General features: G+C 71.8%; 47 protein-coding genes and 1 tRNA gene (2 of these 48 cut by a window edge). 33 read left to right on the top strand and 15 right to left on the bottom strand.

The features are described from left to right. The 3 genes from ATL40_RS06840 to ATL40_RS06830 all read left to right on the top strand — a co-directional run. On the top strand, positions 1-301 hold the end of the coding sequence (locus ATL40_RS06840; RefSeq protein WP_098468886.1) for a glycosyltransferase. It extends 1,019 nt beyond the left edge of the window; the window shows 301 of its 1,320 coding nt (coding positions 1,020-1,320); the start codon falls outside the window, past its left edge; its stop codon occupies positions 299-301. Positions 302-489: 188 nt separating this feature from the next. Further along, complete coding sequence (locus ATL40_RS06835; RefSeq protein WP_098468885.1) at positions 490-1,128, top strand: biotin transporter BioY; 639 nt, start codon at positions 490-492, stop codon at positions 1,126-1,128. 77 nt (positions 1,129-1,205) lie between these two features. Further along, entirely contained in the window at positions 1,206-2,804 is a 1,599-nt protein-coding gene (locus ATL40_RS06830; protein WP_098468884.1) for an ABC-F family ATP-binding cassette domain-containing protein, read from the top strand. On the opposite strand, the gene ATL40_RS06825 is transcribed toward ATL40_RS06830, so the two are convergent. The 3 genes from ATL40_RS06825 to ATL40_RS06815 are packed head-to-tail and all read right to left on the bottom strand — an operon-like array spanning position 2,777 to position 4,174. Beyond that, a complete protein-coding gene (locus tag ATL40_RS06825; RefSeq protein ID WP_098468883.1) occupies positions 2,777-3,682 on the bottom strand; it encodes an SURF1 family protein in 906 nt (301 codons plus the stop codon). The genes ATL40_RS06830 and ATL40_RS06825 overlap by 28 nt on opposite strands. Beyond that, positions 3,675-3,896, bottom strand: a complete 222-nt coding sequence (locus tag ATL40_RS06820; RefSeq protein WP_098468882.1) for a hypothetical protein — start codon at positions 3,894-3,896, stop codon at positions 3,675-3,677. The genes ATL40_RS06825 and ATL40_RS06820 overlap by 8 nt, the downstream gene beginning before the upstream one ends. Further along, entirely contained in the window at positions 3,893-4,174 is a 282-nt protein-coding gene (locus tag ATL40_RS06815; RefSeq protein WP_098468881.1) for a DUF3099 domain-containing protein, read from the bottom strand. Before ATL40_RS06815 ends, ATL40_RS06820 begins: the two co-directional genes overlap by 4 nt. Positions 4,175-4,239: 65 nt before the next feature. On the opposite strand from ATL40_RS06815, the gene fabG reads away from it, so the two are divergent. Genes fabG through ATL40_RS06800 form a run of 3 tightly spaced genes read left to right on the top strand, consistent with a single transcriptional unit; the run spans position 4,240 to position 6,287 of the window. Next, on the top strand, positions 4,240-4,953 hold the full coding sequence (gene fabG, locus ATL40_RS06810; RefSeq protein ID WP_098468880.1) for a 3-oxoacyl-ACP reductase FabG: 714 nt from the start codon (positions 4,240-4,242) through the stop codon (positions 4,951-4,953). A gap of 52 nt (positions 4,954-5,005) precedes the next feature. Beyond that, positions 5,006-5,773 (top strand): enoyl-ACP reductase FabI, encoded by a 768-nt coding sequence (gene fabI, locus ATL40_RS06805; RefSeq protein WP_098468879.1) that lies wholly within the window; start codon positions 5,006-5,008, stop codon positions 5,771-5,773. Between the two features lie 7 nt (positions 5,774-5,780). Continuing rightward, positions 5,781-6,287 carry a SixA phosphatase family protein gene (locus ATL40_RS06800; RefSeq protein ID WP_098468878.1) on the top strand — a complete coding sequence of 169 codons (507 nt, stop codon included), beginning with the start codon at positions 5,781-5,783 and terminating at the stop codon, positions 6,285-6,287. Positions 6,288-6,313: 26 nt separating this feature from the next. Here ATL40_RS06800 and serB read toward each other — a convergent pair whose 3' ends face one another. Together serB and glgC are read right to left on the bottom strand one after the other, a co-directional pair. Further along, on the bottom strand, positions 6,314-6,952 hold the full coding sequence (gene serB / locus ATL40_RS06795) for a phosphoserine phosphatase SerB (protein WP_098468877.1): 639 nt from the start codon (positions 6,950-6,952) through the stop codon (positions 6,314-6,316). Between the two features lie 90 nt (positions 6,953-7,042). Next, positions 7,043-8,305, bottom strand: a complete 1,263-nt coding sequence (glgC, locus tag ATL40_RS06790; protein WP_098468876.1) for a glucose-1-phosphate adenylyltransferase — start codon at positions 8,303-8,305, stop codon at positions 7,043-7,045. 147 nt (positions 8,306-8,452) lie between these two features. Here glgC and glgA point away from each other — a divergent pair, with 147 nt between their 5' ends. Both glgA and ATL40_RS06780 read left to right on the top strand, forming a co-directional pair. Further along, a complete protein-coding gene (gene glgA / locus ATL40_RS06785) occupies positions 8,453-9,685 on the top strand; it encodes a glycogen synthase (protein WP_098468875.1) in 1,233 nt (410 codons plus the stop codon). A gap of 65 nt (positions 9,686-9,750) precedes the next feature. After that, positions 9,751-9,951 (top strand): hypothetical protein, encoded by a 201-nt coding sequence (locus tag ATL40_RS06780; protein WP_098468874.1) that lies wholly within the window; start codon positions 9,751-9,753, stop codon positions 9,949-9,951. Here ATL40_RS06780 and ATL40_RS06775 read toward each other — a convergent pair. Next, a complete protein-coding gene (locus ATL40_RS06775; RefSeq protein ID WP_098468873.1) occupies positions 9,940-10,674 on the bottom strand; it encodes a hypothetical protein in 735 nt (244 codons plus the stop codon). The genes ATL40_RS06780 and ATL40_RS06775 overlap by 12 nt on opposite strands. Before the next feature lie 82 nt (positions 10,675-10,756). Between ATL40_RS06775 and ATL40_RS06770 the strand changes: the two genes are divergently transcribed. From ATL40_RS06770 to ATL40_RS06735, 8 genes are all read left to right on the top strand, one after another. Continuing rightward, positions 10,757-11,569, top strand: a complete 813-nt coding sequence (locus ATL40_RS06770) for an ABC transporter ATP-binding protein (RefSeq protein WP_098468872.1) — start codon at positions 10,757-10,759, stop codon at positions 11,567-11,569. Between the two features lie 95 nt (positions 11,570-11,664). Then, positions 11,665-12,156, top strand: coding sequence for an NfeD family protein (locus ATL40_RS06765; RefSeq protein WP_098468871.1), 492 nt, complete (start codon positions 11,665-11,667; stop codon positions 12,154-12,156). A gap of 100 nt (positions 12,157-12,256) precedes the next feature. Continuing rightward, positions 12,257-13,432, top strand: coding sequence for an SPFH domain-containing protein (locus ATL40_RS06760; RefSeq protein ID WP_098468870.1), 1,176 nt, complete (start codon positions 12,257-12,259; stop codon positions 13,430-13,432). A 116-nt stretch (positions 13,433-13,548) separates the two neighbouring features. Beyond that, the gene (locus ATL40_RS06755) at positions 13,549-15,282 is read left to right on the top strand and encodes an ABC transporter ATP-binding protein (protein WP_098468869.1); all 1,734 of its coding nucleotides are present in this window, start codon (positions 13,549-13,551) and stop codon (positions 15,280-15,282) included. Beyond that, positions 15,279-17,228 (top strand): ABC transporter ATP-binding protein, encoded by a 1,950-nt coding sequence (locus ATL40_RS06750; protein ID WP_098468868.1) that lies wholly within the window; start codon positions 15,279-15,281, stop codon positions 17,226-17,228. Before ATL40_RS06755 ends, ATL40_RS06750 begins: the two co-directional genes overlap by 4 nt. Before the next feature lie 282 nt (positions 17,229-17,510). Continuing rightward, complete coding sequence (locus tag ATL40_RS06745) at positions 17,511-24,179, top strand: DUF6603 domain-containing protein (protein ID WP_098468867.1); 6,669 nt, start codon at positions 17,511-17,513, stop codon at positions 24,177-24,179. Beyond that, positions 24,179-27,802 (top strand): hypothetical protein, encoded by a 3,624-nt coding sequence (locus ATL40_RS06740; protein WP_098468866.1) that lies wholly within the window; start codon positions 24,179-24,181, stop codon positions 27,800-27,802. The genes ATL40_RS06745 and ATL40_RS06740 overlap by 1 nt, the downstream gene beginning before the upstream one ends. Positions 27,803-27,920: 118 nt before the next feature. Continuing rightward, complete coding sequence (locus ATL40_RS06735) at positions 27,921-28,664, top strand: TrmH family RNA methyltransferase (protein WP_098470344.1); 744 nt, start codon at positions 27,921-27,923, stop codon at positions 28,662-28,664. A gap of 95 nt (positions 28,665-28,759) precedes the next feature. Here ATL40_RS06735 and ATL40_RS06730 read toward each other — a convergent pair whose 3' ends face one another. The 3 genes from ATL40_RS06730 to ATL40_RS06720 form a co-directional block, all read right to left on the bottom strand. After that, a complete protein-coding gene (locus tag ATL40_RS06730) occupies positions 28,760-31,234 on the bottom strand; it encodes an FAD-dependent oxidoreductase (protein ID WP_098468865.1) in 2,475 nt (824 codons plus the stop codon). Between the two features lie 148 nt (positions 31,235-31,382). After that, positions 31,383-31,949, bottom strand: coding sequence for a CDP-alcohol phosphatidyltransferase family protein (locus ATL40_RS06725; protein ID WP_098468864.1), 567 nt, complete (start codon positions 31,947-31,949; stop codon positions 31,383-31,385). Between the two features lie 40 nt (positions 31,950-31,989). Next, positions 31,990-32,517, bottom strand: coding sequence for a YbhB/YbcL family Raf kinase inhibitor-like protein (locus tag ATL40_RS06720; RefSeq protein ID WP_098468863.1), 528 nt, complete (start codon positions 32,515-32,517; stop codon positions 31,990-31,992). Positions 32,518-32,577: 60 nt separating this feature from the next. Between ATL40_RS06720 and ATL40_RS06715 the strand changes: the two genes are divergently transcribed. From ATL40_RS06715 to ATL40_RS06700, 4 genes are all read left to right on the top strand, one after another. Then, complete coding sequence (locus ATL40_RS06715; protein ID WP_098468862.1) at positions 32,578-33,264, top strand: zinc ribbon domain-containing protein; 687 nt, start codon at positions 32,578-32,580, stop codon at positions 33,262-33,264. Positions 33,265-33,525: 261 nt separating this feature from the next. Further along, positions 33,526-34,353: a hypothetical protein gene (locus tag ATL40_RS06710; protein ID WP_098468861.1), complete on the top strand. Its 828-nt coding sequence runs from the start codon at positions 33,526-33,528 to the stop codon at positions 34,351-34,353. Then, the gene (locus ATL40_RS06705; protein WP_098468860.1) at positions 34,353-36,038 is read left to right on the top strand and encodes a DNA polymerase Y family protein; all 1,686 of its coding nucleotides are present in this window, start codon (positions 34,353-34,355) and stop codon (positions 36,036-36,038) included. The genes ATL40_RS06710 and ATL40_RS06705 overlap by 1 nt, the downstream gene beginning before the upstream one ends. Continuing rightward, entirely contained in the window at positions 36,031-39,558 is a 3,528-nt protein-coding gene (locus tag ATL40_RS06700) for an error-prone DNA polymerase (protein WP_098468859.1), read from the top strand. The genes ATL40_RS06705 and ATL40_RS06700 overlap by 8 nt, the downstream gene beginning before the upstream one ends. Positions 39,559-39,769: 211 nt before the next feature. Here the strand turns inward: ATL40_RS06700 and ATL40_RS06695 are convergent, their stop codons facing one another. From ATL40_RS06695 to ATL40_RS06680, 4 genes are read right to left on the bottom strand one after another with little or no spacing between them, the layout of a single operon-like run. Beyond that, positions 39,770-41,050 carry an AI-2E family transporter gene (locus tag ATL40_RS06695; RefSeq protein ID WP_245866855.1) on the bottom strand — a complete coding sequence of 427 codons (1,281 nt, stop codon included), beginning with the start codon at positions 41,048-41,050 and terminating at the stop codon, positions 39,770-39,772. A gap of 43 nt (positions 41,051-41,093) precedes the next feature. Next, positions 41,094-42,074 carry an aminoglycoside phosphotransferase family protein gene (locus ATL40_RS15385; RefSeq protein ID WP_245866853.1) on the bottom strand — a complete coding sequence of 327 codons (981 nt, stop codon included), beginning with the start codon at positions 42,072-42,074 and terminating at the stop codon, positions 41,094-41,096. A gap of 18 nt (positions 42,075-42,092) precedes the next feature. Beyond that, positions 42,093-42,596 carry a tRNA (cytidine(34)-2'-O)-methyltransferase gene (locus ATL40_RS06685; protein WP_098468856.1) on the bottom strand — a complete coding sequence of 168 codons (504 nt, stop codon included), beginning with the start codon at positions 42,594-42,596 and terminating at the stop codon, positions 42,093-42,095. Positions 42,597-42,615: 19 nt separating this feature from the next. Beyond that, positions 42,616-43,275 carry a vitamin K epoxide reductase family protein gene (locus ATL40_RS06680; RefSeq protein WP_245866851.1) on the bottom strand — a complete coding sequence of 220 codons (660 nt, stop codon included), beginning with the start codon at positions 43,273-43,275 and terminating at the stop codon, positions 42,616-42,618. Between the two features lie 80 nt (positions 43,276-43,355). Here ATL40_RS06680 and ATL40_RS06675 point away from each other — a divergent pair, with 80 nt between their 5' ends. The 5 genes from ATL40_RS06675 to ATL40_RS06655 all read left to right on the top strand — a co-directional run bounded on the left by ATL40_RS06675 (position 43,356) and on the right by ATL40_RS06655 (position 48,871). Continuing rightward, complete coding sequence (locus ATL40_RS06675; protein WP_098468855.1) at positions 43,356-44,105, top strand: dienelactone hydrolase family protein; 750 nt, start codon at positions 43,356-43,358, stop codon at positions 44,103-44,105. Next, positions 44,105-45,127: a hypothetical protein gene (locus tag ATL40_RS06670; RefSeq protein ID WP_143556881.1), complete on the top strand. Its 1,023-nt coding sequence runs from the start codon at positions 44,105-44,107 to the stop codon at positions 45,125-45,127. Before ATL40_RS06675 ends, ATL40_RS06670 begins: the two co-directional genes overlap by 1 nt. 78 nt (positions 45,128-45,205) lie before the next feature. Further along, positions 45,206-45,294 (top strand) — tRNA-Leu (locus tag ATL40_RS06665). Positions 45,295-45,443: 149 nt separating this feature from the next. Then, positions 45,444-47,534 (top strand): M3 family metallopeptidase, encoded by a 2,091-nt coding sequence (locus ATL40_RS06660; RefSeq protein ID WP_098468853.1) that lies wholly within the window; start codon positions 45,444-45,446, stop codon positions 47,532-47,534. Then, positions 47,531-48,871 carry a M20/M25/M40 family metallo-hydrolase gene (locus ATL40_RS06655; RefSeq protein ID WP_098468852.1) on the top strand — a complete coding sequence of 447 codons (1,341 nt, stop codon included), beginning with the start codon at positions 47,531-47,533 and terminating at the stop codon, positions 48,869-48,871. Before ATL40_RS06660 ends, ATL40_RS06655 begins: the two co-directional genes overlap by 4 nt. 27 nt (positions 48,872-48,898) lie before the next feature. On the opposite strand, the gene ATL40_RS06650 is transcribed toward ATL40_RS06655, so the two are convergent. Beyond that, positions 48,899-49,153 carry a DUF5703 family protein gene (locus ATL40_RS06650; protein WP_245866849.1) on the bottom strand — a complete coding sequence of 85 codons (255 nt, stop codon included), beginning with the start codon at positions 49,151-49,153 and terminating at the stop codon, positions 48,899-48,901. Positions 49,154-49,224: 71 nt separating this feature from the next. On the opposite strand from ATL40_RS06650, the gene ATL40_RS06645 reads away from it, so the two are divergent. Then, on the top strand, positions 49,225-49,521 hold the full coding sequence (locus ATL40_RS06645) for a DNA primase (RefSeq protein WP_098468851.1): 297 nt from the start codon (positions 49,225-49,227) through the stop codon (positions 49,519-49,521). 38 nt (positions 49,522-49,559) lie between these two features. Here ATL40_RS06645 and ATL40_RS06640 read toward each other — a convergent pair whose 3' ends face one another. After that, a complete protein-coding gene (locus ATL40_RS06640) occupies positions 49,560-50,525 on the bottom strand; it encodes an aldo/keto reductase (protein WP_098470341.1) in 966 nt (321 codons plus the stop codon). A gap of 40 nt (positions 50,526-50,565) precedes the next feature. Here ATL40_RS06640 and ATL40_RS06635 point away from each other — a divergent pair, with 40 nt between their 5' ends. From ATL40_RS06635 to arc, 7 genes are all read left to right on the top strand, one after another. Next, positions 50,566-51,435 (top strand): undecaprenyl-diphosphate phosphatase, encoded by an 870-nt coding sequence (locus ATL40_RS06635; RefSeq protein WP_098468850.1) that lies wholly within the window; start codon positions 50,566-50,568, stop codon positions 51,433-51,435. A gap of 47 nt (positions 51,436-51,482) precedes the next feature. Continuing rightward, positions 51,483-52,793, top strand: a complete 1,311-nt coding sequence (gene mshC, locus ATL40_RS06630; protein ID WP_098468849.1) for a cysteine--1-D-myo-inosityl 2-amino-2-deoxy-alpha-D-glucopyranoside ligase — start codon at positions 51,483-51,485, stop codon at positions 52,791-52,793. 9 nt (positions 52,794-52,802) lie between these two features. Then, positions 52,803-53,687: a PAC2 family protein gene (locus tag ATL40_RS06625; RefSeq protein ID WP_098468848.1), complete on the top strand. Its 885-nt coding sequence runs from the start codon at positions 52,803-52,805 to the stop codon at positions 53,685-53,687. Then, complete coding sequence (locus ATL40_RS06620) at positions 53,684-54,349, top strand: HAD family hydrolase (protein ID WP_098468847.1); 666 nt, start codon at positions 53,684-53,686, stop codon at positions 54,347-54,349. Before ATL40_RS06625 ends, ATL40_RS06620 begins: the two co-directional genes overlap by 4 nt. Beyond that, positions 54,346-55,515: a site-2 protease family protein gene (locus ATL40_RS06615; protein ID WP_098468846.1), complete on the top strand. Its 1,170-nt coding sequence runs from the start codon at positions 54,346-54,348 to the stop codon at positions 55,513-55,515. Before ATL40_RS06620 ends, ATL40_RS06615 begins: the two co-directional genes overlap by 4 nt. A 74-nt stretch (positions 55,516-55,589) precedes the next feature. Beyond that, a complete protein-coding gene (locus tag ATL40_RS06610) occupies positions 55,590-56,663 on the top strand; it encodes a tRNA (adenine-N1)-methyltransferase (protein WP_245867212.1) in 1,074 nt (357 codons plus the stop codon). Continuing rightward, positions 56,650-57,671: the 5' portion of a proteasome ATPase gene (gene arc / locus ATL40_RS06605; protein ID WP_098468844.1), read on the top strand. Its footprint extends 601 nt past the window's final position; only the first 1,022 of its 1,623 coding nucleotides appear in the window; it begins with the start codon at positions 56,650-56,652; the stop codon falls past the right edge of the window. The genes ATL40_RS06610 and arc overlap by 14 nt, the downstream gene beginning before the upstream one ends.

Genomic DNA, 57,671 nt, shown 5'->3' with positions numbered 1-57,671 from the left:
CATCGCGGTGGTGGAGAAGATGCTCGCCGGCGGGGGTGTGGTGGCGACCACGACCACCGGCGGCGTACCCGAGGCCGTGGGTCCCACGGCGCGCACCATCGAGATCAACGACCCCGACTCCATCTCCGAGGCCCTGCAGGAGATCCTCACGATGTCCCCGGAGGACCTGCTCGTCTGGGAGGAGCGGGCACGGACCTACGCGATGCAGTTCGACCGCGCCGAGGTGCTGCGCAAGATCCTCGGTCACGTCGCCGCCGAGGTGGGGGCGCCGTCCCCGATCCGGGAGGCCATCGGCGCCTGAGCCGTGGCTCGCCGAGACCGTGGGGTCGTCGGCGAGGCCGTGGCCCGGCGCCACGGGTCGGGCGCCGATGCCACGGATTCGCGGGGGTGGACGGAGGAGGGGATTGGTGGATACCTCCAACTCCCCATGGCGGCGTTCGTGCGTGGCGTCGCCTTCCGGTGCCGGGTGGCATCACCTACGGTTGTGGCGTGACGACAATCGGCGCTCCCCTTCCCGCCCGCGGCCCCGTGCTGGCCGACCTCCTCCCGGCCGCTGCCCGGCCGGGATCGCCCCGCACCCGGGCGCGGTCCGCCGTGGCGCGTGCCGCTGCGGTGAACGCCGCCCTGGTGCTGACCGGCACCCTGCTCGTGGCCGGCCTCTCCCAGGTGCTGGTTCCGCTGCCGTTCACGCCGGTGCCGCTCTCGCTGGGCACCCTCGGCGCGCTCCTGGTGGGGGCCGCCCTCGGCCCGGCCCGCGCCGCCGCCTCGCTGGGGATCTACCTCGCGGCCGGCATCCTCGGCGTCGGGTGGTTCGCCGGTGGCGCGAGCGGCTGGGCGTTCGCCAGCTTCGGCTACCTCCTGGGGTTCCTCGCCGCCTCGGTCGTGGTGGGGGCCATGGCCCGCCGCGGCGCCGACCGCTCGGTGTGGCGCAGCATCGGGATCGGCCTCATCGGCGGGGCGATCGTCTACGCCTTCGGCGTCCCGTGGCTCATGGTCTTCACCGGCTCCAGCCTCGGTGAGGCCCTGGTGATGGGGGTGGCGCCGTTCGTCCTGGGCGACGCGATCAAGGCGGCGATCGTCGCGATCGTCCTCCCCAGCGCCTGGGCGCTTCTCGCGCGAACGCGCTGAGACAGTGCGCTGACTCACTCCTCCTCGGGCGTGCGCTGGGCCAATCCGGTTGCGGCGTCCGCCTACACTCGATCCACGTGATCACCACCCAGGGCCTAGAGATCCGCATCGGCGCCCGCACGCTGCTGTCCGGAGCCACACTGCGCATCGACAATGGCGACCGTGTGGGGCTGGTGGGGCGCAACGGGGCCGGGAAGACCACCCTGACCAAGATCCTCGCCGGTGAGGGCCAGGCCACCGACGGGATGGTCTCGCGTAGCGACGACGTCGGCTACCTCCCGCAGGACCCGCGCACCGGTGACCTCGAGGTGCTCGCGCGCGACCGGGTGCTCTCCGCCCGCGGCCTGGACGCCACCATGCGCAACATGCGCAAGGCCGAGGAGGCCATCGCCACCGAGACCGGCGCGGCGCGGGAGCGCGCCATGGACCGCTACAGCCGGTTGGAGTCGCAGTTCCTCGCCAAGGGGGGCTGGGCGGCGGAGGCGGAGGCCGCCCGCATCACCAGCAACCTGGGCCTGCCCACGCGCGTGCTCGAGCAGGAGTTGCGCACCCTCTCCGGTGGGCAGCGCCGTCGCGTGGAGCTGGCCCGCATCCTGTTCTCCGGGGCCAGCACGCTGCTGCTGGACGAGCCCACCAACCACCTGGATGCCGACTCCATCGTCTGGCTGCGTGACTACCTGCTGGCCTATCCCGGCGGGTTCGTGGTCATCAGCCACGACGTCGAGTTGCTGCGCGCCACCGTGAACACGGTCTTCCACCTCGATGCGAACCGCGCCCAGATCGACGTCTACAACATGGGCTGGGACCGCTACCTGCAGCAGCGCGAGACCGACGAGAAGCGGCGACGCCGGGAGCGGGCCAACGCGGAGAAGAAGGCCGCCACCCTCATGGCGCAGGCCGACAAGATGCGCGCCAAGGCCACCAAGGCTGTGGCCGCGCAGAACATGGCCCGCCGTGCCGAGCGGCTGCTGGCGGACCTGGAGGACGTGCGCGCCGTGGACAAGGTCGCGCACCTGCGCTTCCCCGACCCCGCGCCGTGCGGCCGCACCCCGCTGCGGGCCTCCGATCTCAGCAAGACCTACGGTTCCCAGGAGGTCTTCACCGGCGTGGACCTGGCGATCGACCGCGGGTCCCGCGTGGTGGTGCTGGGGCTCAACGGTGCCGGCAAGACCACCCTGCTGCGGATCCTCGGCGGTGTGGAGGAGCCGGATACCGGCCAGGTGGAACCCGGGCACGGCCTCAAGATCGGCTACTACGCCCAGGAGCACGAGACCCTGGACACCTCAGCCACCGTGGTGGAGAACCTGCGCCGCAACGCCCCGGACCTCACCGACACCCAGGTGCGCAGCGTGCTCGGCTCCTTCCTGTTCTCCGGGGAGGACGCCGACAAGCCCGCCGGCGTGCTCTCCGGCGGTGAGAAGACCCGGTTGGCTCTCGCGGTCCTCGTGGTCTCCAGCGCCAACGTGCTGCTGCTGGACGAGCCCACCAACAACCTCGACCCCGCCTCCCGGGCGGAGATCCTCGGGGCGCTGCGCACCTTCACCGGTGCCGTGGTGCTCGTGACGCACGACGAGGGCGCCGTGCAGGCGCTGGAGCCCGAGCGGGTGCTGCTGCTGCCCGACGGCGACGAGGACATGTGGAACGCGGACTACGCCGAACTGGTGTCGCTGGCCTGACGCCGCGCGGGCTCCCTCAGGCCGGCAGCGTGCTCCCGGGCGTCCAGGAGCGCGTCCTCTTCCTCCTCGAGCGAGGAGGCTCGGCGCCGTCGTGGGGTCGGGGTGCTCTCCTGCGCTCGGGACGGTCCTTCTTGTTCCGCGGCGTGCTCCGCGGCCTCCTCACGGCCCCGGCGCACGATGATGACCGCTGCCACCGGGATCGCGGCGGCGAAGAACCACCACTGGAACGCGTAGGACAGGTGCGAGCGCAGGCTCGTGCCCGGGTCGGGCAGGGTGCCCAGGGGAGCGGAGGCGGGCACGTCCTCGGCCATGCCGTAGGCGCTGGTGATCAGCGCGTCGGGGTCGACGGCGCCGCCGCCCGTGGACTGCGCCGCCGCGGCCTCGGGGGTCACCCGGAATACCTCACCAGCGGGGTTGGTGCGCTCGTCCTGCTCCTCCCGGGCGCGCAGCCGCACCACGATGCTCTGCTCGCCGTCCGGCACCGCGAGCGCACCCTCGGGCACGCTGCCGTCCTGCCGCCACCACCCGCGATCGACCAGCAGCACCCGGCCGTCCTGCGTCTCGAACAGCGCGAGCGCGTGGGAGGCGTTGGCCCCCTCCACGGGACGGTTGCGCAGTTGGACGCCGGAGTCCGGCACCCAGGAGCCGGTCAGGGTGACCGGGCGCCAGACGTCGTCGGGGTCGAGGTCGTCACCGGGCAGGAGGTCGGCCAGGGGCACCGGGTCCTGCTCGAGGTTGCTCACGATGAGGTTCACCTGCTCGGCGCGGGTGTGGTGTCGGTCCAGTTGCCACAGCCCCAGGCCCACGCAGACGGCGGAGGCGAGCAGCACCAGCAGCGCGCCCCCCAGCACGCGCCATACCCGGCGCCCGTCAGTCATCGCCGACCCGGCCCTCGCCGCGCATCTCGCTCAGCGGTACCACGGTCAGCGGGAAGTCCCGGGCGGCCAGGAAGTCGCGCAGGTGCTCCCGATGCCCCTCGCACGCCACCCAGGTCTTCACCCGGGCGGCATCATGGATGCGCGGGTTGCGCCAGTTCAGGGCCCAGATCGCGGGCTCCGTGCAGCGCTTGGCGCTGCAGATCACCTCGGTCATGCCCGTGGTTCCTCCTCCGGGCCGGGCAGCGCCGGCGGATCCATCAGTTCGGCCTGCTGCGCCGTGCTGGCACCCGGGATGTTGGCCATCAGCACGGCGAAGTAGGGCAGGAGCACCGCTCCCGCGAGACAGACCCAACGCAACCAGTTGTCCACGAGGAAGAGCCCGAGGATGCAGACCATCCGGATGCCCATCGACACCAGGTAGCGGGTCTCGCGCGCGCGGCGGTCCGCCGCGGGGGAGACCCGGGCGGTGGTGATCGAGTGCGCGCGCGCCATGCCTACGAGACTACGCGCGCCACGGCGCCGCGCCGATCCGCTAGATTCGTCGGGTGCCCGAGACGATGACTCCTGAAGGCCGCACCGTCCTGGTGACCGGCGCCACCCGCGGCATCGGCCGTGCGATCGCCGAACGATTCGTGGCCGCCGGCCACCGGGTCGCGACCATCTCCCGCAGTACCCAGGTGCCCGACGGCGTCCTTGCCGTGACCGGCGACGTCACCGACTCCGCGGCGGTGGATGCCGCATTCACGCAGATCGAGCAGGAACTCGGCCCGGTGGAGGTGCTGGTCGCCAACGCGGGCATCACCCGCGACGGTCTCATGATGCGGATGAGCGATGAGGACTTCGAGCAGGTGCTCGACGTCAACCTCACCGGTGCCTTCCGTGTGGCGCGGCGGGCCAGTAAGGGCATGATCCGTGCCCGATTCGGTCGCATCGTGTTCATCTCCTCGGTGATCGGGCTGTACGGAGGCGCCGGCCAGGTGAATTACGGGGCCTCCAAGGCGGGACTCGTGGGCGTGGCCCGGGCCATCACACGGGAACTGGGCGGTCGGGGGATCACGGCCAACGTCGTCGCCCCCGGGTTCATCCAGACGGCCATGACGGATGCTCTGCCGCCCGAGCAGCAGAAGACCTACCTCGCCGCGATCCCCGCCGCGCGATTCGCCTCCGCAGACGAGGTCGCCGGCGTGGTGCAGTTCCTCGCGGGCCCGGACGCCGGGTACATCAGCGGAGCGGTGATCCCTGTCGACGGCGGCCTCGGTATGGGCCACTAGCAGGACACCGGCGCACGACCACCACACCAGACGCAGTCTCGCAAGGAGAACCATGGGCATGCTCGAGGGAAAGACCCTGCTGATCACCGGCGTCCTCACCGACGCCTCCATCGCCTTCCACACCGCGAAGTTCGCGCAGCAGGAGGGCGCGACGGTCATCCTGTCCTCCTTCGGACGTCAGGCCAAGCTGACTCAGCTCGCTTCCAAGCGCCTGCCGCAGCTCGCCCCCGTGGTGGAGCTCGATGTCACGAACCCCGAACACCTGGCCGGCCTCGAGGCCGCGGTGCGCGAGCACGCCGATCACCTCGATGCCGTGGTCCACTCCATCGGTTTCGCTCCGCAGTCGGTGATGGGTGGCACGTTCCTCCAGGGGGAGTGGGCCGACGTGGCGACGGCACTGGAGATCTCCGCCTACTCCCTGAAGTCCCTCGCGGTGGCGGCCCGACCGCTCCTGGCCCCCGGAAGCAGCGTGGTGGGTCTCACGTTCGACGGCCGCTACGCCTGGCCGGTCTACGACTGGATGGGCGTGGCGAAGGCCGCCTTCGAGGCCACCTCGCGCTACCTGGCACGTGACCTGGGTGCGGACGGGATCCGCGTGAACCTGGTGTCCGCGGGACCGATCAAGACGACGGCGGCGCGCAGCATCCCCGGATTCGAGCAGATGGAGAGCAACTGGGCCGATCGCGCCCCCCTCGGGTGGGACTCCCAGGACGCGGAGCCGGCGGCTCGCGCCGTGGTGGCGCTGTGCTCGGACTGGTTCCCGGCGACCACCGGCGAGATGGTGCACGTGGACGGCGGATTCCACGCGATGGGTCAGTGATACCGGCGTGAGTCCGCACCGATTGCACCTGCTGCGCCACGCCAAGGCGGAACCGTTCTCCGACACCGACGCAGGCCGGCCCCTCGCGTTGCGGGGGCGGGAGCAGGCTACCCAGGTGGGTGAGCTGCTCGCACAGTCGGGCACGCCTCTCGACCTCGTGCTCGTCTCATCCGCCGTCCGGACCCGGCAGACCTGGCAGCGGGTGGCTTCCCGACTCGACCACGAGCCGCAGGTGCGGTACCTGGAGGAGATCTACGACGCGACGCCGCGGGAGGTACTGGCCCTGCTGCGCGGCCTCAGCGAGTCGGTCGGATCGGTCCTCGTGGTCGGGCACGAACCCACGATGAGCGCCCTGGCCACCACCGTGGCGGCCGAGGGCGGCGAGAGCGGCGTGCTGCGCGAGGAGATCCGGCTCGGGATGCCGACCGCGACGCGTGCAGAACTGACCCTCGAGGGCGCCTGGTCCGATCTGGGCCGCGGCGGTGGCCGGCTCGTGGCCATTCACCGCGTCTGAGCACACGCGTGGGCAGTCGGCCCGTCTCAACGGAGGATGTCGATGACCTCGTGCATAGTGCCCACCGCGTGGTCTGCGGCCACCGCCACCACCGGCTTGGCGCAGTAGGCGATCGAGAGGCCCGCCGCGGCCATCATCTCCAGGTCGTTGGCGCCGTCACCGATCGCGATGGCGGCGTCCGGTGACAGACCCACCTCGGCGGCGAACTGCGTCAGTGCTGCGGCCTTGGCGGACCGGTCGATCACCGGTCCCGCCACGCGGCCAGTGAGCACGCCGTCGTGCACCTCGAGCGCGTTGGCACGCGCGCGGGTGATCCCGAAGGAGGCGGCGAGCGGGGCCACGATCTCGATGAACCCGCCGGAGACGAGCGCGAGGGGCCAGCCGCGCTCGCCTGCGAAGGCCACGAGCTCGGCGATGCCGTCCGAGGGCGTGACCTCGGCGAGCACGTCCTCGAGAACGGTCGCGGGGAGGCCGGCCAGCGTCGCAACCCGGGCTCGCAGGGAGTCGGCGAAGTCGATCTCCCCGCGCATCGCCGCCTCTGTCACGCGGGCGACTTCCTCCTGCGCGCCGGCCCGCGCCGCCAGGAGCTCGATGACCTCCTGGGTGATGAACGTGGAGTCCACGTCCATCACGATGAGCCGTCGGGTGTCGGGAACGGGGGTCATGCGATCGGCACCTGTCACGCGTTCAAGCCTAGTCTCCCGGAGATCGCGGGATCTCCGGGAGACCAGGACGTGGTGCGTGACGGGCGTGCGTCAGGACTTCAGGGTGGCGCCGTCCTTGGTCACGAGCGTGCCCTTGGGCACCACGGTGATCCCGGCGGGCGTGACCGTGAATCCGCGCGCCACGTCCAGCTCGCGGTTCATCCCCACGCTGGCGCCCTCCTCCACCACGACGTTCTTGTCCAGGATGGCGCGGTTGATCTGCGCGCGGCGCCGGATCACGACGTTGTCCAGCAGCACCGACTCGTTCACCCGCGACCAGGAGTTGATCCGGCAACCCGGGGCGATGATGGACCCGTGCACCTCACCACCGGAGACCACCACTCCGGGCGAGATCACCGAATCGGTCGCCAGACCGATGCGCTCGGGGGAGGCGTGCACGAACTTCGCGGGCGGCAGCCCCACGTAGCCCGTGTAGACCGGCCACTCGTCGTTGTAGAGGTTGAACACCGGAGTGATGGAGATGAGGTCGCGGTTGGCGTCGTAGTAGGCGTCGAGCGTGCCGACGTCCCGCCAGTAGTCGCGGTCGCGGTCACTGGAACCGGGCACGTCGTTCTCGATGAAGTCGTAGAGAGCGGCCTCGCCCCGGGCCACGAACGCGGGCACGATGTCGCCGCCCATGTCGTGGCGTGAGGACTCGTTCTCCGCATCCGCCTTCACCGCCGCGATCAGGGCATCGGTGTTGAAGACGTAGTTGCCCATCGAGGCGAGCACCTCATCGGGGGCGTCCTCCAATCCGACGGCGTCGGTCGGCTTCTCGAGGAACTCCTTGATGAGGCGGGGGTTGTCCGGGTCGGCCTGGATGACGCCGAACTGATCCGCCAGCGACAGCGGCTGGCGGATTCCCGCCACGGTCAGCGGGGCGCCGGAGGCAATGTGCGCGTCCACCATCTGGGAGAAGTCCATCCGGTACACGTGGTCGGCCCCGACCACGACGACGATGTCGGGCTTCTCGTCGTCCAGCAGATTCAGGCTCTGGTAGATCGCGTCGGCGCTGCCGAGGTACCAGTTCTTCCCCATCCGCTGCTGAGCGGGGACCGGGACCACGTAGTTGCCGAGCAGGGTGGACATCCGCCAGGTCTTGGTGACGTGACGGTCGAGGCTGTGGGACTTGTACTGCGTGAGGACCACTGAGCGCAGATATCCCGAGTTCACGATGTTGGACAACGCGAAGTCGATGAGGCGATAGGTGCCACCGAAGGGCACGGCCGGCTTGGCTCGCTCAGCAGTGAGCGGCATGAGGCGCTTGCCCTCTCCGCCGGCGAGGACGATTGCGAGGACGCGAGGTGCTGCCATGACACGACCCTAGGGGGTCGCGGGGGTGCGGTGCTACAAAATCTCACCCAGCGTTCCGCATGGTGGATGGTGTCCGAGTCGGCTCTGACCTGGCAGGATCGTGGGTGGGTTCCACACGGGGACCATGACCCGAGGAGGCGTCGCCGCATGCGTGTTGACCTGCTGACCCGCGAGTACCCGCCGCACATCTATGGAGGGGCGGGTGTGCACGTGGCCGAGCTCTCCGCGGTGCTCGCCCGGCACCTCGATGTGCACGTGCGGGCATTCGACGGTCCGCGTGCGGCGGGCGTGGCGCCGCAGGGCGTGACCCTGACAGGCTACGACGCGCTGCCGGAACTCGCGGAGGCCAACCCGGCCCTGCGCACCCTCGGCGTCGACCTCGCGATCGCCAACGACGTCGCGGGGGCCGACCTGGTGCACAGCCACACCTGGTACGCGAACATGGCCGGCCACCTCGCCGGGCTGCTCCACGACATCCCCCACGTGCTCTCGGCGCACTCCCTCGAACCCCTGCGGCCGTGGAAGGCCGAGCAGCTCGGTGGCGGGTACGCGCTGTCCAGCTGGGCGGAGTCCACCGCCTACCACGGTGCCGCGGGCATCATCGCCGTCAGCGCGGGCATGCGCGAGGACATCCTGCGCTCCTACCCCGGTGTCGACCCGGCACGCGTGCACGTGGTGCACAACGGTATCGACCTGGACCGTTGGGTCCGACCGATCGGCCCGGACGGCCGCCTCACCGAGCGGGCGCGAGAGCTCGCCCGGGCGCGCGGTGTGGACCCGGACCGTCCCGCCGTGGTGTTCGTGGGCCGGATCACCCGGCAGAAGGGGCTGCCGTACTTCCTGCGCGCCGTGCGCCGGCTGCCCAAGGACGTGCAGGTGGTGCTGTGCGCCGGTGCGCCGGACACGCCGGAGATCATGGCCGAGGTCACGGGGCTGGTGGAGGAGCTCTCCACCGAGCGGGACGGCGTGGTCTGGATCCCGGACATGCTGCCGCGGGAGGAACTCATCGCGGTGCTGGCCGCGAGCACGGTGTTCGTGTGCCCCTCGATCTACGAGCCGCTGGGCATCGTGAACCTGGAGGCGATGGCGGTCGGGCTACCGGTGGTGGCCTCCGCGACGGGCGGGATCCCGGAGGTCGTCGCCGACGGCGAGACCGGGCTGCTCGTGCCGCTGGACCAGGCGAGCGATGGGACCGGCACACCGACCGATCCCGACACCTTCCAGCGGGATCTCGCCGAGGCGCTCGCCTCGGTGGTGAGCGACCCGCAGCGAGCCACCGCGATGGGGGAGGCCTCCCGGCGCCGGGTCGAGGACCACTTCTCCTGGGACGCGATCGGGGAGCGAACGATCGAGGTATACCGCACGGTGCTCGGCCGCTAGCGCTGCCGGCCTCGGTGGAGCCGGCGCCCTGCGGCGCCGAAGACCAGGGGAGCAGCCCGTGCCCGATGTCCACGGTGGCTCGTAGCACCTCCCAGGTGCGCGAGGTGGACGGCGCCGCCGGTGCTGGTGAACAGTGCGTGACGGCGTTCGCCTTCACCGTCGAGGGCATCTCCTACGGCGGGACCACACCCTGGATGATCGTGCTGACCACGTGCGTCAGTGCCTTGGTCGCCTCCACCAGTGACGGCAGCTGCTCATCGGCGTGAACTACACGTGCCGTGCCGGCTGGCCACGGCCACGGCCGCCCGCGCGGCACCGCGCAGCCGGACCAGGGCGCCAGACCTGGCCGCCGCCTCGCTCGCCGAGAGGGCGGCGCCCTCGCCCGCCAGGGCGAGGGCCACGACGGTCTCCAGTCGCAGCGCCTGCAGGAGCACCTCGGCGGCCGGCGCCTCGAGGGACTGCAGGACCTGCGTGGTCGCGCGGTCCGGTTCGGCGCGTAGGTCCAGGAGCGCCTCGCGGACCTCGGGGTCCTCACTGGCCACGTCCAGGCGGGTGAGTTCCTCGATGACGTCGTGCATCGCCTCCAGCAACTCGCGGCGCACCTCGGAGAGGGCGACCCCGGCGGGAGGGGCGGGCGGGCCCTGGAACGCCTGCCACGTCACAATCCAGCCGGGCTCCAGGGCAGAGCCGAACGGGGTGACCTCGGGGACCAGCACGCAGGTGCCCGACGCGGTGCGTGCCACGACCGCCTCACCTGCCTCGATCCCGGCGGCCGAGGCCGCGGGGGGAAGTCCCTGGGGGTCCCCGGCGCTGGGCAGGACCGCCCACACCTCGTGCACGCCGAGGTCGGCGAGCGCCACGGGGAGGGGAGCGTCCTGCAGGCGGTGCGGTTCGTCGTCGCCCGTCAACAGGCTCAGGGCCGGACGTGAACCCGCCACGAGCCGGGGCCAGAGCAGGGCAAGGGCGACGGAACGAGGGAGATCGGTCACCGCTCCAACTTACGACCACGCGGCGGCGGGTGCGGGCGCGCGCCTCACCGAATCGACGTGCCCGTCTGGGTAGGGTCGAGACATGACGCAGGTGCTCGCGCTCGATGACGCAACCGTCCGCCGTTCCGGGAACGACATCCTCAACCATGTCACCTGGCAGGTGCAGGAGGGGGAGCGCTGGGTGATCCTCGGCCGCAACGGCGCGGGGAAGACCACGCTGCTGCAACTCGCCTCGGCGAGGATGCACCCCACCTCCGGGCGGGTGGAGGTACTCGAGGAGACGCTGGGCGCCGTGGACATCGCCGAGTTGCGGCCCCGCATCGGGTTGGCCAGCGCCGCACTCGCCGAGCGCATCCCGCGCACCGAGATCGTGTTGGACGTGGTGCGCACCGCGAGCTGGGGCGTGACGGGCCGCTGGCGTGACACCTACGAGTCGGTCGACGACGAACGGGCGCTTGCGTTGCTGGCCGCGTTCGGCATGGCTCACCTCGCCGATCGCACCTTCGGGACTCTCTCGGAGGGCGAACGCAAGCGCGCGCAGATCGCGCGCGCCCTGATGGCGGATCCGGAACTACTCCTGCTGGATGAGCCCGCCGCCGGTCTGGACCTGGGTGGCCGCGAGGAACTCGTGGCGGCGCTGGCCGAACTCGCCGCGGATCCGAACTCACCTGTGACCGTGTTGGTGACGCACCACGTGGAGGAGATTCCCCCGCACTACACCCACGCGTTGATGCTGCGGGACGGCGCGGTGCAGGCGGCTGGCCCGATCGAGTCGGTGCTGACCGCGCAGAACCTCACCGCCACGTTCGGGGTGCCGATCACGCTCACACGGGCCGGTGACCGGTGGGCGGCGCGGGCCAGCGGGGAGTCCCGAGAGGCACGGCACGGCGGCTGATCGGTCGCGCGGACCGTCGGTGTGCACACAGCGCCGGCCGGCGCTCCCGATCCTGAGCGGGGACGCGTACGCTGGGGGGAAGGGAGGTGGTCACGATGATGTGGATTCTGTGGCTGTGCGCAGCGCTCATTCTGGCCCTGGTGGAAGTACTCGTCGTGGACTTGGTGTTCCTCATGCTCGCCGGGGGTGCGCTCGCTGCGACCGTGGCGGCGGCTGCCGGTGCGCCGTTGCCGGTGCAGGTAATCGTGTTCGCCGTCGTCGCTGCACTGTTGTTGGTCGCGATCCGGCCCTGGGCACTGCGTCGATTCCGCACCCAGACCCCGGAGGTCGCCACGAACACCGCCGCGCTGGTGGGCCAGGCGGCCATCGTCACCGAGGCCGTCAGTGAACGCGACGGCCGCGTGAAGCTCGACGGTGAGGTGTGGAGTGCCCGGCTCTCCGGCCCCGGGGTGCTCGAGGCCGGCACCGAGGTGCGGGTGCTGCGGATCGACGGCGCGACGGCGATCGTCGCCCCCGCCTCGGAGATCCAGGACGAACTGCTCTCCGACGCGCCACCTGCCTACCCCACGCCGGATGGTGATCGCTAGGCGCGCACCGGTGGCCGGGGCGCGCGCGAGTGCGCCGTCCGCCGGCTGAATTCATCTCTCCACCGCGCGGGGGGCGTGGTGGTCGTCGAAAGGACCTGGTATGGACAACCCCGGATCAGTCGTCGGGCTCGTGGTGCTCGGCCTCCTGGCCCTCTTCATCATCGTCGCGATCATTCGCGCGGTGCAGATCGTGCCGCAGGCCACGGCGCTGATCGTCGAGCGTCTCGGCCGCTACAGCTCCACGATGAACGCCGGACTGCACTTCCTGATCCCCTTCGTGGACCGGGTGCGCGCAGGAGTGGACCTGCGTGAGCAGGTGGTCTCCTTCCCACCGCAGCCCGTGATCACCTCGGACAACCTCGTGGTGAGCATCGACACCGTCATCTACTTCCAGGTGACGGACCCGAAGGCCGCGACGTATGAGATCGAGAACTACATCACCGGTATCGAGCAGTTGACGGTGACCACCCTGCGTAACGTCATCGGTTCGATGGACCTGGAGCAGACGCTCACCAGCCGCGACCAGATCAACGGGCAACTGCGCGGTGTGCTGGACGATGCGACCGGGCGGTGGGGGATCCGCGTGAATCGCGTGGAGCTCAAGGCGATCGACCCGCCCGCCAGTGTGCAGGGTTCCATGGAGCAGCAGATGCGGGCTGAACGTGACCGCCGCGCCGCGATCCTCACCGCCGAGGGCGTGAAGCAGTCCGCGATCCTGACGGCCGAGGGTGAGAAGCAGTCCTCGATCCTGAGGGCTGAGGGCGAGGCGCAGTCGGCGATCCTCAAGGCGCAGGGTGAGTCCCGCGCGATCCTGCAGGTGTTCGAGGCCATCCACCGCGGCGATGCCGACCCGAAGTTGCTGGCCTACCAGTACCTGCAGAAGCTCCCGGAGATCGCCAACGGCTCCTCCTCCAAGATGTGGATCGTCCCCACCGAGTTCACCGCGGCGCTCAACGGCATCGCGGGCGCATTCGGCGGCGGTGCGGTCGCCCCGCCCAGCACGGACGGCTCGGGGGAGGCCGGGGAGTCGGCCACGGAACGGGCGCGACGCAACCCGACGTTCGGTGACGACGACGCGTTTGCCGAGACCGCGCTGCAGGACCCGAGCGAGGCGCTCCGTCAGGCCCGTAGCGAGGCGTCCGAGGCGACGCACCAGGCCCAGGACGCCACCGTGCACAGTCGGCGACGTGCGACGCCGCCCAGCGACCCCGCCGCCACGGTCGATCTCGGTACCGGGGAGCAGCCCGGTCCACAGGGCGGCATGCGGCCGGAGTGAGCCGATGTGTGCTCCCGCGTGCGGGAGCCTGAGAGGTGAGAGAAGCCTCCGGGGCGGCGCGCCGCCCCGGAGGCTTTTCCGTACCCGATGTCAGCAGGCGGGCGTACGGTGTGCGGGTGCTCCTTCGTCTCCTGAAGAACTCCCTGGCGCCCTACTGGGGGCTGGTGGCCGTGGTGCTGGTGCTCCAGCTCGTGCAGACCGTCGCCTCGCTGTACCTGCCCACACTGAACGCCGAGATCATCGACGGCGGCGTGATCGCCGGTGACATCGAGGAGATCTGGCGTCTGGGCGGCATCATGCTCGCGATCTCCGCGGTGCAGGCGGTGACCGCCGTCGTGGCCGTGTACTACGGCAGCAAGGTCGCGATGCGGGTCGGGCGCGATCTCCGGGAGGCGTTGTTCACCCGGGTGATGCGCTTCTCCCGGCAGGAGATGGGCTCCTTCGGCGCGCCGTCGCTGATCACGCGCAACACCAACGACGTCCAGCAGGTGCAGATGCTGGTGTTCTTCACGATGACGATCATCGTGATGGCACCGATCATGCTGGTGGGTGGCATCGCGATGGCGATCGCACAGGACGGCGTGCTCGCCTGGCTGCTGGTGATCGTGATCCCCGTGCTCGTGGTCGTCGTGCTCCTGATCGTGCGACCCATGGTCGGGGGCTTCCGCACCATGCAGAAACGGATCGACGACGTCAACGGCGTGATGCGCGAACAGATCCACGGCATCCGGGTGATTCGAGCGTTCGTGCGCGAGCCCTTCGAGCGGATGCGGTACGCCGTCGCGAACGGGAACCTGCGGGACGTCTCGCTCCTGGTCGGCAAACTCATGGCGTTGATGTTCCCCAGCGTGATGCTGGTGATGAACGCCTCGATGGTGGCGATCACCTGGTTCGGCGGTCTACGGGTAGACGCCGGCGAGATGCAGATCGGCTCACTCACCGCCTATCTGCAGTACGTGATGTTCATCCTCATGGCCGTGATGATGTCCACGATGATGCTGATGTTCGGTCCACGCGCGGCCGTCTCCGCCGGTCGCATCCAGGAGGTGCTGGACTCCGAGCCCACTGTGGTGGAGCCCACGCAACCCCGCCGGATCGCCGAGCCGACCGGGACGGTGGTCCTCGAGGGGGTCTCGTTCGGCTACCCGGGAGCGCAGGAGCCGGTGCTGCGTGACGTCTCGCTCGTCGCGGCCCCGGGGCGGACCACCGCCATCATCGGATCGACCGGCTCGGGCAAGTCCACCCTGCTCAACCTCATCCCGCGGCTGTTCGACGCCACCGGCGGCGCCGTGCGGATCGACGGCGTGGACGTGCGGGACCTCGCGCGGCCGGACCTGACCGCAGCGATCGGGTTGGTGCCGCAGCGCGCCTTCCTGTTCTCCGGGACCATCGCGAGCAATCTGCGGTTCGGGAAGCCGCACGCCACGGACGACGAACTCTGGGACGCCCTCGAGGTCGCCCAGGCCGCGGACTTCGTGCGTGAGATGGACGGGGGCCTGGAGGCCACCATCGCCCAGGGCGGCACCAACGTCTCCGGGGGCCAGCGCCAGCGACTCGCGATCGCCCGGGCACTGGTCCACCAACCCCGCATCTACCTGTTCGACGACTCCTTCTCCGCGCTGGACTACGCCACGGACGCCGCCCTTCGGGCCGCGCTGCGGCCCCGCACCCGCGAGGCAGCCGTGGTGGTGGTGGCGCAACGGGTGGCGAGCATCCGCTCCGCGGAGACGATCCACGTGATGGACGCCGGGCGGATCGTGGCGAGCGGCACCCACGAGGACCTGCTGGAGAGTTCGCCGACCTACGCGCAGATCGTCGCCTCCCAGCTCAGCCTGGAGGAGGCACGATGAGCGGGCGTGGACCGGGACCGGGCGCCGGGGGTGTGGCCCCCGGCCAGAAGGCCATGGACTTCACCGGCACCATCAAGCGACTCCTCGGTGAGTTGCGCGGACACGGCCTGCTGGTGGCGAGCGTGTTGGTGTTCGGCGCGGTCTCGGTGGTGCTCACCGTGCTGGGCCCCAAGCTGCTCGGGAACGCCACGAACATCGTGGTTGCCGGGCTGCTCTCGCGGAACCTGCCGGAAGGCTTGAACGAGGAGCAAGCACTTGCGCTGTTGCGCGATCAGGGCCAGGACTCCTACGCCGACATCCTCTCCACGGTGGACTTCACGCCCGGCGCGGGCCTCGACACCGCGGCGCTGGCCACCACCCTGGGCACCGCGCTCGCCGTATACGTCGGCGCGTGGCTGCTGGGGTGGCAGCAGGCCCGCCTGACCGCGATCGTGGTGCAACGCACCATGTACAACCTGCGTGGCCGCGTGGAGGACAAGCTGCACCGGGTGCCGCTGTCCTTCTACGACCGCTCCAGCCGCGGTGACGTGCTCTCCCGGGTGACGAACGACATCGACAACGTCTCCCAGGTGCTGAACATGACCCTGTCGCAACTCGTGGTCTCGGTGTTCACCGTGGTCGGCGTGCTGGGGATGATGTTCGCGATCTCGCCGGTGCTGGCCACCATCGCGGTGGTCACCGTGCCGCTCTCCGGCGTGGTCACCGTGCTGATCGCCAAGCGCGCACAGCCACAGTTCATCGCCCAGTGGCGCACCACGGGTGAGCTGAACGGGCACGTCGAGGAGTCCTACACCGGCCACGACCTGGTCCGGGTCTTCGGCCAGGAGGAGGAGATGCGCCAGACCTTCCGCGTCCGCAACGAGGAGATGTACGAGGCGACCTTCCGGGCCAACTACATCTCCGGCACCATCCAGCCGGTGATGGGTCTCATCTCCAACCTCAGTTACGTGGCCGTCGCGGTGGTCGGTGGCCTGCGCGTGCTGGCCGGTCAGCTCAGCATCGGTGACGTGCAGGCCGTCATCCAGTACTCCCGCCAGTTCACCCAGCCCATCAGCCAGATCGCCTCGATGATGACGCAGTTGCAGTCCGGGGCCGCCTCGGCCGAGCGGATCTACGGGATCCTGGACGCACATGAGGAGGAGGCCGAGCGTGGCACTGCCCCCAGCCAGGTGCGCGGCGAGGTCGCCTTCGAGGGCGTCTCCTTCAGTTACGACCCGAGCGTCGACCTCATCCGGCACCTCGACCTGCGTGCCACGCCGGGGGAGACGGTCGCCATCGTGGGCCCGACCGGGGCCGGTAAGACCACGCTGGTGAATCTCCTCATGCGGTTCTACGACGTGGACGCCGGCCGCATCACCCTGGACGGCGTGGACATCCGTGAGATGCCACGGGACGCCCTGCGCTCCCAGATCGGCATGGTGCTGCAGGACACGTGGCTGTTCGAGGGCACGATCGCGCAGAACATCCTGTACCCGATCCTCCCCGAACCCGGCGCCGAGCCCACCGCGCAGCAGACCGAGCTGATGAAGCGCGCCGCGCGGGCGACCCGCGTGGAGGAGTTCGTGCGGTCCCTCCCGGAGGGCTTCGACACGGTGGTCAGCGGCGAGAGCGGTGCCCTCTCCCAGGGTGAGCGGCAGTTGTTGACGATCGCCCGGGCGTTCGTGGCCGACCCCTCGATCCTCATCCTGGACGAGGCCACCAGTTCGGTGGATACCCGCACAGAGGTGCTCGTCCAGGAGGCGATGAACGCCCTACGGGTGGGCCGCACCTCGTTCGTGATCGCGCACCGGCTCTCCACGATCACGGGGGCCGACACCATCGTGGTGATGGAGCACGGGCAGATCGTGGAGCAGGGCAGCCACCGCGCGCTGCTCGAGGCGGACGGTGCCTACGCGCGGCTCTACGCCAGTCAGTTCGCGGCGGCCGCGACCGAGGACGAGGTCTGAGGCCCCGGACCCGGTAGGTCTTGTGCTCGGTGTGACGCGGGTCATACTCTGACGGGGTGCGCCGTCCCATCGTGACGCGGTGCACGCGAGGCGGTCGGGGCGCGGTGGGGCGCCCCGGCGAGCGACGACGACCGGTGGCCGCTGATGTCTGCTGATGGCAACAGATGGCAGCAGATGGCACGGTGACCTCGGACGCCGCCACCCCACGGATTGCCGGCGCGATCCGCGAGGAAGGACGAGAGCCAGGGCCGCCGCCCGCGGTCCACGGCACCGGGAGTCATCGTGCCGAGCCTCTGGGACGACCTGCCTGCCTCGCTGCGCGACGGGGACCTGCTCGAGGGCCTGCGCGGCCCGCTGGAAGCCGTGGACACCACCGGGCTGACGCCCCGGGAGGTGACCGAGGACGGCGCAACCTGGCGGGTGCGGGAGGTCGTCCTCGACCTCGCCGGCGCGAGCGGCGGCCTCATCGACGCCGCGACCGGCCGCATCGGGGGTGACGGCGGCGCCACGCCCGTGGAACTGCTCGGCACCGACGTCACGCTCAGTCTCGCCGAGCGCCTGACCGGCCCTGGTGGCAGCGCCGACGGAGCCTGGCGTCTCGACCTCGACGTGCCCGGCGTGTCCATCCACCTGCCCTTCCTCACCGGCGCGCGGCTGGGCACCCAGGGGGTGCTGGAGCCGGACCCGGCGCGGGAGCAGGTCCGCCTGCTCCTGCCCCGCCTGGTCACCCGATTGCACCAGGAGCCCGGTGCGGGGGTCGGGTTCTCGTTCGTCTCGGCCACCACCGGCGGGGACCCGGTGGACGACGTCTATGAGTTGCTGGAGATGAGCCCGCCGCACGCCCTCATCGGCCCGGGCTCCGGGGTCGGGTTCGCCTTCCGCACCGCCGTGCTGGACCTCTCGGGGGACTCCGGACCCGAGGGTGTGCCCGCCGGCGCCCGCGCCATGCCGGCGGCGTGGCAGGGCGTCTACCTTCCCGAGGTCCGCCTCTACGTGGCCACGCCGGGCATGGACGACCTCGCCGTCTCGGCGGGGGTCCGCAACCTCTGGATCGGCCTGGGTGCCCATGCCGGTGTCACCGGCACGTTCGGCGCCGAGGTGATCAACACCGGCGGTGACCCCGAGATCCTCGGTCGCTACGTCACCCCGTCGGGCGCTCACATCTCAGCGACCCCGGGCGGTGAGGACCTGGTCCCGGACGGCAGCCTCTTCGTCGCCGACTCCAACGGCGGGCTCGCGCCGATCGCCCTCACGCTGCGGGTCGACGGCGCCCCCGTGGCGGGCGATCGCACCACCCTGGCCGTTCCCGCGAGCGGGACCGTGAGCATCGAGGTCACCGCCGCCTCTCCCGGCGGCACGACCGCCGCCACCTTCACCGCCCGGCGTGCCCCGGCCGCGCCGGGGTCGGCGCCGGGAGGTGCCCCCGCCGCCAGGGTCACCACCCTCACCCCGGAGGGCGGCCGCATCATGCTGGTCCGCCAGAGCGCCGCCACGGCGACGCTCGCCCTGGCCTCGGGTGCCTCCGCCACCTGGACGTGGCCGGGCGGGGGAACGGGCGCGCCGGCGGCCACGGCCGAGGTGCCGCTCGCCGTCGGCGAGGAGGTCGAGGTGACCGCTACGCTCACCGCCGCGGCGCCCCCCGCACTGGACGCCTACCTGCGCTATGACACCCCCGAGCCGCACGAGAACACCGCCGCGTGGTCCTCCGTGGCTACCCACATCCGCACGATCCCCGCGACCTCGCGCCGAGCCGCGCCCACCGGTGAGACGTTCGCCGCCCTCGCCGGGCGAAGCCTCGCCGCCTTCCCCGGCGCCGTCAGAGTGGACGGCTACGCCTCCTACGAGGGAGACGACGCCCAGGCCACGTACAACCTCGAGCTCTCCCGTCGCCGTGCCGAGTCCGTCGCCCGGGTCCTGGAGGCCGCGGGGTACACCGTCACCCACCCGGTCCTCGCCCATGGGCACACCCACGCCCGCGACGGCATCCCGGTGGTCCCCGGGGAGAGCGCAGCACCGCCCGGGAGCGGGCACTGGTGGCGGGTCCGGGTCTCCGCGACCGCCGGATCCGCCCCACCGCTGCGGGCCCGGCTGCAGCGGCCGGCGCCCGCCCCGGTCATCGACCGCGACCCCGCCCCCGCACGCAGCGGGAAGCCGGACTGCTTCCGCCGGCTCGGCCTGGAGGTGGAACTGCTGCGCGGGGAGTTCATCCGGTGCGAGCTCTGGGGCGAGTTCGACATCCAGACCGCCGCCGAGGCCGCCCTGGACGCCGGCGGTCAGCCTCCCCTCGGCGGTCGTGGACCCAACCCCCTGGACGGTGTCTGCGCCTTCCGGGTCCGGCTGCGGGTGGCCGGCGACGGCGGCGCCTGGGAGGTGACGGCCCAGTTCCGCGCCCTGGAGGGCGATATCGACGGACTGCTGGAACGCAGCCGCGGTGGCTCGGTGAACGCCACGGCCCTGGATGCCGCCGGCGGCTTCTTCGTGATCGGGCCGCTGGCCGCCGCCGTGGCCGAGCTCTCCCCGGCGGCCGGTGCCCTCGTCCAGCTCGGCGGCATCGCGCTGGGGATCTCCGACGTCTTCCAGACCCAACGAATCACCCTGCACGGGGCGGAGCTGCAGATCAGCGACGGGATCATCGCGCCGGACGGCTCCCGCGCCGACAGCGACGCCGGCGCCGTGGCCCTGCTCCTGGACGTCGAGGTCGCCTTCTCCTTCGACTTCGAGATCGTCTCGGTGCCGCCGGACAAGCCGGTCCGGGTGCGCTACCAGGCCCTCGGGGTCAAGGTCGGCTGGGAGGACGGCGAGGTCGCCGTCCCCGTGCCCGTGTTCGACCCCGACCGTGGCTACGAGCTGGAGATCCAACCCGACTCGGTGCGCGCCGTCGAGCCCCTGGATGAGATCCTGCGGATCTTCGGCGTCCGGGTCTCGCGGGACAACCCCACCATGCTGGAGGTGGAGGCCGGCATCGGGGTGGAACTCGGCCCCCTGACGGTGGACACCCTGCGGGTGCGCGCGAACCTGGGCACCGGCGAATTCGAACTGACCAAGCTCGGCGTCTCCCTGGACATCCCCGGGGCCGTGCGCGGCAGCGGGTCCTTCTCCTTCACCGAGGCCGGATTCCGCGCCACCATCGACGTGACGATCGTGCCGATCGAGATCCGCGCGGCCGCCACGCTGGTGATCGAGACGGTGGACGGTGTCACCGGCGTGCTGGTCGGGATCGAGGTCGAGTTCCCCGTGCCCATCCTGCTGGGCGGATCCGGCCTGGGGATCTTCGGTCTCATGGCCGGAGTCGGGATCAACATGGGCCGGGTGGAGAACCCCCACGCCGACCTGCCGGCCCTGGACTGGGTGATGAAACAGCTCGGGACACCCCGCGGGAGCGTGATGCACCCCGACGGCTGGGCGCACGAACCCGGCGCCTACGCCCTGGCCGCCGGGATCCTGCTCGGCACCCTCGAGGGCGGCTACGTCGTCCACCTCAAGGGCATCCTCATGATCGAGTTGCCCGGACCCCGGCTGCTGCTCATCCTCAAGGCCGATGTGCTCTCCGCGCCGCCCGCGCTCGGCAGCGAGCAGAGCGCCACGTTCCTGGCGGTCCTGGATGTGGACTTCGGCGCCGGCACGATCACCCTGGGGGTGGTCGCGGACTACAGCATCGACCGCATCCTCGCGATCCACGTGCCCGTCACCGCGTTCTTCTCCCGCTCCCAGCCCGACGCGTGGCGGGTGGACCTCGGCAGCTACCACGACAGGATCCGCGTGGAGGTGCTCGACACCATCACCGCCTCGGGGTACCTGATGGTGCACGGCGACGGCATCGGGGCCGATGACGTCCCCGCGGACGTCCTTCCCGGCACCACGGGCCTCGCGATCGCGACCGGCTTCCATTTCTCGGCCGTCCTCATGGGCTCCAAGCCCGCCCGGCTGTACGTCGAGGTCGCCGCGGGGTTCGACGCCATCCTCGGGTTCGACCCGTTCTACCTCGCGGGGAAGATCTACATCCGCGGCGAACTCATGCTCTTCATCGCCTCCCTCGGGGTCTCGGCGACGCTGACGATCGTGGTCGGCAAGCGCATCGAGACCGATCCCGGCGGCACCCCCCGCGAGGTGGACCACCCCTACATCCACGGGGAGGTCTGCGGGAAGATCAGCTTCTTCTTCTTCTCCGTGCAGGCGTGCGTATCCCTCACGATCGGCTCCGAGCCGGAGCCCGATCTGGTGCCGCCGGACCTGGTCGCGGACGTGGCGCTCATGGGGCGCGGCGATGTGCTCCTGGAGGGCGCGGGCGCCGGGCGCAGCATCGAGGGCATCCTCGGGCGGGCCGCCACGGACGGCTCCGCTGGTCCTAGCGTGCCCCTGGACGCCGTGGTCGTCATCTCCTTCACCAGCGCTCCCGAGGCATCGGGGGCTGCGGTGTTGGGTGGGGGCGCCGAGGGGACCACGGGCGTGGCCGGCACCTCCGCCTGGCACCGGATCGGCGAGCGGTGGTGGGCCTACCTGCTGAAGAGCGTGGAACTGATCGGGGACCTCGGCGACGGCGAGACGCCGTGCGTCTGGTGGAACGACGCCGTGCCCACCCAGACGAAGGCCCCGCCCACCCTCGGGCTGCTGACGTGGCGGCCGGAGCCCTACAGCTCGGCGATCACCTACGGGGAGACGCTCTCGGGCAGCGTCCGCCGCCGCTGGGGCCACCTGTGCAGCCCCGCGGCGCCCGCAGCCCCCCAGCTGTGGACCTTCGACGCCCAGGCTCTCGGCCCGAGCCTGTCGGGCTGGCGGCTGCGCGGCATCGTCTGGCCCGACGAGCCGGGCACCGTGCCCCGCTCGGCGCCCGCGGGCCGTGACCTGCGGGTGCTGGAACCCTGGCGCACCGGCCGTGAGGAACTGGATGCGCCGTGGGACGTGCAGCCCGGCCGGGTGATCGGTGACCTCGTCCCGTGCGAGGTCACGGCGCGGGAGTGGCAGGGGCCTCCCGCCGGCACCGTGCAGGGGTCGACGACGTTCACCACCGCCCAGGCGAGCGCGCACCTCGCCGCTGGCGGCCGGTTGCACGACCTCGCGGCGCTGCACCAGGAGTCGCAGGTCGACCCCCGCGCCCTCGGCGCGTCGGTGTGCCCCGGGCGGATCCTGCAGGCGCCGCGGCACGAGGGCACCGACGCCTCCCCGGCGGCCACCCCGGCGCAGGCGGAGATCGCCCGCAAGGGTCGCGGGGAACTCGGCTGGCGTCCCGACCCGCTCGTGGACGCGGTGGAACTGCTCGCGGAGGAGGAACTGATCAGCGCGCGGATCCTGCTGCTCCTGCCGATGGAGCGAGCGCCCTACGTGCTGCAGTGGCGCGATGAGGCCGGCGGTGTGCTCGAGGAGCACCTGGTGAGCGATGCCGACCGCGTCAGCGCCGCGCGGCCCATCCCGGACACCTGGACCGATCCCGGCGGCCCGTGGCGCGCGCCGGTGGGGCGCAGCCTGCGGGTCGCCTCCGGTCTGCGCAGCGGCAACAAGCTGCTCGCCGCCTACCTGGTGGAGCTCGAGGCCCACGGCGCGATGCGCGTGGTCATGGGATGGGCCGAGAGGCACGACCAGGTGCCCCGCGAGGCCTACCTCGTAGCGGTGGAGGCCACCACGATGGCCGAGGCGCGCCGTGCCGCCTGGGACACCGAGGTGATTACCCGGGACCGTGAGGCCTTCATCACCGGGGTGGAGCGGGACCCGTCCGGCCATGCGCTCCTGGTCCCGGGCGAGGCCTACACCGTCCGCGTGACGTGGTGGCACGATCAGGCGGAGGGCGCCGAGCGGCCCACCAGCCCCCCGGAGTTCACCGCGGACACCGAACGCACCCAGGAGTTCCGCTTCACCGCGGACCCGAGCGACCCGGTGGACCCCACCGACCCCGAGCAGCTGGAACACTCCTGCCCCCGCGACCTCACGCCCTGGCTCCTGGACGCCGAACCCGGGATGGGCGAGAGCGGACGGTTCACGCACGAGAGCGTGCAGATCGCGCTGTCCCACACGGCCGTTCCGGAGCTCTTCGCGGCCTACGGCCGCCGACTGCGGGTGCGGGTGCGCTCGGCCTCCGGCGCACATCCCCTCCCGCCCGGGGGGAGCGCCCCCGGCGAGGCCCTGCCGATCCCCCTGCACGGCGAGGACGACCCGCAGTCCGTGCGGACCGTCACGGTCTCGAGCCTGCACCTGGGCGCCTGGGAGCGGGCAGCGCGCGATGCGGCCTCCGACCTGCCGTGCGTGCCCGCCGACGTCACACGCGACCTGGAGACCCTCACCATCGGGTACGTCCTGGAACCCCTCACCGACTACCTGCTCGACATCGAGACCGTGCCCGAGGGTGGGGGCGGCGACGTCCACCGGGTCTTCCGCGCCAACTTCACCACCTCCCGTTTCACCGGACCCGACCACCTCGCGCAGTGGGTGACGGGTGCAAGCCGCGAGCATCGACTGGTGCGCGTCCCCGCGGCCGTGCAGGCGTTGCCCACCCGGCCGGCGGGCGGCGCATGGGATGCGGCGGTACAGGCCGCGGGGCTCCCCGTCCCGCAGATCCCGGCCGCACCGCGGCTGCAGGTGTGGTGGAGCGCGGACGCCGTGCCACAGCCGCTGGCGGTGGTGCTGGACTCCTCGGAATCCCTGCACCGCGAGCGACTCACCCCCACGCTCATGCAGCCGCCCGTGGACGCCGCGGATCTCAGCGCCACCTGGTGGGGCACGCAGCTGCGCCCCTGGCTGCACGTCGAGCCGGGCGCCGAGACGTCCGCCGCGCTCGTCCAGGACATCGTGGTGGCGCCGGGCGGCAACCGCATCATGGTGCGGCTGCTGCCCGGCGGCCGCGGGAAGCGGCTGCACCTGGAGCTCGTGCGGGCCGGCAACCCGGTGGCGGGGACGGCGGCCACGCGTCACCGCATCGCCGACCTCACCCTGACCGCGGCCCCCTGGGAGGTGGAGGACTGATGCGGCACCACGACCCCGACTGGCTCCGGGCGGACCTGGCATGGTTGGACTGGCAGCAGATCGCGCGCACCCGGCTGGAGAAGCTCGGTGAGCCCACCGATCCGTATCGCGACGAACTCGCCCGGCTCAAGCGCCACGGACCCCGGCTCCATCTGCTGTGGGCGATCGCCCCCGAGGTCGGTGCGCCGCGGGTGCCCTTCCGGGTCTGGGTGCGCACACCGACCGACCAGCGGGAGGACTTCCGACCGTCGGTCATCTCGCAGGCCGATGGCCAGACCCTGTTCTGGGGCGGCCGGGAACTGACCACCCTGCAGGCGCAGGTGCAGGTGATCGATCCGAACCGGCCCGTCGCCCTGTACCTGATGCGCACCGGCGAGCCGTCCGAGGCGCGGGCGGTGCTGGGCTGCGACGCCCGGATGCCCGGCGGCGCGGGCACCCTCAGTCTGCGGGCCCGGGCGCCGTTCGCGACCATGGCCGTGCTGGAGAACGCCCGTCTCCTCGCGGCGAGCGCCACCTGGCTGGACGAGGTGATCGCCGCCGACGACTGGAAGCCGGTGGAGGACGTCGGCCTGTGCGTGTCCCCACGGGACGTCCCCGACTACACCTCCGAGCCGCAGGGGCTGCTCGAGGCCCCGACGGGTGGGGTGGACGCGGCCCACGAGCGCATCAAGCGAGCCGGTCCGCCGCTGGGCTGGTGGCCCCGGACGGAGGCGGGCGCGTTCGCCCCCACCTGGCGTCCCCCGGACGCCGGTGACCTGGTGGAGGGGCTGCGCAAGCATCTGATCCCCGAGATCGCCCCGGTGTTCGCGGTGCCCGAGCCCGCGCAGGTGCGGCAGGTGCGCCGGCACCGGGTGGACGGACCCCAGCAGGACGGCCGGCGCTACGACCACGAGAGCGCCGTACTCGACCTGCCGCTGCTGCGCAGCCTGCTGCTGACGGCCGCCACGGACGCCTACAGCGCGCTCGCGCTCGGTTTCGCCACCGGGTACACGGGCGAGGAACTGCCCACCCACCCGCTGGAGAGCGAGTTCCTCCTCACCGCCCACTACGGCCGGCTCCCGGACGGGCAGCGCGACGTCGACCTGGCCGCCTATCTGCCGCAGGCCGAACCCCACACGGCGGCGCCCGCCGTGGTGGACCTGCGCGCCCGGCGCGGCGCCCTCACCCCGCCCGGCGTGCGCGACGGCGCCTGGCGGGACTCGGTCGTGCTGTCCTGGCAGGCCGAACCGGCCACCGCCGTGCTCACCCAGACCACCTCCTCCGCGGCCCTGCGCTATGAGCCCGGGGGGAGCGACGCCGTCGAACTGCTCGCCCCGGACATCGGCGGCGGCAGCGGGCTGCAGCTTGCGACCGCCTCACCCGAGACCACGGGCCCGGACCTGCACCGCGACACGCTCGTGGAGAAGGACCTCGACCTGCCGCACACCGGCACGCTGGATCGCGGCTACGCCGTGGCCCGCGTCAACCTGTTCGGGGTGTTCTCCCGCTGGCGTGACGTGGACTACACCGGCCAGGCACCGGCGCCGGAGGGGCCCCGGATCGTGGACGTGCGCGCCGAGGCGACCCACACCGGGTCCACGCTGTGCCCCGCGAGGGTGCACGTGGAGGTCGCCGTGCCGTGGGTGGACCGCACCCCCGTGCGGGTGGAGGTGCTGGCCGTGACCTACCCGATGGCGACCGCGGGATCCGCCCCGCCCGCCGTCGACCCGCTCGCCCCGCCGGCCGGTCACGCCACGGCGACGATCACCTTCACGGGAGACGAACCCGTGACCGCCACCCCCGGTGCCGGCGTGGTGGGTCTGGACCGTGCGGGTGTGGAACTCACCCGCACGCCGGTGCCCGACGGTGAGGATCCGCCCGCCGTGCCCCCGCCGCCCCGCCCCGCCGGGACCGCCACCCAGGGGGATGCCGGGCGGCGGTACCGGATCACCTTCCCCGTGGGGGCGATGGACTTCGCCGGGGTCTCGCGTTGGGGTGTGCGGGTGTTCGCGCGGCTGCGCGTCGTGGGCCATCCCGCACCCACCGCCTACTCACCGCGCCCGCAGGACCCGGCCACCGCCGTCGTGGCCAGCCCCGTGCCGCACATCCCGGTGCCGCCGCCCCTGCCGCCCGATGTGCCGCTCGGGAGCACACCGGATGACCGGGGGCGTTCGCACGTGAGCGTGGTGTGGGCCGATCCCGGGACCGCCCAGGTGCATCGGATGGTGGTGTGGGAGACGTCCGAGTCGGTGCTGCGGTCCAGGTTCGCCGCGGACAAGGTGCCGGGGCCGACGCCGGGGCACCGTCTGCAGCAACTGTGGGACCTGTACGACTCCCTGCCCGCCGCGAGCCGGCAGCTCGCCTTCCGGCGCCACAGCGAGGTGCCGCGCCAGCCCACCCGGCTGGATGTGGCCCTGCCGCGTGGGTCGCGGGACATCCATCTCTTCCTGGTGACCACGGTGACCACGACGGGCCTGGCCTCCCCGTGGCCGGCCGGCGCCGTGCCGCACGCGCACCTGCAGGCCGCGATCGCCCCGACCGTGCGGCGGCCCGACCCACCCGTGGTGCGGCCCGTGGTCACGCCCAGCGGGATCGACCTGGAGCTCGAGAGCGCCTCGGCGGTGCCCGTCAGCGCGTTCGAGGTGCTCGCGACCCGCTCCGAGGTCGCGGCACGGGACCACCTGACGATGGGGCCGCCCCGCGCGAGCCTCCCGGCCGCGCCGACCGGCGAGGTCGACGCCGTGACCGGGGCCCCGGTGTACGCCGCGAACGATCCGGTGCCGTTGGCGCCGTCCTGGGACCCGTGGTTCGTGGCGGCCGTGGCCGCCCCGGTGGCGCGCCTGGGCCCGGAGGCGGTGCTCGGGACCCCCTCGGCGCCCTCGCCGGTGCTCCCGGTGTTCCTGCCGCCGCCCGATCCGCCGGACCTGGACCCGCTGACCGTCTCGGTCTCCGCGGACGGGCACCAGGTGCGGGTGCGCAGCGGGAGCACCGCACCGGCGCGGGAGGCCCCCGCCGGCTCCCACCGCCTGGCCGTGCTGCTGGACGGGGTGGCGAGCGAACCCGCGCCCGCGCGCCTGCAGGACCTGCCCGAGCGCCCTCCCGGGCACGACCCCGCCGCTCGCCCGCTGCTGGCGCGCGCCCCGCGCACCGCCGGCGAGACACCGCTGACGTACTGGTTCACCCGGGCCGATCGGTCTCGGGACGTGGAGGTCACGATGCGGCTGACGGACCCGCTCGGCCGCGTCACCGAGCGCAGCGTGACGGTGCTGGCGTGGAGCGAACCCGTGCCGCGGGCATTCGTGGAGATCCGGGAGGTGTTCCGCATCTCCGGGCGTGGGGTCTCGGCGCTGATCGCCACCTCTTTGCCCGCGGAGGGCGAGGTGGCGATGCGGGTGGTGGCCAAGGGACGCGGGGTGCTGCGGCCGCCGTTCGGGCGTCCGCTGCTGCTCGAGGAGACCTTCCGCCTCGTGGACCTCCCGCGGCGCCGGTTGGGGCGCCCGGCGAAGCGGGTCGACGCGGTGCGGATGCCCGACGAGGCCGGGGAGCGCCGCATCGCGCTGTGGATCGGGGCGGAGGTGACCACCGTGCGGATCGAGGTCGGCTCCCCGCGGCACCTGCCGGTCACGGACACCTGGACGGCGTAGGTGGTCTCGGCGTGGTCGGCAGGCTTGCCGGGTTAGGCGGCAGAATGTCCGGGTGAGGAGACCCGAGCCCATCGAGCTGACCAGCACCGAGGACCCCCGGGTCGCGGAGTACACCGGGATGACCGACGTGGCGCTGCGCCGCCGGTTGGAGACCGAGCGCGGCCTGTACATGGCGGAGTCCTCCAACGTGATCCGCCGCGCCGTGGCCGCGGGGCACACGCCGCGCTCCTTCCTCATGGCGCCGAAGTGGCTGGCCGCCATGGAATCGGTGCTCGAGGCCTTCCCCGAGGTCCCGGTCTACACCGCACCGGAGCCCCTCCTGGAGGGCCTCACGGGCTTCCACCTGCATCGCGGCGCCCTGGCGGCGATGAACCGCCCCGACCTGCCGCCGCTGTCCGCCGTGCTGGAGGGCGCCCGCCGGGTGGCGGTGCTGGAGGACATCGTGGACCACACCAACGTCGGGGCGATCTTCCGCAGCGCCGCCGGGATCGGGGTGGATGCGGTGCTGGTGACGCCGCGCTGCGCCGACCCGCTGTACCGGCGCAGCGTGCGGGTCTCGATGGGCACGGTGTTCCAGGTGCCGTGGACCCGGATCGACCCGTGGCCGGGTGGGGTGCAGGAGCTGCGGGAGCGGGGCTTCGTCGTCGCCGGGATGAGCCTGGGGGAGGGTGCCATCACCCTGGATGACCTCGTGGCCGAACGCCACGAGCGCCTCGCGCTGGTGTTCGGCTCCGAGGGTCCGGGTCTGACGGCAGCCACCGACCGCCTGCTCGATCGCCGCGTGACCATCCCGATGCACGGCGGCGTGGACTCCCTCAACGTGGCGGCGAGTTCCGCGGTGGCGTTCTACGCCACCCGCTGAACTCGCCGCTGACCTCGCCGCTGAACTCAGGGCCGGCGCGCCAGGGCGAGACCGGTCGTACGGGCGCTGCGGGGTGGGCCCGCAGGCGGCTCGTCTCAGACGAACAGTGTGGTGCCAGATTCGCCGGCCTCGCCAAGGAACGTCGCCACACCGGCGTACTCGAGGCCGTCGATGAGGTCCGTCCTCGCGATCCCGAGCAAGTCCATCGTCATGGTGCAGGCGATGAGCCGGGCGCCGCTGTCGCGCGCGGTGGTGATGAGTTCCGGGAGAGACGGAACGTTGTTCTCCTTCATCACCTTCTTGATCATCGCGGTACCCGCTCCGCCCATGTGCATCTGGGAGAGTGTGAGCTTCTCCGCCCCGGCAGGCATCATTCTGGCCATCATGTGCTCCATGGGCGAGCGATCACGTCTCGGCGCGTCCGAGCGGCGCAGCGCGTTCAGGCCCCAGAAGGTGAAGAACAGGGAGACCTGCTGTCCCATCGCGAGCGCTCCGTTGGCAATGATGAATGTGGCGATCAGTTTGTCCAGGTCGCCGGAGAAGACCACCATCGAGGTCTTGTCCGGCGTCGGGGAAGCAGATACCGGGCGAGGTGCGGGAGCTCCCTTGCGGACGGTCGCGGAGTAGCCAGCACCCTGTGGCGTGAGGTCGGTGAGGTGATGCCCGTGAGTGCTGGCCCAGGCAGGGCCGTCCAGCGCGAACCCGGGGTCGGAGACGAGGACGCGGACCTCGTCACCCGCGGCGAGAGAGGACATGGTCTCGCTGAGCTTCATGATGGGACCAGGGCATGCCAGGCCGGTACAGTCCAGGTCGAGGCGCGTGGCAGGCCCGGCCGGGAGCGCCGGTTCGGTGTAGTTCTCCACAGCGGGAAGAGCCTCGTAGCGGTCCTGCGGACGTTCGTGGACGGCCTTGAAGGTCGTGGAGCCGCCGGAGAGGGTCGCCACGTCGGTGAATCCCTCCTGGACCAGGGCGCGATGGGCGAGGTAGGAGCGGAAGCCGACGGCGCAGTACAAGCGCACAGCCCGGTCGCGATCCCAGGAGGGAAGCGCTTCGCGCAGGGTTGCCAGGGGCACGTTCTCGGCACCGGGAATGTGCCATAGCTCGTACTCCTGCGGGGTGCGGACATCGACCAGTCGCGCGCCCTCGGTGGCCTGCGGGAAGTCTTCCGCCCGCCACAGCCGCAGGTCGCCGTTCAGCACGTTCGTCCCGACGAAACCCACCATGTTGATCGGGTCCTTTGCCGACCCGAACGGCGGCGCATAGGCGAGTTCCTGGTGCTCGAGATCCTCCACGGTCAAGCCTTCGCGCACGGCCATGGCGAGGAGATCCAAGCGCTTGTCGACACCGTCGAACCCGGCGGCCTGGGCCCCCAGGACTCGCCCGTCCTGCGGGGAGAACAGGACCTTCAGGTGCATCATTGCCGTCCCGGGGTAGTAGCCCGCGTGACCCGAGGGGTGCAGGTGGATTGCCTCGTAGGCGATGTCGGCGGCGCGCAACTGGCGCTCGGTGGCGCCGGTGCCCCCCGCCACCATCTCGAAGACCTGCACGATCGAGGTGCCCTGGGTGGAGCGGTACTCGGTGGCGCGGCCGCACACGTTCTCGGCAAGCACACGCGCCTGGCGGTTCGCGGGTCCGGCGAGCATGGGTAACCAGGTCCCGGGGAGCACGGGGTGGTCGCTCTCGACGGCGTCGCCGGCGGCCCACACGTGCGGCACAGAGGTGCGCATGTGGTGGTCCACCACGATCCCACCGTTGCTGCCGAGTTCGCAGCCGGCGCGCGCAGCAAGCTCCGTCGCCGGCCGCACCCCTGCCGCGAGGATCACCAGGTCGGCGGGCAGCGTGTCACCACTTTGTAGTTCGACGGCCACCGGGCCATCCGTCGCCCCCAGTGGGCGGATCGCTGCTGCACGGGTGCGCAGGTGCACCGTGACCCCGCGGGAGCGCAGGTGTTGCTCGACCGGGGTGGCAATCTCGGGATCCACCGGGGGGAGGATCTGATCGGCCATCTCTACGATGGACACGTCGGCGCCGCGCACCTTGAGGTTCTCGGCCATCTCCAGGCCGATGTATCCGGCGCCGACGACGACGGCGTGTACGGGCGGGGAGCCCGGCGTGCGGGCGGTGAGCGCGGCGTCCAAACGGGCCTTGATGCGGTCCATGTCCCCGATGCGGCGCAGTACCTCCACCGCCGGCAGGTCGATTCCCTCCAGCGGCGGGCGAACGGGCTCCGCGCCCGTGCACAGTGCGAGCTCGTCGTAGGTCTCGGTGTACTCACGACCGGTGTCCAGCTCGCGCACGGTGACGGTCTGCCCGGTGGGGTCGACGTCGATCACCTCGCTGGCGATTCGGACGTCGAGATCCAGCGACTCCCGCAGGCTCGTCGGGTTCTGCAGCAGTAGGCGGTCCCGGTCGGCGATGACCTCGCCCACGTGGTACGGCAGGCCGCAGTTGGCGAACGAGACGTGGTGTCCCCGCTCGAGGACGACGATCTCTGCGTGTTCGTCCAGGCGGCGGGCGCGGGCGGCGGTGGACGCACCGGCGGCGACGCCACCGACGACAACGAGCTTCATGATACCTCCGGGGGTATTGGCGAGTGGGTTCAGCCTAAGCCTCGGCTGTGCGGGCGTGTCGGGACACAGGTCCCGGGACGACCAGTCGCTGGGGTGTCGGTTCCCCCCTGGCGTCCATAGGAGGGGCGTTGTCAGGTGCGCCCTGGTATCAGGTCGCGACCGGGCGCCGTCGTGCCATCGCCAGGACATACCCCACGCCCGCCAGCACGTGCCCGGCCACGCCCGACCACAGCAGGACGAGGCCCACGATGCGCAGCCACTCCAGGTCGGCGGCGGCCGCCACGAGCAGCACGGGTAGTCCGACCAGCAGGGCGGCGGTGCGCCACTTCCCGATCCGGCTGACCGGCACGTCGGGGGAGCCGCGGAACCAGATCAGGGCCACCACGGTCAGCGTGAGGTCCACGCCGAGGATGACGCCGAGCACCTCCCACGGCAGCAGGTCGATGACGACGAGTCCGAGGGTGACCACCACGATCGCGAGTCGGTCCGCCAGGGGGTCCAGCCGGGTGCCCAGCAGCGTGACCTGGTCCAGTCGGCGGGCGAGGTAGCCGTCGATCCAGTCGGTCGCGCCGAGCACGGCGAGCGCGCCGATCGCCCACCACAACTCGTCGCGCAGGATGAAGACGGCCACCAGCGGCAGCAGGATGATCAGCCGGGCGAAGGAGACGATGTTCGGGATCGTCCACACCCGGCGGTCAGCGGGCGGTGTGGTCACCCACTGATCCTAGTGGTGGGTGCGTGCGCGGGCCTGGCGCTCAGCGGCGATAGGTGGCCGTCAGCGTGGCGCGCCCCAGGGTGCGGAAGAGCCCGGTGAAGGCCACCGCCGTGGGGGAGACCTCCGGGTCCAGGTCCAGGGTGTCCACATCGAGGGCGTGCACCGCGAAGACGTACCGGTGTGGCCGGTCGCCGATCGGGGGCTCCGCGCCGTGATAGGCGTGGGTCCCGGCGTCGTTGCGCACATGGAACGCCGCACCCGGCAGCATGAGGTCGCTGGCTCCGGACCCGCGCTCCAGCGCGGTGATGCCGACTTCGAGGTCCACCACGCTCCAGTGCCAGAACCCCGCCGGGGTGGGGGCGTCCGGGTCGAAGCAGGAGACGACGAAGCTCTGCGTGTCCGCGGGGAATCCACTCCAGGCCAACTGGGGGGAGGTGTTGCCGCCGCTGGCGACGAACTCCTGGGTCAGCTCGCCGCCGTCGGTGATGTCCTCGCTGGTCAGCGTGAAGGAGGGGACGGGGGGAAGGGAGGCGTACGGGTCCGGGGCCACCGGTCGCGAGAGATCCACGCCTCCAACCTACGACGGTGCGGCGACGCGAGCCAGAGGGGACCTCGATAGGCTCATGGGGTGTTCTTCCTCTTCGGGTCCTACGTGCTGCGCCGCACCGTGGACCGGGGCCGGTTCTGGTGCCCCACCTGCCTGCGGGAGACCGAGTACACGCTGCGCCGGGGGCGGTGGTTCATCCACCTGTTCTTCATCCCGTTGATCCCGCTCGCCGCGGCGCCCGAACAGGTGCGCTGCGAGGAGTGCCACGCCGCCTACCCGCCGGCCGTGCTCCTGGGCGGCCGCGCAATGTCCGTGGAGCACGCGGTTCCTGGCCCGTCGCTGGATCCCACGCGGCGTTCGGTGAGCCCGGGTCCGGGTCCCACGGTCGACGGCGAGGCGGTGCTGGCGGCGAGGGCCGTCGTCGTCGGCGTCCTCAGCCTGGCTCCGGTGGTGAGCCACCCGGGCATGCGGGCAGGGGTCGACCTCGTGCGTAGCACGGGGGAGCGGTCCTACGACCTGGATCACCTCAGTACCGATCTCGCGGAACTCGATGCCTCGGTGCTCCCGGGAGTGTTGGAACGGCGACGCGGCGAGGGGCGGCTGCACCCGGAGCAGGCCCGGGTGCTGGTGACCGAGGCGGCTAGGGTCGCCGCCGCGAACGGTGAGGTCACCGCCCGGGTGCGCGACGCCGTCGTGCACCTCGGGGTGCTGGCCGGCCTGACCCGGGGTGAGGCTGAGGAGGCGGCCGCTGCTGCTGCGATCTCCTGATCCGGCAGCGTTCGTCAGGCGGGGTGTGCCGCGTCGTAGGCCTCGCGCGCCTGCAGCACCTCGCCAGGTGCGTGATCGCCCAGTCCTCCAACGCCTTGATGGCTCGAGGAGGGATCGACCGGCGGCTCGGTCGACGCGTGGCGTCGCGGTTCGTGCCCGGCTACCTCGTGGCCGCATTGACAGTGAGTATGTCAGACCCGTCTACTAGACATGCACTATCGAACAGGTGTTCGCATCTGTGGTGCGTGAGTGGAGGCGGGAATGGCAGAGCAGGACCTCGCGGTCGGGGAACGCGGGCGCGGCGATCGTGCCGAACGCGCCGAGCGGGTCCGGCGCGCCCTGGCGGAGGCGGAGACCGCGACCGGCCTACGACCCGTGGAGCACTTCGCTGTGGAGGTCGACGCGGAACCTCGCGCGGCGCGTCCGGCGGGCGAGCCCAGTGACGCAGCAGCCCTCCCCGAGGGCTGGCTGGGGATCCCGGAGGCGCTGCGACCGGCGCTGCCGGGGATCCGTCGAGGGTCGAGCGTCTCGGTGACCGGGTCCACCTCGCTGCTGCTGCACCTCGTGGCGCACCTCAGCGTGCAGGGGGCCTGGTGCGTGATGGTGGCACGCCCCGAGCTGGGACTGGCCGCCGCTGTGGACGCGGGAATCGATCCCGCACGCCTCGTGCTCATCCCCGATCCCGGTCCGCAGGCGCCCGACGTGCTCGGCGCGCTGGTGGACGGCTTCGACATCGTGGTACTCGGCCCGTGCCGGGCGCTGGAGGCCCGGGACCGGCGAGCACTCGGTGCCCGGATCCGGCATCGGGGCGCCATCCTGATCGCCACCACCTCCTGGGAGGGCGCCGATGTCCGCCTGCAGGCCCAGCAGCAACGCTGGGAGGGGCTGAAGCCGGGCGGGGGGCACCTGCGCGAGGAACGCATGGTCGTGGTCGGCAGCGGCCGAGGCATCGACATCCCCCGTACCTGCGAGGTCGTCATCGGCAGGGAGGGCACGGGCACCCGACTCATGGCGGCGCACGAGCGACCGGTCCCGGTGACCGCGCCGGCGGGTACCGCGCACGGCCTCGCCGAACGGAGGGCCGGCTGATGGGCGCCGTTCCCGCTCTTCGTGCCGAGGAGACTCCCAGGTCTCGATCCGGCGCGGAGCAGACCCCGCGGCTTGGCGTGCTGTGGGTACCGGACTGGCCCGTCGTGGCGGCGATGGCGCAGCAGCAGATCCCGGCCGACCTCCCCGTCGCCGTGCACGACGCCCGCGGCATCGTGGCGGCCTCCGCGCCGGCCCGTGCCCTCGGGGTGCGGCGCGGGATGCGGCGGCGCAGTGCTCAGCAACTGTGCCCCGAGCTGCTCCTCGTGCCCGCGGACCCGGGACGTGACGTGCGCACCTTCGAGGAGGTGGTGCAGGCGTGTGACGAGGTGGTCGCCGACCTCGAGGTGGTCCGTCCGGGCATGGTGCTGTTCGCCTCACCGGGCCCCTCGCGTTATGCCGGGGGAGATGAGGCACTCGGTTCGGGGTTGGTGGGTGCGGTGGCCGAGCAGGCGCGGGTGGAGTGTCAGGTGGGGGTCGCCGAGGGCTACCTCGCGGCGGTGCTCGCGGCCAGGGACGGCGTGGTGGTCCCTGCGGGACGGGCGCGTGAGTACCTCGCCGAGCGTGATGTGCGCAGCCTGCTGCACGCCGCCACCACCCGGGATTCCTCGGCCGCCTGGAGCGACCTCGTGGATCTGCTGCGCCGCCTCGGCCTCGTGCGACTGGGGGACGTCGCGGCGCTGCGCACCAGCGACGTCGCGGCGCGGTTCGGGGATCTCGGGGTGCGCGGCCAGCGGCTGGCCCGCGGGCTGGACGCCCGGCGTCCCTCGGTCCACCGGCCCGATCCCGACGTCGCCGTCACCAGCGACCTCGACCCCCCGGCCGCCCGTATCGATACCGCGGCCTTCGCCGCCAGGCGCCTGGCCGAGGATCTGCAGAGCACACTGCTGCGCCGCGGAGCGATCTGCGGCCGGCTCGAGGTGACTGCCCGCACCACCACCGGGGCGGAGCTCGTGCGCAGTTGGCGCATCGACGGTGCCCTGACCGCGCGGGAACTCACCGACCGGGTGCGGTGGCAGCTCGAGGGGTGGTTGGACGGTCGCAGCGGTCGGGCGCCGAGCGCGCCGCTGAGCCGTATCGAGATCGCGGCGCGGGAGATCACTGCGGCGGGCGCGGCCCAGGAGGGACTGTGGGGTAGGCAGGGGCGCGGGCAGGTGCAGGCGCAGCGCGCCGCCCTGCGAGTGCAGGGGCTGCTGGGTGCCGAGCGTGTGCTGGTCCCCGTGCCCGAGGGCGGGCGCACGCCCCGGGACCGGGTCCGCGTGGTCGCCTGGGGCGATGAGGCCGTGCCCCGGCGGCGGCTCGACGCGCCCTGGCCCGGGCGCATCCCGCCGCCGCTGCCCACGATCGTCCCCACCACGGCACCGGGATGCACCCTGATGACCGCAGGTGGCGCTCCGATCGGGGTGAACCCCGGCGGTGCGTTCGTGGCCGCGAGGCCCCCGTCCGCTCCTATCACCGGGGAGCCGGTCCCCGCGCTTCTGACCCCCGCCGAGGCGGTGGGGTGGCTCACCCCCTCGCCCTGGCGGGTGCGCGCGTGGGCCGGGCCCTGGCCCGTCAGTGAACGCTGGTGGAGCCAGGGGTCGCGGGGCGCGTGGCTCCAGGTGGAGGTGGAGCGGCACCAGGGCAGCGGCGTGGTCCTGCTGGTCCATCGCCAGGGCGCCTGGTGGGTGGAGGGCGTTCATGACTGACCACGTCCCCTACGCCGAACTGCACGCCCACACCGCGTTCAGTTTCCTCGACGGCGCGAACCAACCCGAGGACCTCGTGGCCCAGGCCGTGCACCTGGGGCTGGACGCCCTGGCGATCACCGACCATGACGGTCTGTACGGGGCGGTGCGGTTCGCGCAGGCGGCGCGCACCGCGGGTCTGCCCGCCGTGATCGGCGCGGAACTGAGCACGCACGAGCGCACCCCGATCACCGGTGTGCCGGATCCGGATGCCACCCACCTGGTGGCGCTGGCGCGCGGACCGGAGGGGTATGCCCGGCTCTCGCGTGCCATCGCGAGCGCGCACCTGGCCACGGGGCGCAAGGGAGCCCGGGACTACGCGGGAAACCTGCTCGACCCGCTCGGCCAGGTGGACCCGATAGTCCCGATGGACCCTGCGGGTCCGGTGGGTGGCAGCACGGGCGACCCCGTGGAGCATCTCGCCGATCTCGCCGGCGGGACCTGGCTGGTGCTGACCGGGTGCCGCAAAGGTGCGGTGCGCCGGGCCCTGGAGAACGGCGCACCGGACGATCCGCAGCGCTGGGACCTGGCCGCGGCTCGCAGCGAGCTGGAGCGACTGGTCTCCCTGTTCGGGCGGGAGAACGTGGCCGTGGAGATCACCGACCTGGCCCGCCCGGCCGATGCCGCCCGGTGCGATGCGCTGGTGGACCTGGCCCACGCCGTCGGGCTGCCCGCGGTGGCCACGGGCGCCGTGCACGCCGCGCGCCCGCGCGATGCCCGCCTGGCCGATGTGCTGGCCGCCGTCCGTGCCCGCTCCAGCCTGGAGGAGATCGACGGGTGGCTGCCACCCGCACCCGCGCACCTGCGCAGCGGCGCGGAGATGCTGCGCCGGCACCGTCGCCATCCCGAGGCGGTGGCGGCGGCGGCACGACTGGGGGCCGAGTGCGCGTTCGACCTGGCCCTGGTGGCGCCGAACCTGCCCCCGTACCCGGTGCCCGAGGGGCACACCGAGGCGAGTTGGCTGCGGGCCCTGACCATGCGGGGGGCGCGGGAGAAGTACGGGCCACCCGAGGCGCCGCGTCACCCCGATGCCTACGCGACGCTGGAACGCGAGCTCGACCTCATCACCCGGCTCGACTTCCCGGGGTATTTCCTCATCGTCGCCGAGATCGTCGGGTTCTGTCGCGACCGGGGGATCCTGTGCCAGGGGCGGGGGAGCGCCGCCAACTCCGCGGTCTGCTTCGCCCTGGGCATCACCGCGGTGGACGCGGTGCAGCACAAACTCCTGTTCGAGCGGTTCCTCTCCGACGGGCGCGCCGGACCACCCGACATCGACCTGGACATCGAGTCGCAGCGGCGCGAGGAGGCGATCCAGTTCGTGTACGAGCGCTACGGCCGCGAGTACGCCGCCCAGGTGGCGAACGTCATCTCCTACCGGCCTCGCTCCGCGGTGCGGGACGCCGCCCGCGCCTTCGGGTACGACACCGGGCAGCAGGACGCGTGGTCCAAGGGCCTGGAGCGGTGGGGCAGCCTGCGCGGCCCGGCACCCACCCGTCCCTGGTGGCAGCAGGGCGGGGAGAGCCCGCCGGGATCCCGCCCCGAGCGTGGTGTGGATAGTCACGATCCCGCGCCACCCCGCCACACCCCGCCCAGCGCACAGGACATCGGCGAGATCCCCGAGCACGTGCTGGATGCCGCGGAGCAGATGTTGCGGCTGCCCCGCCACCTGGGCATCCACTCCGGCGGGATGGTGATGTGCGACAAACCGGTGATCGAGGTGTGCCCGGTGGAGTGGGCCACGATGCCCGGCCGCACGGTGCTGCAGTGGGACAAGGAGGACTGCGCCGATGCCGGTCTGGTGAAGTTCGACCTGCTGGGCCTGGGGATGCTGACCGCGCTGCGCCTGGCCTTCCAGGAGGTCGCGCGCACCGAGGGGGAAGAACTCACCCTGCACGGCCTGCCGCAGGAGGACCCGGGCGTCTACGACCTGCTGTGCGCCGCGGACACCGTCGGGGTCTTCCAGGTGGAGTCCCGCGCCCAGATCGCCACCCTGCCGCGGCTGCGCCCGCAGTGCTTCTACGACATCGTCATCGAGGTGGCGCTGATCCGCCCCGGACCCATCCAGGGCGATGCCGTGCACCCGTTCATCAACCGCAAGAACGGCCGGGAGCCGGTGACCTACCTGCACCCGCTGCTGGAGCCCGCGCTCGCCAAGACCCTCGGCGTGCCGCTGTTCCAGGAGCAACTCATGCAGATCGCGATCGACGCCGCCGGGTTCTCCGCGTCCGAGGCCGACCAGCTCCGCCGCGCCATGGGGTCCAAGCGGTCCATCGAGCGGATGGAGGCGCTGCGCGGTCGACTGCTGGAGGGTCTGGCGCGCAACGGGATCCACGGCGAGGTGGCGGAGGCGATCTACGACAAGCTCAAGGCGTTCGCCGACTTCGGGTTCCCGGAGTCGCATGCCTTCTCCTTCGCCTACCTGGTCTACGCCTCCGCCTGGCTGAAGGTGCACCACCCGGAGGCGTTCTACGCCGGGCTGCTCGGCGCGCAACCCATGGGCTTCTACTCCCCGGCCTCCCTGGTCGCCGACGCCCGCCGCCACGGCATCACCGTGCGCCGCGCCCGGGTGGACGTCTCCGGCGTGCACGCGAGTGTGGAGCACGACGGCGCAGGGCACGACGGCGTCCGCGGGCTGCGGCCACGGCCGACCTTCGCCCGCGAGACCTGGCTGCAGGACCGGGGACGAGCGGCCACCTCATCCGGGGAGACCTCGCCGGAGCCGACCTGGGCCCAGGAGAATCGCGCCCTGGCGATCCGGCTCGGGCTGGCGCCGATCCGGGGGATCGGCACCGCGACGGCCGAGCGGATCGTCGCGGCCCGCGAGCAGCGTCCGTTCACCGATGCCGCGGACCTTGCACGTCGCGCCGGCCTGACCGCCCGCCACCTGGAGGCACTGGCCACGGCCGGAGCGCTGGAGTGCTTCGGGGGGAGTAGGCGGCAGGCCCTGTGGGGCGCGGGCACCCTGGGCGCGGAGTCGGGCCGGACCTTCCGCGGGGCGGGTGCCGCCTGGGTGCAGGACGTGTTGGTGGGCACGACCGTCGGGTCGCAGGCGCCCGCCCTGCCGGAGCTCAGCGCTGCCGAGACCGCGGTGGCGGATGTCTGGGCCAGCGGACTCTCACCCGACTACCACCCGGTCCACTTCGCCCGCCCCGCGCTGCGGGCGCAGGGGGTGCGGCCGGTCTCGAGCCTCGTGGCGGTCGCGGAGGGCAGCCGGATCGAGGTCGGCGGGGTCGTCACTCACCGCCAACGCCCGGGCACGGCGCAGGGGGTGACGTTCCTGTCACTGGAGGACGAGACCGGGATGCTCAACGTGATCTGCTCCGCCGGACTCTGGCTGCGGCACCGCCGCACCGCGATGCGCAGCCGGGGACTCGTGGTGCGCGGCATCATCGAGCGGGTCGACGGCGTGGTGAACCTCATGGCGGACTCGATGCGCACGCTCCCGCTCACCGTCGCGACGACGTCCCGCGATTTCCAGTAGCCGCCACTGTCGCGGCGAGTGTGTCCTTAGGCAACCCCCGTGCGTCGAGTGTGCTGTTGCGCCGGTCGACCTGCGTCGAGTGTGCTGTTACGCCGGATCTGCTTGGTCGGATCGTGCGCAACCCATCGTTCGGCGAGGTGGGGTGGCGAGGTGGGGTGGGGTGGCGAGGTGGGGTCAGGTGGCGCTGGGGTGTGGCGGCACGGGTGTGGCGCTAGGTGATGACCGGGTCCTTCGCGACGATCTCCTTGATCGTGGGAAGGTCCCCGGAGATCGGCGGATCGTTGCGGTGCAGCCGGTTGTACACCGCCCAGGTGACGGAGATGATCGGGATCGCCACGACGGCGCCGAGCAGCCCGCCCAGGAACGTCCCGGCCGTCACTCCGAGAGCCACGATGACGGGGTGCAGCGAGACCTGCCGCCCCATGATCAGCGGCTGCAGCACGTGTCCCTCGATCTGCCCGATGCCCGCGATCCCGATCGTCACGATCAGTGCAGCAACGAAGCCGTTGGCGGCGAGGGCCACCACGGCGGCGATGATCATGGCCGCCGGCGCACCCACGAGTGGGATGAACGCGCCGATGACGACGAGCACCGCCAGCGGCGCCGCCAGTGGCACCCCGACGATCGTCAGCAGGATGTAGGCCAGGATGCCGTCGATCAGCGCGATGATCACCGTGCCGCGGGCATAGCCGGCGAAGGTGTACCAGCCGGCGCCGGCGGCATCGTGAATGGTCAGCCGGGATCGGCTGGGGAGCTGGTTGAGGAACCAGATCCACATGCTGCGCCCGGAGAGCAGGAAGAAGATCGTCACGAAGATCGCCAGCGCGATCGTGGCGAACACCTCCGCCACGCTGCCGGCATTCGCAGCAACGGTGCCGGCGATGTCACCGCTGTGCTGCACGAGCCACTGCTGCCCGTCCTGAATCCACCCGGTGATGTCGTCGTTGGTGATGGTGAACGGCAACGGGCCGTTCTCCAGGAACTCGATGATCTCGTTCACGCCGCGGTTGAAGTCGCGCGTCAAACGGGTGGCCTGCTGGGAGACCGAGTACACGACGTAGGTGATCGTCCCCGCGAACACCGCGATCGCCAGGACGAGCGTGAGCACCGTGGCGAGCGCCCGCGGCATGATGCGGGACATCCAGGAGACCACCGGCTCCAGCACCGAGGCGAACACCAGCGCGATGAACACCGCCAGGAGCGGGATCGTGACCTGCAGGGCGCCGAAGACCACGATCCCCACCGCGATGACCACGACGATCAGTCGCCAGGAGTAGGAGGCGGCGCGGCGCAGCCAGTCGGGGGCGGAGGTGCGGAACGGGCCGGTCGCCGCGGTCACCTCGCGCGTCACGTCGGAGGAGGCGGCGTTCTGCAGTGCGCGGCGCCTGGCCGCGCGGCTACCGGGGTCGCCGGAGGAGACCCGTGCCTGCAGTGTGCGCCGGGACGCGCGCCCACTCGACTGCTTCGCGCGCCTGGAGCCGTCGGTGCTCACGTGGTCCGCCTTCCTGTCGCGTGCGGGTGGGGCAGGATCGAATCTAGTCGCCGAGCAGGGCGATAGCGCGCCGCCACGCGTGCGCACGAGCCCAGGCACGCTCCATCTGGGCGCGGCGGGAGTCCCGGTCGTGGGCGGGCGTCGACTCTGCCATCCACAGGGTCGTCTCCACCGCACGCACCAGACCCCACTGTGCGATCCGCTCCGGCGCCGCATGGGTGCATGCCCCGACGCGCCGCGCGCGCCGAGCCAGTTCCGCCCCCTGATCCGGCGCCGTGAAGGGGGCACCGACCTGCTCGATCAGTGGTGGCGGGTCGAATGCCGGGTCTCCGACCAGGGGCTTGGGGTCGATCGCGAACCACTGCACGCCGTTGGCGCCGTCGCCCGCAAGCATGTTCCCCGGGTTCGCGTCGCCGTGCAGCAGCACCGAGGGCACCAGGGGGACCGAGCCGCGGGATGGTGTCGTGGTCAGGGTCGAGACCAGACTCAGCATCTGGGTCACGAGCGAGTCGTCCACCTGTGCCCAGGTGTGGCGCGCTGCACGCTCGGTGACCAGGTCGCACCAGCCGCGGGAGACCTCCACGAGCGAACTGAAGCCGGGCGCCGGTGCGCCGCGGTCGTGCAACCGGGCGAGCAGGGACGCCCCGGCGTGCAGTGCCCGGTCATCGCCCCACTGCGGGGCCGAGAGCGGGGTGCCGGGGTGGATGGCCTGCATGAGCATCGCCCACTCCTGCGGCTCCACATCGATCAGGGTCGGAGCACCCGCATGGTGCCAGTGCAGCAGGGCCTCGGCCTCGTGCGCTGCCTCGGGGTGGGGGTAGGAGACCTTCACCACGTACGGCCAGCGCTGCTCGCCACGGGCCCGCGCCAACGCCGTCCAGGCAACGCTTCCCGCCTCGAACGGTGGTCCGAGCTCGAGATCCCAGCGCGCTGCTGCCCGCGCCACCAGGTGAGGGAGCCGGGAGAGCCAGGCTGCGCCGTCAGGCACGGTGCGCAGGTGCTCCAGCACTGAGGGGACGATCACCTCCGACGGCGTCACAGGTCAGCCGCCGCCGACGTAGTCGTGCTGGCGCCACAGCTCGTACACCGCCAGGGTCGCGGCATTGGCGAGATTGAGCGAGCGCAGGCCGGGCCGCATCGGGATCCGCACCCTCGCGGTGATGCGCGGATCGGTGAGCACCTCCTCGGGCAAGCCTGTCGGTTCCGGGCCGAACAGCAGCACGTCCCCAACCGCGTAGTCCACGCGCGCCATCGTGGTCTCGGCCTGAGCGGTGAAGGCCCAGACCCGTCCCGGGGAGGTGGCCTCCAGGGCGCTGTCCAGGTTCGGATGCACTCGCACGTGGGCGAGGTCGTGGTAGTCCAACCCGGCCCGGCGAAGTTTGGCCTCGGACATGTCGAACCCGAGGGGCTCCACCAGGTGGAGCATCGCCCCGGTGAGTGCTGCGAGCCGGATCGCGGCCCCGGAGTTGCCCGGGATGCAGGGCGCGTAGAAGACGATGTGAGCGAGAGGGTGCTGCGCCGGGGCGGGCACGGGGTCGGTTGTCATCGCGTGAGCACGGCAGCGGTCACGAGAAGATCACCGTGCCGTACTTCACCAGGATGGCCATCGCGATCGCGGCGATCAGCACACCGGGGACCACCACGTCCAGGCCGAGTCGCACCGCCTTGAGCGCGCTCTTCTGGGCCCGGCGGGGCAGGTGGAGGTTGTCCTGCGCGATGTTGATGTGCAGCATCGTGAAGAACGTCACCGTGGTGAACACGGTGATCGTCAGGCACCACGGGCACAGCGCGCCGATGTCGGTGTAGGACTGGTAGAAGAGCCAGTACGCGAAGATCAGCCCCAGCAGGTACCCGATCTGCGCGGACAGCATGAACCAGCGGGGGAAGCGCACCCCGGAGAACCCGGCGACGGCGATGGTCAGCACCACCGGCTCGGTCGCCAGCCCGATGAACGCGTTCGGGAACCCGAACACCTGCGCCTGCCAGGACTGCGCGACGGCTCCGCAGGAGACAGCCGCGTTGAGGTCGCAGCCGAGCACCGTATCCGGGTTCAGCGCGAGCAGGTAGGCGTCGATCGAGAGCACCGCGCTGGCGAGGATGCACGCGATCGCGGAGATCCCCATGAGGGCGTACAGGAGCCGGCCGGAGTGTCGCCAGCCGTCCAGTCCGCGCTCCTCCTCGGCGGGGCCGGCCGGGTCCAGGTCGGCGAAGTCGGTGCTCGTCACCCCTCAAGGATGCCGCATCCTCGCCCTCGGTTCACCAGCCCGCTGCCCCGCCCGCCGGCGGGCGATGGCATGATCGCGCCATGAGCAGCGCCGCCACCCGCCTCGTGACCGTACCCACCGACGCCGGTGAGATCCCCGTGGAGGTGTTCCTCCCGGAGCGGGGCGAGGGGCCGGGAATCGTGCTTGTGCAGGAGATCTTCGGAGTCACCGGGTACATCCGGGACCGGGCCTGCGACTTTGCCCAGCAGGGCTACGCCGTCGCCGTCCCGCAGTTGTACTGGCGTCTCGGGCTGGTGGCCACTCCCGAGGACGGCGACCTCGAGCAGGTGCTCTCGGCCGGTATGGCCGCCTCGACCGGTCTCGGCCTGGACGCAGCCGTGCGGGATACGACGGCGGTGCTCGCGTGGGCCCGCGACGCGGCAGCGCTGGAGGGCCGGCCCATGCTGCTGGGGTTCTGTTTCGGGGGCGGGGTCGCCTTCCGGGTGGCCGCCGAGAACCCCGACCTCGTGCATGCCCTGGTGAGCTACTACGGTTCCTCCATCCCCGCCCACCTGGACCTCGCTGATCGGGTCACGATGCCGAGCCTGCATCACTTCGGCGAGGCGGATTCCTTCATCGACCTCGCGACCCAGGCTCGGGTGCGGGCCGCCGTGGTGCATCCCGGCGTGGACTGGTACACCTACCCGGGAGCCAATCACGCCTTCGACAACCCGAACCCGGCCTTCCACCACGCCGAGGCCTCGGCGCTCGCGTGGGAACGGACGTTGGCCTTCCTGGCGCTCCACGCGGGTGAGCAGCCCGCGGGAGTCGAGACCGAGGAGCGAGTGTGATGCGAACCCTCACCCCAACAGTGGCACGGGCGCTGGGGATGCTGACCCTCCCCGTCGCGCTCCTGATGACCGGCCCGGCTGCCGTTGCCTCCACGGCCACGAGCGAGGCAACGGATTCTGTGACCCCGACGCCGGCCGGCGAGAGTCAGGTGATGTTCGAGGTCACCCCCGACTCGGTGGCACCCGGCGGCCAGGTCGCCGTCACCGGGGCGTGCCTCGGGTTCGAGGGTCCGGGCGACGTGGTCGAACCCCAGGTCCTCCCACGCACGCTGGAGTCCGGCCCCGCCCTGGTGAGCGAGCGGTGGGAGGTCGACGACGAGGGGAGCTTCTCCGGTTCCCTGACCATCCCCGAGGCGGCGCTCGAGGGGGACTACGTGGTGCAGGTCCCCTGCTGGCGCGATGGTGAGTCGGTCCCCTCCATGGTGTTCTGGGAGGAGGAGCTACGGGTGGTGACCTCCGACGCCCCGCAGCCCACCGTGCCCGTGGACCAGGGTCCGCAGATCACCGTCGCCGATGCCGTCGTGACTCCCGGGTCGCTGTTGGACGTCGAGGGATGGTGTGCCTGGAACGGTGTCGCCCTGCGCAACGCCCTCGTGTCCCTCGAGGAGGATGGGCAATCCAGGGCCTCGATCGAGGTGGAGGTGTCCACCGGGGCGAGGTTCAGCGGGTCACTCCCGGTGCCCCACGACGTCACGCCGGGTCAGTACGAGGTGACGCTGCTGTGTCGCGGTACTGACATGGTGCTGCCCGTCGTGAGCACCGCGGTGACGGTTCCCGAGGGCCCCGAATCACCGGCGTCCTCCCCGCCGGAATCGCCCTCGGTCAGCGAGTCCGCGCCCGACCCCGACCCCGACCCCGCGCCCGACGCGTCGGTGTCGGGCGGGCCTTCGGATGCGGAACGCAGCGATGCGCAGGAACTCGCGGAGACAGGGAACGGGTCGCTGGGGCTGCTGGCAGCCGCCGGTGGTGTGCTGCTGATCGGCGGAGCGACGGTGCTTCTGGCCCGGCGTCATGCCGATTAGGGAGTGAGCGGGTGGCGTGCTAGTGTCTTCCCCGCTGCCTGGGGCGGGTTACCGCGCCTCACGGGAGCAGCACACCCCGTCCGGGTGGCGGAATTGGCAGACGCGCTAGCTTGAGGTGCTAGTGCCCGTATTAGGGCGTGGGGGTTCAAGTCCCCCCTCGGACACCATGGTGATGTCTCAGGACATCGTGAACGGCTGAACCCCCAGTGATGGGGGTTCAGCCGTTTCTTCGTTGGTGGCCCTTGGCGGGCTCGAGGGTGCAGGTCGCGAGGGTCTGGCCGACGGGGCGCCACATCGGGTGAGGCAGGATGGAGGCATGCCGACTCGTCTCGATGGTGCCGCCAGCCTGGACCCCAGCAATCCGTTCGCTGAGCCCTCGCCCCTCCCGTACGGGCTCCCGCCGCTGGATGTCATCCGGATCGAGCACATCGCCCCGGCGTTCCACGCCGGGATCGCCCAGCAACGCGCCGAGTGGGAGGCGGTGGCAACCGATACCTCGCCGGCGAGCGTGGCGAACGTGCTCGAGCCGCTCGAGCGCTCCGGGGCTCTGCTGCAGCGCGTCGCGGCCACGCTCTTCGTCTACGCCTCCTCGGTGGGTGGCAGCGAGATCGATGCCCTCGCCGAGGAACTCAGCCCGCTGTATGAGGCGCACTACGACGCGTTCCGCCTCGATGACCGCCTGTTCGCCCGATACCAGGAGCTCGAGCGGAACCTGGCCACGCAGGAGTCGAGCGAGGAGACCAGGTGGCTCCTGCAGGTGCTGAAGCGCCGCGCGACCCTCGCGGGCGTGGACCTCGACACCGAGGCCCAGGCTCGACTGCGCGAGATCAATGCACGCATGTCCACCCTGCGTGCCCGCTTCGGACAGCGCGAGGTCGCGGCCATGCAGGCGGCGGCCGTCGAGGTGACCGAGGAGTCCGAGCTCGAGGGGCTCGCGGCGGGCGATCGTGCCGCGTTCGCTCGCTCGGCGCAGGACCGGGGGAGCGCCGCGCCCTACCTCATCACGATGATCCTGCCCACGAGTCAGCCGGTGCTGACCGATGCGCGCAGCCGGGCGTTGCGCCGCCGGGTCCAGGACGCCTCCACCAGCCGCGGCAGCGGCGTGGACGCGGACTCCGACACCCGCGAGACCCTGCTGGAACTCGTGCGGCTGCGAGCCGAACGCGCCCGACTGCTGGGCTACCCGCATCATGCGGCGAGCGTCGCGGCGCGCGGGACCGCCGCTACCTCCGAGGCGGTGATGGGCATGCTGGAGCGACTGATCACCCCCGCCGTGCGCAACGCACGCGCGGAGGCGAAGGAGTTGGCCGCGCTCGCCGAGCGGGACGATCCGGGCGCACCGTTCGAGGCGGGGGACTGGCCGTTCTACGCCGATCAGGTCCGCCGCGAGCGGTTCCAGGTGGATCGCGCGGCGCTTCGCCCCTACCTCGAACTCGACCAGGTGCTGACCGAGGGCGTCTTCCGCACCGCGACCGAGCTCCTCGGGATCACCTTCACCGAGCGGTTCGACCTGCCCACCTACGCGGACGGCATGCGGGTATGGGAGGTCCACGACGCCGACGGCACCGGCCTCGGACTCTTCCTCGGCGACTACTACGCCCGCGCCGGGAAGCGCGGCGGGGCATGGATGACGAGCTTCGTGGACCAGTCTCGCCTGCTCGGCACCCGGCCGGTGGTGACCAATACGCTCAACATCCCGCGGCCGCCCGAGGGGCAGCCCACCCTGTTGACCTGGGACGAGGTGAACACGCTCTTCCACGAGTTCGGCCACGCCCTGCACGGCCTGCTCTCGGATGTGACCTACCCCTCGCTCTCCGGGACCGCCGTGCCGCGCGACTTCGTCGAGTTCCCCTCCCAGGTCAACGAGATGTGGCAGACCCACCCGACGGTGCTCGCCCGCTACGCGCGCCACCACGAGACCGGGGAGTCGCTCGACCCCGAGGTTGCGGAGCGCCTGCGCGAGTCCGCGCAGTACGGCGAGGGCTTCGCGACGGCGGAGTACCTGGGTGCCGCGTTACTGGACCAGGCGTGGCACAGCCTCGCCCCACAGGACGTGCCCACCGACATCGAGCAGGTCGTGCCGTTCGAGGAGGCGGCCCTCGCGGCCGCCGGCGCCGCCTTCGACCTGGTCCCGCCCCGCTACCGCACTACCTACTTCAATCACATCTTCGCCGGCGACTACGACGCCGGCTACTACTCCTACATCTGGTCGGAGGTGCTCGACGCGGACACCCAGTCCTGGTTCGAGCAGGGGGAGAACGACGGCCTGGACCCGCAGCGTGGCCGCCGGTACCGCGAGGCGCTCCTGTCCCGCGGGCACTCCGGGGACCCGATGGGCTTCTTCCGCGACCTGACGGGCCGCGACCCCGACATCACACCGTTGCTGAACCGAAGGGGACTGGCATGACCGAGCCCACCGACCCGACCACGTCGCCGCACCCGGACCCGCAGCACGAGGCCGTGCGCATCTGCCGCGAGCTCATCCGCATCGACTCCTCCAACTACGGCGACGGGTCGGGACCCGGGGAGCGCGCCGCGGCGGAGTACGTCATGTCCGAACTCACCGAGGTCGGGTACGACCCGGTGCTGCTGGAGAGCGCACCCGGCCGCGCCAACGTGTTCCTGCGGATCGAGGGCACGGATCCGGGACGCGGCGCGCTCGTGCTGCACGGCCACACCGATGTGGTGCCCGCCGAGGCGAGCGACTGGAAGATGGACCCGTTCGGCGGGGACGAGATGGACGGCCTGATCTGGGGCCGTGGCGCCGTGGACATGAAGGACATGGACGCGATGATGCTCGCCGTGCTGCGGGACATGGCGCGCACGGGGCGCAAGCCCCCGCGTGATCTCGTGGTCGCCTTCTTCGCCGACGAGGAGGCCGGTGGACGCTTCGGCTCGCACTGGGCCGTGGACCACCACCCGGAGTTCTTCGAGGGTGCCACCGAGGCCGTCTCCGAGGTCGGGGGGTTCTCGGTCGAGGTCGGCGGGCAGCGGGCGTACCTGCTCCAGACCGCGGAGAAGGGCATCGCCTGGACCAAGCTGATCGCCGACGGCGTGGCGCAGCACGGATCCCAGGTCAGCGTCGACAACGCGGTGGCTCGATTGGCGGGAGCGATCGCGCGGATCGGCGCACACCGCTGGCCGCGGTCCATCACCCCGACCGTGCATCAGCTCCTGCAGGGGGTCGCCGACCTCACCGGCACCGCCTGGGACCCCACGGACCCGCAGGGCACCGACCGGCTCGTCGCGGCGCTGGGGAGCGCCGCGAAGTTCGTGGGCGCCACCCTGTCCACCACCGCCAACCCGACACAGCTGGACGCCGGCTACAAGGCCAACGTGGTCCCCGGCCAGGCCAGCGGCGTGATCGACGTGCGCTACCTGCCCGGCGGCAAGGACGCGACCATGGCGACCCTTAGGGAGCTGGCGGGCGAGGGCATCACCTTCGAGAGCGTGAGCGAGGACATCGCGCTGGAGGCGCCGTTCGGCACGGACCTCACCGACGCCATGACCGCGGCCATCCGCGCGGAGGACCCTGAGGCAGCCGTGCTGCCGTACATGCTCTCGGGCGGCACCGACAACAAGGCCCTGAAGGGGCTGGGGATCGAGGGCTACGGCTTCGCTCCACTGCGCCTGCCGGCGGACCTCGACTTCGCCGGGATGTTCCACGGCGTGGACGAGCGGGTGCCGGTCGACTCGGTGCATTTCGGCGTTCGCGTGCTGGATCGGTTGCTGCGCACCATGTGAGAGTCCTCGAGGTCGGCAGGCCCAGGGTCAGAGCGTGGCGGCCACCCGAAGGACCCGACGGCGCAACCATACCTTGCGCTGCCCACCCAGGTAGTGGACCGTGCGCGCGAGCTCCCAGCGACCGTACTCCGCCTCGTCGGTGAGCAGGCGGCGCACATCGCCCCGACTGGCACTGCGGGGGAGGGTGACGACGCGGAACTCGTAGGTACGTCGGGCGGCGCTGCCCGAGGCGATCGCATTCGAGACCCCGTGGTCCTGCGCCTGACGCGCCGCGTCGGTCATCCGTGCTCCTCCCGATGAAGCCCCAGCGTGATGCGGTGCCATTGTGCCCCAGGTCGCGCTACCGTTCAGGTATGGCCACTGACCCGCGCGCTGCCCTTGACCGCCTCGTGGCGGCCTTCGAGTCCCACCTCGAGGCCGCGCGCACGACTCGCGACCCCGATTCGGACGCCGTGGAGCGGGCTGCGAACCTGCTTGCCGACGCCTTCGACGTCTACGACGATGCGCTGTTCACGGCCTACCAGGTCGACACGCCCTTCGACGTGTACGACGACGAGGACGAGGACGACCTCGAGGACGATGAGGACGATGAGGACTACGACGACCTCGACGACGACCTCGAGGAACTCGATCTCGACGACGAGGAATGACGGCGAGGGCTGACGTCCCCGAGGAGGGAGTGCGACCTTCAGCGACGTTCGGGGTAGCCCAGCGCTGGCTGCGTGACCTCGTCCAGCACGTCGCGGATCTGCTGGGGGAGGACCAGGTCCAGCGCCTCCAGCGCCTGCGCCAGTTGTCCTGGGGCCCGCGGTCCGATCAGCACGCTGGTGATGCCCGGAGCCTGCCGCGCCCACGCGAGCGCCACCTGCGCGGGCGTGCATCCCAGCCCGTCGGCCGCCGTCGCCACCGCCTCGACGACGCGTGCGGCATCGTCGGTCAGGTAGGGCTCCACGAACGCCCGCAGGTGCGGTGAGGCCGCCCGGGAGTCCGCGGGCCGCACCCGGCGATACTTCCCGGTCAGCACGCCTCGACCGAGTCCGGACCACCCGATCACGCCGAGGCCGAGGCCCTGCGCCGCCGGGATGACCTCGCGCTCAGCGCCGCGCTGCAGGAGGGAGTACTCCACCTGCGCAGCGGCCAGTGGTACTCCGGCCTGGCGCGCCAGGACCGCCCGTTGCGCCGTCTCCCAGCCCGCATGGTTGGCGAGCCCGACGTACCGGGTGCGACCGCTGCGCACGGCGTCGCACAGCGCGCTGACGGTCTCCTCCGCCGGGGTGACGCCGTCAGGGGCCTGCACCAGCCACAGGTCCAGGTGGTCGGTGCGCAACCGGGCGAGTGTGGCGTCCAGGTCGTCGAGCAGCGCGCCCCGGGCCGCGCTGATCGAGATCCCCTCGGCGCCGTGACGTACCCCGGACTTCCCGCACAGGACCACCTCACGACGGCTGATCTCGCCGGAGAGCAGGTCGCCGACTACCTCCTCGGCTGCCCCCGACCCGTCACTGGAGGCCGTGTCGAGCAGGGATCCTCCGGCGTCCAGGAACAGCCGCATCAGGTCGGCTGCCTCATGGCGGTCGGTATCCCGCCCCCAGGTCATCGTCCCGAGACCCACGGGTGACACGCTCAGTCCGCTGGATCCGGATCGTCGTGGCTGCATCCGGTCAGCGTACGTGCCCCACGCCACGTAGTCTGGCTCCGTGAATTGGTGGGAAGCCGTGATCCTCGGCCTCGTCCAGGGCCTGACCGAGTTCCTCCCCGTCTCCTCCAGCGCGCACCTGCGGATCGTGGGTGCCCTGATGCTGGACGGCCAGGATGTGGGAGCGACCTTCACAGCCGTGACCCAGATCGGGACGGAGGCAGCCGTCCTGATCTACTTCCGGCACACCATCGTTCAGGTGATCCGGCGCTGGTGGGCAACCCTTCCGCTGCTGCGGGAGGGCGGTCGGTGGCGCAACCCGCTGCGCCTGGCGGACCCGGACGCACGGATGGGGTGGCTGATCATCGTCGGCTCGATCCCGATCGCCCTGCTCGGCGTGCTCTTCGAGGACCAGATCGAGTCCACACTGCGCGACCTGCGGTTCACGGCCTTCACCCTCGCCTTCTTCGCCCTGTTGCTCTGGGCCGCCGATCGGTTCGGGCGCCGCACCAAGGAACTGGACAAGCTCAACGGGCGCGACGGCATCCTGTACGGGTTCGCCCAGGCGATGGCGCTCATTCCAGGCGTCTCCCGCTCCGGCGGCACGATCACGGCCGGACTCGCCATGGGCTACACCCGCGAGGCCGCCGCCCGCTACTCCTTCCTGCTCGCCGTGCCCGCGGTCCTCGCCTCGGGCTTCTACCAACTCGCGAAGGCGATCGGTGGTCACCAGGACACGGCCCTGGAGGTGAGCGCGGGCGCGACCGCCATCGCGACCCTCGTCGCCTTCGTGGTCGGCTTCACCGTGATCGTGTGGTTCCTGCGGTACATCACCACCCGCACCTTCCTGCCGTTCGTGATCTATCGCATCGTGGTGGCCGCGGGGATCCTGGTCCTCATCGGGACCGGCACGATCAGCCCGACGGCGTAGCACCGCGGGTTCGACAACTCTCCCGATCGCGTGGGTAGGCTCCTGGGGTGCGATCCTGGACAGCCCCCGCCATCCCCACCCTGCCCCCCGGCACCGAGCGAGTGCACCTGCGGCGATCCGAGGACGGCGACGTGCGACCCGTCGGCGGGCCGGAGCGCGCCAGCCTCTACGTGTGCGGGATCACCCCCTACGACGCGACCCACCTGGGGCACGCCTTCACCTACCTGACCTTCGACCTGCTCAACCGGGCGTGGCGCGACGCCGGGCTCGAGGTCTCCTACGCCCAGAACGTCACCGATGTGGACGAACCGCTGCTGGAGCGCGCGGAGGCCACCGGAGTGGACTGGCGCGACCTCGCCCACTCCCAGATCGACCTGTTCCGCTCCGACATGGCGGCGCTGCGCATCATCCCGCCCGAGCACTACCTCGGGGCGGTCGAGACGGTTCCGGATGTGGTGCGCACCGTCTCGCGTCTCCTCGCGGACGGCCACGCCTACCGCGTGCCGGCGGACGCATCGGGTGAGGGTGCGGGCGATGTGTACGCCGATCTGTCAGCCGACCGCCGGTTCGGGGAGACGATGCTGGACCCCGAGGCCCGCACCCAGCAGGCCCGCACGCAGCAGTTCGGCGAGCGGGGCGGCGACCCGGAGCGACCCGGGAAGCGTTCGCCGCTGGATCCGCTGCTGTGGCGCGCCGCCCGCGCGGGGGAACCGTCCTGGCCGGGTGATGAGCTCGGGTGGGGCCGCCCGGGCTGGCACGTCGAGTGCGCCACCATCGCGGCCATGACCCTCGGGGCACCGATCACGGTCTGCGGTGGCGGCGATGACCTGCGTTTCCCGCACCACGAGATGTCGGCGAGTCACCTGCGGATGCTGACCGCCGCTCCCGCGCCGGTCTCGGCTCACCTGCACGTGGGTCTGGTCGGGTACCAGGGGCACAAGATGAGCAAGTCCCGCGGCAACCTCGTGCTGGTCTCCAGGTTGCGGGACCAGGGTGCCGACCCGATGGCGATCCGACTTGCCCTGCTCGCTCACCACTACGCCCAGGCGTGGGAGTTCACCGAGGGTGAGCTGATCGACGCCGCCGATCGCCTCGCAATGTGGCGCGCCGCCACGTCTGCGGCCGGGGCGGGGGAGGCGGCGCCCCTACTGGCGCAGCTGCGTACCGCGCTCGCGGACGACCTGGACGCGCCACGGGCACTGCGCGCGGTGGATGCCTGGGCGCGGGCCGCGCTGGAGGGAGCGCCGCGTTCCGGAGCAGCCGAGGACGCCGCACTCGCCGCCGCCGGTATCGACGCCCTGCTGGGTGTGGACCTGGCTGCGCCCACAGCTCAGGTGGGCAGGTCGGATGCCTCGTAGGCTAGAGCGGTGACGTCACGGGAAGCACCGATCGTGCTGGCGGCCTTCGAGGGCTGGAACGATGCCGGGAGCGCTGCGAGCGAGGCCATCTCGATGATCGCCCAGGAGTGGGGCGCCACGCCCCTCGCCGCCCTCGATCCCGAGGACTACTACGACTTCCAGGTGGCGCGGCCCGTCCTGTCCCGCTCCGGCGGTGGAGCGAGCCTGACCTGGCCCGCGACCCGCGTCAGCGCCACCACCTCACCGCGGGGCCGGCGGCTCCTGCTGATCCAGGGCATCGAGCCCTCGATGCGGTGGCGTACCTACTGCAGCGAGTTGCTCTCGATCGTGCGCGGCGCGCAACCCTCGGCGCTGGTCGGCGTGGGTGCGCTGTTGGCCGACGTCCCGCACTCGCGCCCGATCCCGGTGCAGACCACCACGGAGGACGCGGCCCTGGCGGCCTCACTGGGCCTGGAGTCCTCGGAGTACGCGGGGCCGGTAGGGATCATCTCCGTGCTGACGCACTCGGCCTCCCAGGAGGGGATGCGCGCCATGTCGGTGTGGGCAGCGGTGCCGCACTACGTCTCCCAGCCGCCATCGCCGAAGGCGACCCTGGCGGTTCTCGGCGCGCTCGAGGACGTCGTCGGCGAGCCGCTGCCCACCGGGGAGCTCGAGGACCTCGCGCGGGCGTGGGAACGCGGAGTCGACGAACTCGCGGAGGAGGATCCCGAGGTCGCCGAGTACGTGCACCAGCTCGAGGAAGCGAAGGACACCGCGGAACTCCCCGAGGCCTCGGGTGAGGCGATCGCGCAGGAGTTCGAGAGATACCTGCGCCGCCGCGATCCCGGCGGTCCGGGTGGCCCCGGTGGACCGGGTCGGGGCGGACCGCCCGGCCCGGGCGGGGGCGGCAAGTGACCGAGGCACCGTCCACGCTCCCCGCGGCGCTGTTGTGGGACCTGGACGGCACCCTGGTGGACACCGAACCCCTGTGGATCGCCGCCGAGATGCGGATGATGCACGAGTTCGACCTGCCCTGGACCGAGCAGGACGCGCACCAACTGGTCGGGAAGCCGATCACGTGGAGCGCCGCGCTGTTCCGGGAACGCGGCCTTCCCCTGGAGATCCCCCAGATCGCGGACCGCCTGGTCGGTGAGGTGATGGACGCCGTCGCGCAGCAGGGCCCTCCGTGGCGCCCGGGTGCTCACGCCCTGCTCAGCGAGGCGGCCGCTGCCGGTGTGCCGCAGGCCATCGTGACGATGTCCTATCGCAGGCAGGCGGAGCTGGTGACCACGGCGCTCGGTCCCGGGGTGGTGTCGGTGATCGTGGCGGGCGACATGGTGCAGCGGGGCAAACCGGACCCGGAGGCATACCTGCGCGCCGCGGACCTGCTCGGGGTCGACATCCGAGCGTGCATCGCCGTGGAGGACTCCGTGACCGGCACCGCGGCCGCACTCGCCTCCGGTGCTCGCACCATCGCCGTCCCCCTGCTGCACGAGATCGCGCCCGCGCCGGGACTCTCGCTCCTGAGCAGCCTCGAGGGGATCTCGCTGCACCAACTCGTGGCTGCGGCGCCGTGAGCGGACCCTCGTCGCCATCGCGGCGGCCAGGCCTGCGGGTCGGCTCGTTCGGCGGCGCACCGATCTACCTCTCGGGTGGGCTGCTGATCGCCGCGGTGGTGCTGGCCGTCCTGGTCGCACCCGGGATGAGCGACCTGATGACGCTGGCGCCCGGGGGAGGCGCGCCGATCCTCGCCTCGATCGCGTTCGCCGTGCTCTTCCTCGGCTCCGTGCTGGTGCACGAGCTGGCCCACGGCACCGTGGCCCGGTGGTGCGGCATCGAGGTCCGGGCCTACACCCTGACCTTCTGGGGAGGGCACACCACGTTCACCGCACTGGACCGGCCGGGCGCCTCGGCTGCCGTCTCCGCGGCCGGCCCGGTGAGCAACCTCGCCCTGGCCGGCCTCGGGTGGCTCGTGCTGCAGGCGCCCCTGCCGGAGGTGGCCGGGGTCATCCTTGCCTCCCTGGTGTACGCGAACGTGGTCCTCGCCGTCCTCAACCTGCTCCCCGTCCCGCCGTTGGACGGCGGGCACCTGCTGGAGGCCGTGATCTGGGGAGCGACCGGTGAGCGCGGCCGGGCCATGGTGATCGTCGGCTGGGTGGGCCGCCTCCTTGCGGTGCTGACCCTGGGCGCCGTGGTGGCGTCCGCCGTGCGCGGCGCAGCCGAGATCGTCTGGAGCGTGTGGCTCGTCCTCATCGCCGTGGTGCTGTGGACCTCCGCCACCCGGTCGATCAGGGTGGGCCGCGCCCGCCAGGCGGCCCGCGGCTTCGACCTTCGGCCCTTCCTGCGTCCCGCGGCCGTCATGACCACCGAGGATCCCCTACCGGGCCAGCGGGGGGAGGGCGAGGGCTCCCTCGGTGCGCTGCCCCCCATCCCGTGGGGGATGAGCGTCGGGCTCACGGTGGTCGTGGACGGTGACGGCGCGGTGGTGGGCATCCTGGACGCCGACGCGCTCGCGGCGATCCCACCGCAGGCTCGTGCCGGTCTCACGGTGGCGTCCGTGGTGCGGCGGGTGCCCAGCGCCGGCGTGCGCTCGTTGCGCGGCGCCGACGCCCTCGCCGAGATCTCCCGTGCGCTCGCGGGCGGTGACGTCGCGGTGGTGACGGGGGCGCACGGGGTGCTCGGTACGGTGTGGCGTGAGGACGTCGTGCGTGCGCTCGGCGATCAGGGCGCCGCGGGCCGATAGGCTCGACGCCCGTGACAGGCGACACGAACGACACCGAGCAGGCGACCGAGCAGCAGCAGCGGCGGGCGGCCGCGATCGGCGCCGACCTGCGCCGCGGCCCACTGCGTTACGGCGATCGCGTGCAGCTCACCGATCCCCGGGGGAAGCCGACCACGATCCTGCTGAGCCCGGACGGCTCGTTCCAGACCCACCGGGGGTACTTCCGGCACTCGGAGTTGGTGGGGCGGCCGGAGGGCACGGTCATCGAGACCACCCACGGGGTGGCGTACCTGGCGTTGCGGCCGCTGCTGTCGGATCACGTGCTGTCCATGCCTCGTGGTGCCACCCCGATCTACCCGAAGGACTCGGCCCAGATCATCTCCGTGGCGGATGTCTTCCCCGGCGCGGTCGTGTTCGAGGCAGGGGTGGGCTCGGGGGCGCTGACGATGTCGCTGCTGCGCGCCGTCGGGGAGACCGGCCGCGTGATCTCCGCCGAGCGCCGGGAGGACTTCGCCGCGATCGCACGGGAGAACGTGGGGGCATTGTTCGGCACCGAGCATCCCGCATGGGAACTGCGGGTCGGTGATGCGCAGGACGTGTTGCTGGCGCAGGAGCCCGGGTCCGTCGACCGGATCGTGTTGGACATGCTCGCCCCCTGGGAGAACATCGATGCGGTCGCTCATGCCCTGGCCCCCGGCGGGGTCCTGGTCGCCTACGTCGCGACCACCACGCAGTTGTCCCGAGTGGCGGAGGACCTGAAGGAGGACGGCCGCTTCACGGAGCCGGTCGGGAGTGAGACGATGGTGCGGGAGTGGCACACCGAGGGCCTCGCGGTGCGCCCGGAGCACCGGATGGTCGGTCACACCGGCTTCCTGCTCGCCGCACGGCGGATGGCGCCCGGGTTCGAGGCGCCCATCCGCAGGCGGCGCCCGGCGCGTTCGCTGACCACGATGGACGCAGACGAACAGGAGGCGCTCGCGCGGGATGCCGCGCGGGTTCAGATCCAGGACGACTGGGACGGCGAGGGCGTCGAGCGGGACGTCACCGCGAAGAAGGCACGCAAGGCCGCGAAGGTCGCCGGCGCCATGAACCGTGGTGCCCAGGCCTCGTTGGCGAGCACGGACTACGCTGAGGACACGGCAGACAGGAGCAGTGATGACGCCGGATGACGACGCGCTGCGGCGGGAGGCGGCCTCGCTCGCCGAGCGCAACCAGCGACTGACCGCGGTGCTGATGAAGGCCCGCGCCGAACTCGCCGAGTTGAAGGAGAAGGTCGAGCAGCTGACCCGCCCCCCGGGCAGCTACGCGGTGTTCCTCGCCGCAGGCGAGGAGGAGACCGCGGATGTCGTCTCCGCCGGCCGCACCATGCGTGTGCCGGTCTCACCCGCGGTCGATCTCGCGTCCCTGCGGCCGGGGGACCAGGTGCGGTTGAACGAGTCCATGGCGCTGGTCGCCGTGGGCGGGGTGGACGACGTGGGGGAGATCGTCACCGTCAAGGAGTTGCTGGGATCCGACCGCGCGCTCGTGGTCGGCCGCGGCGACGAGGAACGTGTGGTGCGGCTGGCCGGCACGCTGCGCGACGGCAGTGTGCGGGTGGGGGACGCCCTCACGCTCGATCAGCGCGCGGGCTTCGTGCTCGAGCGCATTCCACGCTCCGAGGTCGAGGAACTCGTGCTGGAGGAGGTTCCCGACGTCGAGTTCACCGACGTGGGGGGACTCGCCGACCAGATCGAGGCGATCCGTGACGCCGTGGAACTCCCCTTCGGTCACCCGGAGGTCTTCCGTGACCACGGTCTGACCCCGCCCAAGGGGCTGTTGCTGTACGGCCCGCCGGGATGCGGGAAGACCCTGATCGCCAAGGCGGTGGCGGCGTCGCTCGCGCGGCGTGCGGGCGAGCGTGCCGGCGCCGAGGCGGTCCGGTCGGCCTTCCTCAACGTCAAGGGTCCGGAACTGTTGAACAAGTTCGTCGGCGAGACCGAGCGGCACATCCGCCTGATCTTCTCGCGCGCCCGCGAACGCGCCTCCCAGGGCGTGCCCGTGGTGGTGTTCTTCGACGAGATGGAGTCACTGTTCCGCACCCGCGGCACCGGCATCTCCTCGGATGTGGAGACCACGGTCGTGCCGCAACTGCTTGCGGAGATCGACGGCGTGGAGCGGCTGGAGAACGTGATCGTGAT

Origin of the sequence: Serinibacter salmoneus, from assembly GCF_002563925.1 — a bacterium.
Taxonomy (GTDB): Bacteria; Actinomycetota; Actinomycetes; order Actinomycetales; family Beutenbergiaceae; genus Serinibacter; species Serinibacter salmoneus.
This window is presented reverse-complemented; position numbering and strand designations above follow the sequence as displayed.

Bases quoted from the DNA above. Each gene is read 5' to 3' on its own strand.
- ATL40_RS06825 (WP_098468883.1), bottom strand. From the start codon at position 3,682: ATGACTGACGGGCGCCGGGTATGGCGCGTGCTGGGGGGCGCGCTGCTG.
- ATL40_RS06820 (WP_098468882.1), bottom strand. From the start codon at position 3,896: ATGACCGAGGTGATCTGCAGCGCCAAGCGCTGCACGGAGCCCGCGATC.
- ATL40_RS06815 (WP_098468881.1), bottom strand. From the start codon at position 4,174: ATGGCGCGCGCGCACTCGATCACCACCGCCCGGGTCTCCCCCGCGGCG.
- fabG (WP_098468880.1), top strand. From the start codon at position 4,240: ATGACTCCTGAAGGCCGCACCGTCCTGGTGACCGGCGCCACCCGCGGC.
- fabI (WP_098468879.1), top strand. From the start codon at position 5,006: ATGGGCATGCTCGAGGGAAAGACCCTGCTGATCACCGGCGTCCTCACC.
- serB (WP_098468877.1), bottom strand. From the start codon at position 6,952: ATGACCCCCGTTCCCGACACCCGACGGCTCATCGTGATGGACGTGGAC.
- glgC (WP_098468876.1), bottom strand. From the start codon at position 8,305: ATGGCAGCACCTCGCGTCCTCGCAATCGTCCTCGCCGGCGGAGAGGGC.
- glgA (WP_098468875.1), top strand. From the start codon at position 8,453: ATGCGTGTTGACCTGCTGACCCGCGAGTACCCGCCGCACATCTATGGA.
- ATL40_RS06780 (WP_098468874.1), top strand. From the start codon at position 9,751: ATGTCCACGGTGGCTCGTAGCACCTCCCAGGTGCGCGAGGTGGACGGC.
- ATL40_RS06770 (WP_098468872.1), top strand. From the start codon at position 10,757: ATGACGCAGGTGCTCGCGCTCGATGACGCAACCGTCCGCCGTTCCGGG.
- ATL40_RS06765 (WP_098468871.1), top strand. From the start codon at position 11,665: ATGATGTGGATTCTGTGGCTGTGCGCAGCGCTCATTCTGGCCCTGGTG.
- ATL40_RS06760 (WP_098468870.1), top strand. From the start codon at position 12,257: ATGGACAACCCCGGATCAGTCGTCGGGCTCGTGGTGCTCGGCCTCCTG.
- ATL40_RS06750 (WP_098468868.1), top strand. From the start codon at position 15,279: ATGAGCGGGCGTGGACCGGGACCGGGCGCCGGGGGTGTGGCCCCCGGC.
- ATL40_RS06740 (WP_098468866.1), top strand. From the start codon at position 24,179: ATGCGGCACCACGACCCCGACTGGCTCCGGGCGGACCTGGCATGGTTG.
- ATL40_RS06735 (WP_098470344.1), top strand. From the start codon at position 27,921: ATGACCGACGTGGCGCTGCGCCGCCGGTTGGAGACCGAGCGCGGCCTG.
- ATL40_RS06730 (WP_098468865.1), bottom strand. From the start codon at position 31,234: ATGAAGCTCGTTGTCGTCGGTGGCGTCGCCGCCGGTGCGTCCACCGCC.
- ATL40_RS06710 (WP_098468861.1), top strand. From the start codon at position 33,526: ATGGCAGAGCAGGACCTCGCGGTCGGGGAACGCGGGCGCGGCGATCGT.
- ATL40_RS06705 (WP_098468860.1), top strand. From the start codon at position 34,353: ATGGGCGCCGTTCCCGCTCTTCGTGCCGAGGAGACTCCCAGGTCTCGA.
- ATL40_RS06700 (WP_098468859.1), top strand. From the start codon at position 36,031: ATGACTGACCACGTCCCCTACGCCGAACTGCACGCCCACACCGCGTTC.
- ATL40_RS06685 (WP_098468856.1), bottom strand. From the start codon at position 42,596: ATGACAACCGACCCCGTGCCCGCCCCGGCGCAGCACCCTCTCGCTCAC.
- ATL40_RS06675 (WP_098468855.1), top strand. From the start codon at position 43,356: ATGAGCAGCGCCGCCACCCGCCTCGTGACCGTACCCACCGACGCCGGT.
- ATL40_RS06670 (WP_143556881.1), top strand. From the start codon at position 44,105: ATGCGAACCCTCACCCCAACAGTGGCACGGGCGCTGGGGATGCTGACC.
- ATL40_RS06660 (WP_098468853.1), top strand. From the start codon at position 45,444: ATGCCGACTCGTCTCGATGGTGCCGCCAGCCTGGACCCCAGCAATCCG.
- ATL40_RS06655 (WP_098468852.1), top strand. From the start codon at position 47,531: ATGACCGAGCCCACCGACCCGACCACGTCGCCGCACCCGGACCCGCAG.
- ATL40_RS06650 (WP_245866849.1), bottom strand. From the start codon at position 49,153: ATGACCGACGCGGCGCGTCAGGCGCAGGACCACGGGGTCTCGAATGCG.
- ATL40_RS06645 (WP_098468851.1), top strand. From the start codon at position 49,225: ATGGCCACTGACCCGCGCGCTGCCCTTGACCGCCTCGTGGCGGCCTTC.
- ATL40_RS06640 (WP_098470341.1), bottom strand. From the start codon at position 50,525: ATGCAGCCACGACGATCCGGATCCAGCGGACTGAGCGTGTCACCCGTG.